The organism is Bradyrhizobium sp. SZCCHNRI3052 (genome assembly GCF_032484895.1).
GTDB lineage: Bacteria > Pseudomonadota > Alphaproteobacteria > Rhizobiales > Xanthobacteraceae > Bradyrhizobium.
On sequence record NZ_JAUETW010000023.1, the window covers coordinates 1 to 56456 of the forward strand.

The following is a 56456-nucleotide window of genomic DNA, read 5'->3' on the forward strand; positions in this document are numbered from 1 at the left end:
GGGATGTGCGGCGGCGTGGTCATGCCCTGCGCGGTCTTGCCGTTGTGGCAGGTCGCGCAGTTGGTGTCGGTCGCGGCATGCTTGAACGCCGCACCGCCCCAGCTGGTGAAGCCGCCCGAGGCCGCCTTGGCGTGACAGCTGACGCAGTCGGCACCGCCGGTGGCGACGTGGTTCGGGTACGACGCGGTGCCCATGGCGCCCTTGGTGCCCTGGCCGGTGAAGGAGCCGTTGTGGCAGCTGTCGCAGCGCGCGGTCGCCACCGCGGCGTGGTTCATGGTGTAGGTGGCGAAGCTCGCCGCGGTGTTGCTGTGGCAGTTCGAGCACTGCAGCGTCCCGGTCGGGATGTGCGGCGGCGTCGTCATCCCCATCGCGGTCTTGCCGTTGTGGCAGGTGGCGCAGTTGGTGTCGGTCGCCGCGTGCTTGAATGCCGCGCCGCCGAAGCTCGCCGTGCTGGTGTGACAGGACTCGCACGGCAGATTGGTCTGGAGATGGTTGCTGGACTTGCCGCGCGCCGTCGTCCCGTTGTGACAGTTGGCGCAACCGGCGACGATGCCGGCGTGGTCCATCTTCATTCTGATGCGAAAACTCGCCGTCGACCTGTGGCACACATCGCATGGCGCCGCCGTCGTGATGTGATCCTTCGACTTGCCCCGTGCCATCACGCCGTTATGGCAGGTCGTACATGACGCCTTCGCCTGGGTATGATCGATCGCCCGAACGTCCTTCCATGTCGAGGTCTGGTGGCAGCTCTCACATCGCCTCGTGGACATCGGGTGGTTGACCGACATGCCCGCCGTCTGCGCGCCGTTGTGGCAACTGGCGCACTGCGTCTGCGTGCCCTTGAACCGCCCGCCGACGTGACAGGACGAGCACTCCACCCCGACATGGCTTCCGGTCAGCGGAAAACCTGTCGAGACATGGTCGAATGAGCTCTGCGCGGCAGCATGCCCTGCCAACACGAGAGCGAGCAGCATACAGGCGAGCAGCCACTGCACCATACGGTGCGAGGCTCGCGCCACCAGCCCCAGCTTGCTGTAGCAGCTGCTCAACTCCAACTCCGCTCTTCACTCTCGACTCGATCGCCAGCCGGACATCCGACGGAGACCGGCCGACCCCAATCCAGCCGAGACCGTTGAGCGTCCGCTGCTCGGCGGTCGCCCCGACAAATCCAAGACACCCTTGCGGATTTCCCCTACGGCCCGGCGGCACGTCTTCCCCAGCCACCGAATACTCGGAACGCTCCGTGCTCCCTTGATCGAGCGCTGCATCGATCGGGCGACGACGGAGTCATCGGCCAGATCACGCAGCCTTCGCTACGCCTACGACAGGGCTTCCAGAGACGCGCAAAGCTGGCCCAAAACTGGGCCAAGCTGAACTCAAGCTGAATGGAGGTTAAGGTTTCTGACGTCGCGCGCGCGCAATGGTCCCGCAAGCTCATCATGCAAGCCATTGATCTGCATGCGAACTGATAGCTGCTGCGAGCCGATGTCAGCTCGACACGATCTCAGACGCCGTGTGCGGCCAACGCAGCCGTTCGAATCAGTTCCTGATCTGAACGTTGCGCCATCCCGTTGCGACATGGCAGCGCTCGCACGTCTGACCGAAGGTGCCATTGTGCACGTCCGAGCTGCGATGACAGCTGAAGCAATCCATCGGCAACTTCAGATCCGGCGGCGACTTGGCCTTGTGACAGGCCTCGCACGTGATCTTCTGGTGGACACCGACCAGCGGGAATCGTGTCTGCCGCGCGTGATCGAAACGCCAAAGCCGCCACCCATTCGGATTGTGACAGCTGGCGCACCGCCCTCCAAGCTTCCCCTGGTGGAAATCCTTGTGGCAGCTTTCGCAGGCCATCGGCGTATTCTTGTAGGTCGGCGTCCGGTGGCACTCCTCGCAAGGCACCGACTTGTGCAGACCTATCAACGGAAAACGCGTAATCTCATGATCGAAGGTGAGCTTCTTCCGCCAGCCCGCATCGCTATGGCACGTCTCGCAGCGTTCGCCGAGCTTGCCCTGATGCGGATCCTGCTTGCGGTGACAGGACACGCATGACGTCGCGAGCTTGTCCCGATAGAGATCACCCGTATGGCAGCTCTCACACTTCACCTTGGCATGCGCATTTCGCAGCGGGAAGCGGGTCTTGTCGTGATTGAAGCGGACCGTCTTCCATTTCTCCTGATCGTGACACGTCTCGCACTTGTCGCCGAAGCGGCCGCCATGGACGTCCTGAAGACGGTGGCATGAGCCGCACGACGTCTGCAGATCCTTGTATTGCTCGCCGGAGTGGCACGTCGCACAAGCGACCGACTTGTGAGCGCCCACGAGGGGAAACCGGGTCTTCGTGTGGTCGAACTCCTTGGTCGCGCGCCATTTCACCGCCGTGTGGCAGTTCTCGCAGCGTTCACCAAGCCGGCCGCGATGCGGATCGAGCGCCTTGTGACACTCGAAGCAGGTCGAGGGCGTGTTGCGGAACTTCACCTTCGCGACGTGACATCCCGCACAAGGCACGGTCTTGTGCGCATCGACCAGCCGGTAGTTCGTCATATCGTGGTTGAAGGTTTCCTTGTCGAGCTGGACGATGTCGGTTCCACGCCCCTTGTGGTCGGTGTGACACTGCCTGCACTCCTGGCTCAGCGCCGCCTGGTCGCGTCCGTGCAGGCGCTCACGCTGCCTGCGATCGACGGCAATCTCCTTGTGGCAATCGAGGCAGAGGCCCGACTGTGCCTTCCGGGTATAGGCTTCGTGGCACTTTCCGCATTCGCTCTCGAGCTTGGCATGCTTCTCGGCCAGCGGGCCGGGCATGACCAGCTTTTCCAGCAACGTCTGTGCTCGAACTCCGGCCGACAGCATGGCAACGCCGGCCAGGACGGCGACAACGACCGCAACACGCCACCGCATCACGCAACTCCGTCAATAGTGATGGACGGCCCAGACATGAACGACGCCCGCCAGCAGCATGAGAAAAAACAGCGGCAGATGAAGCACATGCCACAGCGAAAACAATCGTTCGAAGAACGTCAGCTCAGCGGCCTTGCGCACTGCGGCGGCGTAGCGCCGCACCACCTCCTCGATTCGCTTCTCGCGACGCCGTCGCTCGGACCACGACCATCGCGCGCGCTTGGCTTCGGCGCGAATGAGGCGGCGCGCTTCCGCAACCACATTGGCGCGCAGCCGCCTCGTCCGCGCTGCGATGACCGCGCCGGTTCGCAGGCTGCCCAGCGCAGTTCGCGGCACCTTGTTGTCGAGCCCCTTGCTGAAGGCAGCCAGCTCCCGCGACACGAACGAGACGGCCTGCATCTCCTCACCGAGCTCCGTTCGCATTGCCTCGGCCTCGGCGAGCAGCTCCTTGACACGCGCTCTCCCGCCATGGAGGCCCATATGGATCTTGCCATAGATGTAACGGCCGATCACGCCGCTGATCGCCACGATCAGCATGGTGAAGAATGCCACGTTGCTGTTGAGCGCCCCCAGTTGGAAATTCGCATGGAATAGGATGAGCACGGGACCAATGACGCCGAGCAGCATGTGGGTCCTGAACCAGAACGGCACCGAGCCGATGCCGCGCAGCGACTTGAAGCGCTTACGCATCGAATAGGCCAGCAGCGACAGCATGGCGACGCTGCCGTAGATCCCGAGCCAGTATCCGGTGCCGGAGCCCGGCGTAATATACTCCTCCTCCTTCTGCAGCCACCCGACGGCAATCGCTCCGAGGACGATGACCGTGATGACGACCGGAATGGTTCCTCGAAGAGGATTGCCGCTCGCGCGAGCGACCGCTGCTCTGCTCATGACCTCGACGTTTCCTGTGAATCCCGAATGCCGGATCGGCGGAAGCCAGACCCGTTCGCGGAGCCCCGGATCTCAGTCGAGAGAGAACTTAGTGATAACCACTTGCAACAACCCTCTCCGTCTTCCGACACCGACGTCATTAGTCCGAAATCAGTGCGAGCCATATTTCCGCCGACGGCATCTGTTCAACGAATGATCCAATCCTGGTCTCCAAGACGTCAGATCATTCTGGAATTTCTATGTCGGCATCTCTTGAGAGGAATTTGCATCTAGCACCGCATCCGACCTTTTCACGCGGAGTTCGCGGTCGGCGACTCTCTATCTTCCGCTGTTAGTTCGTAAGAAAGAGAGAGACGACATGGCGATCGATCTCCTGATTGTCTACGCCGCGCCAATGCTCGGCGTCTGGGCCACTTACATGGCCGTGCGCAAGCGGAAGGAAATAAAGAGCGTCGCGAAGCTCTCGGCCGCCAAGGACGCCGGTCTTCTCGAGCCGGCATCGCTCCATCCCATCATCGATCCTGCCTTGTGCATCGGCTGTGGCTCATGCGTCAGGGCGTGTCCGGAGGGCGACATTCTCGGCCTGATCGGCGGCAAGGCGTCGCTGGTCGAGCCTTCGCATTGCATCGGACACGGCGCCTGCAAGGCGGTGTGCCCCGTGAACGCCATCACGCTGGTGTTCGGCACCGAAACGCGCGGCATCGACATTCCGAACGTGGACGAGGCGTTCCAGACCAACGTGCCCGGCATCTTCATCGCCGGAGAGCTCGGCGGGATGGGGCTGGTCCGCAACGCCATCGAGCAGGGACGCCAGGCGATCGACTCCGTCCGCAAGGTCAAGAACATCGGCAAGTCCGATATGCTCGACGTCGTGGTCGTCGGCTGCGGTCCGGCCGGACTCTCCGCCAGTCTCGCCTGCCTGCAGCATCGGCTGCGCTTCGTCACGCTCGAGCAGGACTCGCTCGGCGGCACCGTCGCGCACTTTCCCCGCGGCAAGCTGGTGATGACGGCACCTTTCACGCTGCCGCTCGCGGGCAAGTTCAACTTCAGAGAGCTCAGCAAGGAGCAGTTGATCGCCTTCTTCATGAGCATCGTGCGCAAATCCCGCCTCAAGGTGAACGTCGGCGAGCGCGTCGAGGCCGTCACGCGAGTCGGAGAAGGCTTCGACGTCAGGACGAACCGCGGCAGCTACAGAACGCATGCCGTGCTCCTGGCGATCGGGCGCCGCGGAACGCCGCGCAAGCTGGAGGCTCCAGGCGAAGAGCAGACCAAGGTCGTCTATCGACTGGTCGACCCCGAGCAGTATCGCGGCCAGCACGTGCTCGTCGTCGGCGGCGGCGACGCTGCATTGGAGGCCGCATGCTCCATCGCCGATGAGCCTGGAACGACGGTGACCCTGTCGCATCGCAGCGAGTCGTTCGGTCGCGCCAAGCTGAAGAACCGTCAACGGACGGAAGCAGCCGCGCAATCGGGCCGGCTCCGCGTCATCTACAATTCGTCAGTCAAACGGATCGGCGATGACGACGTCGAGATCGATGCCAATGGCAGCACGAGCACGATCCCAAACGATGCCGTCGTCGTGTGTGTCGGCGGCATTCTGCCCACCGCATTCCTGAAGAGCATGGGTATCGAGGTCGAGACGAAATATGGCACGGCTTAAGTCCTCTCACGTCATCATCCCCCTGATCTGTCTCGTCGGCTCGACCGTGCCGTCGGTCGCCCCGGCCGGCGAAACGCCGGCCGGCGTGAGCTCCGAAGCATCCGCGAGCCAGGCGGCCGATGCCGCGATCCGCGCCGGACATCCCGAGGACGCACTGAAGCTGCTCGAGCGCGCCGCCAGCGCCGGCAATCCGGAGGCGCAGTACCGGCTTGCATCACTTTACCGCGCCGGTCTCGGCACCAGAGCAGACGACACGCTGGCGTTCAAATGGATGGAGGCAAGCGCAAGGAAGGGACACGTCAAGGCGCAGTATAATGTCGCAGCGATGTGGCTTGCGGGCCGCGGAACGCCGGCCGATCCCGACCGGGCGCGGGACTGGCTACGCAAGTCGGCGGCGGCCGGCTATCAGCCCGCCGAGCAGTTGCTGGCCGACATGGTCAACCGAAATGTGCGCCCGCGCGCCGGGGAGCCGGCGCGCGAAGCTGCGCGCAGGCCGCCCCCGACGCTCGATGCGCAGGCAGCCATGCGAAACGGCCATCCGGCCATCATCGACGCCGCCCTGCGCGGCCAGTTCGATCCGATGCGCCAGCTCATCGCTGCGAAGGCTGACGTCAACGCGGTCAACGAGGACGGCGATACGCCTCTGGCGATCGCTGCGGCCGCCGGGCATCTTCGGCTGGTGGAGCTCCTGCTCGCCTCGGGAGCCAATCCGAACACCAGCAACCGGCGCGGCGACACGCCATTGATGCTGGCAGCGGACAAGGATCATGGAGACATCATCAGACTGCTGCTGACCAAGGCGGCCGACCCGTCTGCAGCGCGTGCAGATGGCGCGACCGCACTACTGATGGCGCTCAGCCGCTGCAACGGCGCCGCTATCGCCGCGCTCCTCGACGGCGCCTCCGGCAGTCTGCCCGCGTTGGCAGACGGCCGGACCCCACTCATGGTCGCGGTCGCGTCGTGCCCCAATGGCCCGCTCGATCGGCAACTCGTTCAGAGATCCGACCTCAACGCCGCCGATGGGCAGGGCCGCACCGCACTCTGGCACGCGGCCGGCAATGGCAATACGCACGCGATCGGACAACTGATCCGCGCAGGTGCGGACGTCAACCGCGCGGACACCGACGACAAGACGCCGTTGCTGAATGCCATCGAGGGCCGCAGCGCCGCGGCCTCGCTGCTTCTGTTGGACCATGGGGCCGACCCGAAACGCGCGACAAGAGGCGGAAATACCGCTCTCATCCTCGCCGCGCGTGCCGGGCTTGCGGATGTCGTCAGTGAGCTTCTCAGGCGCAAGGCCGACCCGAACATGCGCAACGGCCAGGGCATGAGCGCGCTGATGATGGCGGCCCATGAGGGGAACATCGGCATTGCGCACAGCCTTCTCGCCGCCGGTGCCGAAAAGCAGTTGAGGAACAAGCGCCGCGAACGTGCCACGGACATCGCCGCTGCCAGCGGTCACGGCGATATCGCCAAGCTTCTGGAATAGCGGACGATTTCGTCTCGCCTTTCTGCCTATCATGCCGTCGACCTCGCGTTCGCCGCTCGACGGCGCGGCAGATGATTCGCGCGCTATATCTCAATGAATATAACACTAAGTACCAAGACGCCCCGATGATACCGCTCTCCGGCCGTGGGTGCGAATGAGTTGCAGTTACACTACGATGCACGTCGATGGATCATCATCATTCCGTACGAATGATGCCTCATTCGGCGCATTGATTGTCGGCGCATCACAGACACTTGATAGTTAGCTGCAGGAATATCCGCTGCAGTCGGAGATACCAAATGACAGCGGAGGTCGGATCGTTTGCGCTCATTCTCGCGCTCCTCGTATCGCTGGTGCAGTCGATCGTTCCGTTCGCAGCGCTGCGCCGCCAATCCGCGATGATCGCCGGCTTCGTTCGTCACGCTGCCTTGACTCAGTTTCTGTTTGTCGCGATCGCATTCGCATGCCTGACGTCGCTGTTCGTCCACTCCGACTTTTCGGTCCAGGTCGTCGCAGCGAATTCGCACACGCTGAAGCCGCTGCTTTACAAGGTCTCCGGAGTCTGGGGAAACCATGAGGGATCCATGCTGCTGTGGGTCCTGATCCTCTCCTTGTTCGGCGCGGCAGTTGCATTGTTCGGAACGAACCTTCCGGAGCGGCTGCAGAGCAACGTTCTCGGCGTGCACGGCATGATCGGCCTCGGCTTTCTGGCGTTCATCGTCTCGACGTCGAATCCGTTCGCGCGGCTGGTCGATGCTCCCCTCGAAGGCAACGGACTGAATCCGATTTTGCAGGATCCTGGCCTCGCCTTTCATCCACCGTTTCTGTATCTGGGTTACGTCGGCTTCTCGATGGCGTTCTCGTTCTCGGTCGCCGCGCTGATCGAGGGAAAGGTCGATGCCAGCTGGGCCCGCTGGGTCCGACCGTGGGTGCTCGCGGCCTGGTGCTTTCTCACGATTGGAATCACGCTGGGCAGCGCATGGGCGTACTACACGCTCGGCTGGGGCGGCTGGTGGTTCTGGGACCCCGTCGAGAACGCCTCCTTCATGCCGTGGCTTGCGGGGACTGCGCTCCTGCATTCCGCCCTGGTGGTCGAACGTCGGAGCGCCCTCCAGAGCTGGACGATCCTGCTGGGGATCGTGACCTTCTCATTGAGCCTGATCGGGACTTTCCTGGTGAGGTCCGGCGTGCTCACCAGCGTTCATGCCTTCGCACAGGACCCGTCGCGTGGCGCATTCATCCTGGCGCTCATCCTGGTGGCGACCGGCGGGGCGTTGACGCTGTATGCGATCAGAGCCCCAAGCCTGAAGCAAGGTGCGCTGTTCGCGGCCGTCAGCCGCGAGAGCGGCCTCGTCCTCAACAATGTGCTGCTCACGGCAGCCGTGGCCACCGTGTTTCTCGGCACGTTTTATCCGCTCCTCGTCGACATGCTCGGAAACGACAAGATCTCCGTCGGCCCTCCCTACTACAACTTGACGTTCGTTCCGATCATGGTTCCGCTGCTGCTTGCCATGGTGATCGGCCCGGTTCTGAAATGGAAGCGCGATCTCCTCGTTGCGGCCCTGCAACGACTCCGCCTGGCCGGGGGACTCGCGGCATTCATTGCCGTCGCGATCCTCGTCGCGACGTTCGGACAGCGTTTCCTGGTTGCGTTCTTCTTCGGCATCGCCGTCTGGCTCGTGGTCGGCTCGCTGATGGTGCTGGCTCATCGCGTCCGTCTCGGCATGACGGCTCCCTTGGCGACCTCGCTCAACCTCGCGCGCACCACCCCGCTCGCGGTCTACGGCCTGGTGCTGGCCCATGCGGGAATGGGCGTCACCGTCGCAGGCATTACCGGGATGACCGCGTGGGCCAGCGAGAAGGTGCAGATGCTGCGGCCGGGCCAGAGCCTGCAGCTCGCCGGCTACGACATCAAGCTGCGCTCGATCGGAAAATTTCCAGGCCCCAACTACGAAGCCGAGCGCGGCACGTTCGACATCACGCGGAACGGCAAGCCGTTCACGCAGCTCTCCAGCGAGCGCCGCTTCTATCCCGTCAGACAGCAGCAGACGACCGCCGCCGGCATTCGAACCAACCTGATCTGGAACGTCTACGTGACGCTCGGTGATCCCGACGACAAGGGCGCGTGGGCGGTGCGCTGCTACTATCACCCTCTGGTGCCGCTGGTGTGGATCGGCGCACTGATGATGGCTTGCGGCGGCTTCATCTCGCTGGCCGATCGGAGATTTCGTGTCGGTGCTCCGCGACGGGCGATGCGGGCCGTACCGACTGCCGTTCCTGCTGAATAGGACGAGATATGCCGCGCCTCCCCTATCTCATACCTCTCGTGGCTTTCGCCGCACTGGCCGCTGGACTGGCTTTCAGCCTGACCAACGATCCGCAGCGAATGCCCTCGACCCTGATCGACAAGCCGACGCCGCGTTTCCAGCTTGCGTCGCTCGACGGCAAGGGCGGCGGTCTTGCCAGCACCGACCTGCAGGGCGACGTGGTCCTGCTCAACGTTTTCGCATCCTGGTGCCCCGGATGCCGCGTCGAGCATCCCATGCTGCTCAAGCTCGCAGAGAGCTCCGCGATCCCGATCTATGGGCTGAACTGGAAGGACGATCGGAACGACGGCAAACGTTGGCTTGCCAAGCATGGCAGTCCCTATGCCCGTGTCGGCTCCGATGAGTCCGGCCGGGCCGGCATCGATCTTGGCGTGACCGGCGTTCCCGAAACCTTCGTGATCGATCGGGCCGGCCGCATCCGCTTCCGCTATCCCGGCCCGCTGACCGAAGATGTATGGCGTGACGATTTCGAACCTCTGCTGAAGGCACTCAGGAGCGAGTCATGAACTGCCGGCGGATCAAGCGCGCGGCCGAAGCGCTGCTCGTCAGCTCGCTCGTGCTGACGGCGACATGGTCACCATCTCGTGCGGTGCTTCCCGACGAAATGTTGCGCGACGAGGGACTGGAGGCTCGCGCGCGCGCGCTGGGCCAGGAGCTGCGCTGCGTCGTTTGTCAAAATCAGAGCATTGACGACTCCAACGCCCCATTGGCGCATGATCTAAGGGTGCTGCTGCGCGATCGCCTGCAGGCCGGCGACAGCGACCGGCAGGCAGTGGACTTCCTGGTCGCACGCTACGGCAACTTCGTCCTGCTCAAGCCTCCCTTGCAGTGGAATACCATCGCGCTGTGGATCGGTCCCCTGCTCGCCCTGCTCACGGCCGCCGTCGGCTTCGGCCGCTACGTGCGCCGGGCGGCAGCCAATGCGAGTGCGCCCGAGGCGGAGCACGTCGCTCCGCTCAGCGCCGACGAACTCGAAGCCATCGAGGCGATCCTCGATCGACGGAGCCTTTCATGATGCTGTGGCTGATCCTGACGGCGATGATTTCCGTGGCCGCCGCGCTCATATCGACGCCATTCATCCGCAGCTACGAGCGGAGACGGTTGGCTTCGGCTCAGGGACTTGCCGTCCACCACGACCAGCTCCGCGAGATCGAGAACGAAACCGCACGCGGCCTGATCGACAAGTCGGATGGCGAGAACGCGGCCAGCGAGATCAAGCGGCGCATTCTCGCCGCAGCGGCCGCCGAACAGCCGCCGGCGCCCTCCCTCGCCAGCTCCGAACGAAAATTTGCGCTCAGTGTCGTCACGCTGACGGTGGTGTTCGGCTCCGTCGGTCTGTATGCGGTTGTCGGAAATCCGGATGTCCCCGCGGCCGGACCGGGCCAGACCGCCAGCAGCACGACGGCGAGGTCGGTTGGCGAGGCGCGATCCGACGCCGGCACCCAGGCCATTGCCTCGCTGGAGCAGATGACCAGCCAGGACGGTCGCGACCGACCGCAGCAGGGCAGCGGACTGCCGCCGGTCGAAGAGATGATCCAGCGTGTGCAGACCAGACTGGAGCGGAATCCCAAGGATGCCGACGGATGGCGGCTGCTGGGCTGGTCGCTGTTCAACATCGAGCGCTTTGCAGAGGCGGCACAGGCCTATGCGCGCGCAATGGAGCTGCGGCCAGGCTCGGCAGAATACCGCAGCGCACGCGGCGAAGCGCTGGTGCGGGCGGCGGACGGCACCGTCACGTCCGAAGCCCGCGCGGACTTCGACGAAGCACTCAAACTGGATCCCAAGGACGCGCGCGCCCGCTTCTTCATCGGCGTCGTGAAAGAACAGGAGGGAGACAAACGGGGTGCGATGGCCGACTGGACGGCGATCGTATCGGAGGCCGATCCGAACGAGCCGTGGCTGCCCGATCTCAAGCAGCGGCTCGGCGCGCTTCGTCGCGAGCTCGGAGAGGACGGCGGCTCGCCATCGCCTGCCCGGCCGAACCTGTCCGCCGAGCGCATGCAGGAACTCCTGCGCTCCGGCAAGACCTCCGCGACCGAGCCGGCGGAGCCGCGCGGCCCCCGCGCCGAGGACATCCGCAAGGCGGAAAGCATGTCCACACAGGACCGCAACCTCATGATCCGGGGCATGGTGGATGGCCTTGCGAGCCGACTCGAGCAATCACCGCGCGATGCAGAAGGCTGGATCAAGTTGATCCGCTCGCGGGTGGTACTGGGCGATGTCGAGGCGGCGAAACAGTCGCTGCAACGCGCACTGTCGGTCTTTGCGGAGGACGTCCCGGAGCGCACGCGCATCGCTGACGCAGCCAGAGAGCTCGGGATCAATCCATAGCGTTCGAGGCCCGATCAGCGTGTCCGCATCGTCGGAACCCGTTCGGCAACCGGAGGAATGGCAATGCGCATTCTGCTCATAGAGGACGAGCCCATCTACGCGGAGCGCATCAGGGAAAGCCTGGCCGATGCCGGTTTCGAGGCGGATCTCGCCACCGATGGCAAGCAGGGCTGGATGCTGGGCAACAGCCAGCCCTATGATGCCGCGGTGCTCGACCTCGGACTGCCGTGCATTTCGGGCCTCGACGTGCTGCAACGCTGGCGTCATACCGGGCACACGCTGCCGGTGCTGATCCTGTCCGCCCGCAGCGGCTGGGTCGAGCGTGTCAACGGCCTGAACGCAGGCGCGGACGACTATCTCGAAAAGCCCTTCAAGGCGCAGGAGCTCGTTGCGCGGGTCAAATCGCTGCTCCGTCGGGTCTCCAGCAGACCGGACGCCGTGCTCCGCCTCCGGCAGATCGAGTTCAACGCGGCGGCCGGCCTGGTCAAGAAGGACGGGGAGATCGTCGACCTGACTGCACTCGAGTTGCGCGTCCTCGAACTCCTCATGCGCCGCGCCGATCATATCGTGTCGCAGACCGAACTGCTGGAGCACATCTATCCGAGCAGCGACCATCGCGACTCCAATACGGTCGAAGTCTACATTGCCCGGCTCAGGAGAAAGCTGGGGCGTGACTGCATTCGCACCGTCAGAGGCATGGGATATCGCTTCGGGTAGAGCAATGTTCAGCCGCAACTTCCGAGCCCGGATGCTCGCGGTCGCCGCGATCTGGATTTCCATCGTCTTGTTCGCCAGCGGGCTCGGGCTCTCGATCGTCATTCGCCGTGTCGTCGAGGCCCACTTCGATCATGACCTGCTGGATCACGCCCGCGAGCTCGCCGATCTCGTGGAACTCGACGCCACGCAGCGGCTGTTCATCGCCCGCGATCTGAGCGATCCGCGTTTCTCCCCTGCCCGGTCCGGAATGTATTGGCAGGTCATCCTGCAGAACGGCGAAAGCGCGCGCTCGCCGTCGTTGCAGGATGACCTTTTCCTTTCATTCACGCCCGACCAGAGTCGCGAGGGTTCCCTGCCCTCCTCCACGGCGCTTAGTGTGGAGGGACCGACCGGGCCGATGCGCATGGTCCGAAACATCAGCGAGCCGTCTCGCCTCGGGCAACCCGTCGAAATCCGTGTCGGTGCAGACGAGCGACTGATTAGTGACGAGATGCAGCACCTCAATCTGACGCTGATAGCGACGCTTGGTATCATGGCCCTCGCCATGGTTGGCACCGCCTACGCTCAGGTCGCTTACGGCCTGCGGCCGCTCCAGCGCATGAGTCGCGCCATCGTGGACGTGCGTAGCGGCAAGACCTCAAGGCTGCCTGAGGACCTGCCGGAGGAAATCATGCCGCTCGTCACCGAGCTGAACGGAATGATTGCGGCAAATCTCAACATGGTCGATCGCGCTCGCGTACTCGCAGGAAGTTTTGCACACGCGCTGAAGACACCTCTGGCAATTCTCGACGAGGAGGCAGCACGGCTGAAAGCGTCCGGTCAGGAGATCCACGCTCAGATTCTGTCGGAGCAGTGCTCGCGAATGGCGCTGCTCATCGACTACCAGACGGCGCGCGCAAAGGCCTCCACGATCGCCAATGCAGGTGCGTTTGCGGTCGTCGCAGACGTCTTGAGGAGCGTCATCAATACCTACTCGCGATTCAGCCCAGGGCACGACCGGCGGTTCGAAGTCGAAGGAGCACCCGACGTCGTCGTTGCCTGCGACACCAACGATCTGACCGAACTCATCGGCAACCTGCTCGACAATGCGGCTAAATGGGCACGTGACCGCGTCGTGATTTCGATCGAGGATCTCGACAGCACCGTCTTGATCACGGTTGAGGACGACGGGCCCGGCATTCCAGTCGAGCATCGAATGCGCGTGTTCGACGTGGGCACGAGACTTGACGACGCGAAGCCGGGCACTGGGCTCGGTCTGGCGATCGCCCGCGACCTGACCAGCCTCTATGATGGCCGATTGTGGATCGAGGATTCGCGAATTGGGGGCGTCGCCCTGAAGCTTTCGCTTCGAAAGAAGGGTGATCCAAGCTCATCGTGACATGCCTGGTACCCGCAGCCTCAAAACCGCTTGCAGAAACGCCGGCCCGACACCCAACCCGCTCATAGCGATGATGCCCTGGGCCAGCGCGCAAACGATGCCAGTCGTAATCGGTGAGCGGCTCTTTTCCAACAGCGCGGCCTGCAGCGTCGGCAAAATCGCCAGCTTCCCCGGCTACGCTATTTCAGAGTCGACAGATAGGCGACGACGTCGGCCCGCTCCTTCGCGTCCGCCAATCCTTTGAAATACATCTTGACGCCGTGAACGTCCCCGCGAGGATCGGCGATATAGGCATCCAGTGCCGTCGCGGTCCAAGGCGCATTGTTCTTTTTCATGCTCTCCGAATAGGCGTAGTCCGGCACAGCCGCTGGCTGCCGTCCAACGATGTTCCAGAGGCTCGGGCCGACCTTGTTGACGCCGATCTCGGCAGAGTGGCAGTTCTGGCAGATGCGCTGGAAGATGCTTTTCCCGGCGGCCGGATTTCCGTCGAGCGCGCGGGCGCTCGGTGCCAGGCTGGCGAGAACGGCGACAAGAGCGATGCGGCGGAGCATGCGAAATCTTTCCCTTTTCGATCCGGAGCGGGCGCGGGCCAGCCCCCCGGGCCAGGCGCGGTGAGCAGATCCGCGCGGATGATCGGACGACAGCCCGGCCCAAGTCCTTGTCCTGGATCAAGCCGCGCGGTTGCCGTTGCTGCTCAATTGGCTTAATCTTCTAAAAAAACGAACGATCGCCAACAAACCAAAGTGTCGTTCTGGGAGGTGCCCGATGGGAGACGCCGATCCTCGGCCCCCGCGTCCGTCTGGCGTGACTGCTGCAAAGTCCAAGGCTGCGACGGAGGCCGCTGCGGCGGCCGACATCTGCGGCCAGTTGCCGGCCGAGGGGTTGGCGATGGTGCTGATCTTCCTGTCGCCCCACTACGATCCAAACGAGTTCATGGTGGAGGTGACGACCCGTCTTGCGGACGTCCCCGTATACGGCTGTACGACGGCCGGAGAGCTGTCGCCCGATGGCTGGGACGACAACAGCGTCGTCGCTCTCGGATTTGCCGCCGAGGATTTCACGGTATTCGCACAGCCCATCTTCGGGTTGTCGGGCTTTCGCGTCGATGAAGGACGTCGCCTCGGCAACCAGATGAGGCAGGACCTCTCGCGGCACGGTGGTCGCGACGACGACGGCGTATTCGGGCTCGTCCTGATCGACGGCATGTGCCAGCGCGAAGAGGCGATCATGTCGGCGATCTACGCCTCGCTCGACAATATTCCCCTGGTTGGCGGGTCGGCCGGCGACGGTCTGCGGTTCGAGCGCACCTGGGTCTTTCACGACGGCAAGGCCCACACGGACATGGCCGTGCTGATCCTGATCAGGACGTCATTGCCGTTCCGGCTGTTCAAATGCGACAATTTCGAGCCGACCTCGACCAAGATGGTGGTGACGGAGGCCGATCTCGAGCAGCGTATCGTCAAGCAGCTCAATGCCGAGCCGGCGGCGGAGGAATATTGTCGCGCGATCGGAATAGCCGATTCCGAGCTCGACCCGTTCCTGTTTGCGGCCCATCCGGTCCTGGTGCGCGTGGGAGGCTCCTATTTCGCGCGCTCGATTCAGCGCGTCAGCCCTGACGGCTCGCTCCGGTTCTTCTGCGCGATCGACGAAGGAATGGTGCTGACGGCGGCGAGGTCACGCAACTCCGTGGCGGCCGCCCGCGAGATGCTGGCCGAGGTCCGCGACGAGATCGGCGAGGTCTCGATCTTCATCGGTTTCGAGTGCATCCTCAGGCGTCTTGACGCAGAGCAGCATCAGTTTGCGCGGGAAATGTCCGATCTCTATCGCGACAACCGGATCGTCGGATTCCATACCTATGGCGAGCAGTACGGTTCAATGCACGTCAATCAGACGCTGACCGGGGTCGCGATCGGCAAACGTGGAGCGGCGCAGCCATGACCGCCGCGGGGTCTCCGGAAGACCTGCAGCGCGAGGCGGCCAAGCTCAGGAAGATCAACGCCGCGCTGATGTCCCGGGTCGAACGCTCGATGGACCAGCAGTTCAATGCGTTCTCGCTGTTCGAAACGGCGATCGCGCTCGATCAGCAGGTGCGCGAGCGGACGCGCCAGCTGCGTGATGCGCTGCGTTCGATCGAAACCGCCAACAAGGACCTCTTTCGGGCCAAGCAGCAGGCTGAAGCGGCCAGCTCCCTGAAATCCTCGGTTCTCATCTCCGTTACGCATGATCTGCTTCAGCCGCTCAACGCCGCGCGGCTCACGCTCTCGACCTTGGCGGACGAAGTCTCGTCCGATCGCGGAACGGCCATGGTCGGCCAGGTCGACCATTCGCTGGCCATGCTCGAGGATCTGCTGCGGTCCCTGCTGGAGATTGCCAAGCTCGATGCCGGAGCCCTGCGCCCCGATGTCAGGCCCGTTCTGCTCTCGACCCTGTTCGAGCCGCTCGAACGCGAATTCGCCCCGATCGCTGCCAAACGCGGGTTGTCCCTGCGCATTTGTCCGTGCTCGATCGCCGTGGTCTCGGATGCCATGATGTTGCGGCGCATCTTGCAGAACCTCCTCGCCAACTCTCTGCGCTACACGCGGCGAGGCGGCGTCGTCATGGGATGCCGGCCGGGGCCGGGAGCAGGCCGGGTTCGCATCGAGGTCCACGACACCGGCCCGGGCATTCCCAAACCGCAACAAGAAGCGATCTTTCTCGAATTCCAGCGCGGTCAGCCGAGCGCCGAGGATCAAGCCGGCTTCGGGCTGGGCCTGTCGATCGTCCGTCGCTTCGCCAAGGCATTGGACCATGAGGTCGGGCTGGCTTCGCGGGTTGGACATGGGTCCACATTCAAGCTCGAGCTCGACCGCGCCGACCCGGCAGCCGTACTGCCGGATCCGCATCCTGCGGATCACGTCGACCACGACTATGGCGGGCTCGAAGGCGCTAAGATCCTGCTGATCGAAAACGACCTGGCCACCGCCGAGGCCATGGTCAGTCTGTTGGAAAAATGGGGCTGCGACGTCGTGGCGACGGCGTCGCTGAATGACGCTTTGCAGCGTTTGAGTGCGCTCGGGGCGGTCCCCGAGACGATCATCGCGGATCTCCACCTGGATGGCGACGAGAGCGGTCTTGCCGCCATCCGGGACATCAGGCAATTCCTCGGCCGAGATGTTGCGGCCATGATCGTGACCGCCGACTATTCCGAAGACGCAGCCAGGGAAGCAAGCCAATACGGGCTCGAGATCTTGACCAAGCCGGTCAGGCCTGCGGAGCTTCGCGCGCTGTTGTCGTTCTTGCTGTCATGAGCGCCTCAGCGCCGTTTGCCCGAGCCGGCGTGCGCGGCTCGCCGATGAGGTTCACGAAGTCGATCTTTTCCATCTCGATGATGGCCTTGGTCCTGCTCATGACGCGAAGCTTTCGTAGGATCTCCGAGACGTGGACCTTCACCGTCGTCTCGCAGATCCCGAGCTCATAGGCGATCTGCTTGTTCTGCAATCCGCGGCGGATCAGGTCGAGCACGCGCAGTTGCTGCGGCGTCAGCTCGTGAAGACGCTTCAGGAGGTCCTGAGCAGGAAGTCGGCCACGGCGCGCGCTGGCGCAGAGGGAGCCGCCTTCAACATGGACCTCGCCCCGCAGCACGGCCTTGATCGCGTCGGCAAGTTGCTGCTTCGAAGTCGATTTCGAGATGTAGCCGGAGACACCCAGCGCGAGAACATGGGCGACGAGGTCCGGGTCCCGATGCGCGGAAACCACCAGGATCGGTGTGCGCGGCGCGGTCTTGCGGATGCGGATGACGCCGGAGAGTCCGGTCGTTCCGGGTGTCGAGAGGTCGAGCAGGATCAGGTCGAATCTCGGCGGAGATGAAAGAAGCCCGACGGCCATGTCGACGGACGTCGCCTCGCGCATCTCGGCATCAGCCAGAGCGGCGCGGATCGCGCTCTCCAGCGCCTCCCGAAACAGCGGATGGTCCTCGACGATGAGCAATCGAGCCACGTGCCTGCCTCCCCCGGCCGGATCGAAGATCCGGATCATTCAGTGTCGCGGATCCGACATTCAACCAGCGTGCGGGCTGCGTCTTCGAAGGACCGTCAGAACCGGAGCATCAGCGATACCGCGTTGGTTGGCATCAATCAACGACCAAGACGCCATCGACGTCGCCACGCCTGCGGTGGCCGTGGAGTCGTGCGGCGCAACAATTCGCTACGGGTGCTTTCGACTCGAAGCGGTGCGCGATCCCTGCCGGTCGGCCGGCACGTTCAGCGCGATCTTGCCGATCTCGATGACGGCCTTGTTGCGGCTGAACAGACGGAGTTTTCTCAGGATCTCGGTGATGTGCGCCTTGACGGTCGACTCCGCAAGCTGAAGCTCGCCGGCGATTTCCCGGTTCTGATAGCCACGCCTGATCAGGTCGAGGACGCGAAGCTGTTGTGGCGTCAGCTCCTCGAGACGCGCCTGCAGCGCGCGAGATGACCCCTTCCCGTGGCGCTCGACGACGGGCACGAAGTCTTTCGGGACCGAGATCGAGCCGCTGAGCACGCGCTCGATCGCCGACGTCAGCTCACGCTTCGAGGTCGACTTCGGCAGATAGCCGGCCGCGCCGAGCGAAAGCGCCTCGCGCACGACGTTCTGGTCCTCTTCACTCGAGACGATCGCGACCGGAAGCCGCGGATACGCGGCGCGAAGCCGCTGGAATCCCGAGAAGCCCATGGCATCGGGCAGCGTCAGGTCGAGCAGCGCCAGGTCGATGTCGGGTTTCATTGCGAGGGTGGTGAGCGCATCGGCAATCGACAGCGCCTCGAAGATCTCGGCGTCGGGATGCGCCAGACGCACCGCATTGCCGAGAGCTTCGCGAAACAGCGGATGATCGTCGATGATCAGAAAGCGCGTCATGTCCGACCTTCACTCGCCGCCAGCACGTGCCGGGTGATCCGGCAGATCGTGTCGGCCGGTGTCCCTCCTTCAATTTGCCGTTTCTGACGACTGCACGGTCAGCAGGAACGTATAGATGCTCTCGAACTGGTCGTCGGTAAAGACCTCCTTCCAGGCGGGCATGCCCTTGGAGGGACGGCCTTCATGCACGGTGGTCCAAAATTTGTCGCGCATGTCCTCGCCGTAACGGGTCCGCAGCCGTCGCAGGTCGATGCGCCGTTCCGCCTGCACGGCGTCTGGTCCGTGACAATGCGCGCAGGTGCCGTTGAAGATCTCTTTGCCCAGCGTCACCGCCTCGGTCTTCGACTCGCTCGCAGTCGAGTCCGAAACCCTCATCACGGCGGCCTCGGCGACCGGCTGGCGGAGAAGCTGAGCAGGGTCAGTCGCCGACGCCAGCCTGATCGGGCGCGGCACGGCGCCGAGCCTGATCGACGGCTCGCTCGGCAGCCCGTATTTGGCCGCCAGCTCGGCGATCCGCGGTGCGAGCTGCGGCAGCGCGGCGTCGATCTGATCGCGCAATTGCGTGGAGCTCTTGGCAAGGCCGATCGCGGCATCCCAGGACAGACCGTCGCCCTCGACCGGCTGGATCCGGAAACTGCTCTGGTAGATCGTCTTGTTCAGCCAGCCTGCAACCGGCCCCCAGACGAAGGCGATGTCGGCCTTGCCGTGGGCCAGCGCCGCCAAGCCTTCGTCCGGCGTCAGCACCGTCACCTTCTCGATGTCGTCGCGCTGGGCCAGCAGATTTTGCGGCGTGGTCTGGTATTGGACCGCGACCCGCTTGCCTCGGAGGTCGTCGATGCCATGGACGACCAACGTTCCGCGGCTGACGAGCGCGTAGGTCTCGGTCGCGATCTTCTTCGAGAAGATCACTGCCGGTCCCATGAAGTCCGCTGACAGCGGCAGACCGATCATCGCGTCGCACTGCTTGCCCAGCAGCGTCACGCGCACGGTTCGCTTGCCGAAATAGGATTTGTACCAATCATACGTCACGGGGCGGCCGAGCTCACGCGACAGCTCCTGGCCGACCTCGAGATAGAATCCCGGCTGCGTTGGATTGTCGCTCGAAAACGGAAGATTGGTCGGATCCGCACAAAGCCGCAGCGGCTCCGCCTCGTTGGCCAGGCCCGCCGCCGACGCGGCCAGCACGGTGGAGGCCACCAAGGCGACGAGAGCCGTCGCGCTTGCTGCCAGTTCGGCGGCGGCCCGCCAATTCGAGCCAGTCTGACGGCGATTCAGGCGCATCCTCGATCCCTCGGGTCTTGTTCATCTGTTTGTACGGCTCGGTCTCGCGGCCGGGCCGTCTTCGTCCGCTTGATGCGGATTGGCTGAACGCTGCGCGTGTCCCCGCGGCCGGGGCCACGCGCAGCCGTCGCGAGCGTTGCGGCTATTGGACCGCGAACACGAACAGAGCGCCGCCTTCGGGAGCAGCGTTCGTCATCTTCTTGCCGATCTCGCCCAGGAACGCGGGGATCGAGGCGGTGCGGCCGACGACGACGGCGACGTATTGCTTGCCGTCGACCGAATAGGTCACCGGACCGGCGCCGATGCCGGAGCCGAGATTCTTCTTCCACAGGATCTTGCCGGTCTTGGCGTCGATGGCGCGGAAGTCGCCGTGAAGATTGCCGGAGAACACCAAGCCGCCGGCGGTGCTCAGCGTGCCGCCGTTGAACGGAAGGTCTTCCTGGATCGACCAGACCTTCTTGTTGTTCACGGGATCCCAGGCGATGAGTTCACCGAGGAACCCGCCGGGGCCTTCCTTGGTCGGGAATTCCGCACCGAGATAGAACACGCCGCGCTTGTACGAGACGTCGCTGACCGACCAGTCCATGCAGACATTGTTCGCCGGGATGTAGACCAGGCCGGTGTCCGGATTGTACGACATCGGCTGCCAGTTCTTGCCGCCGATCAGGTTCGGGCAGACGTCCTTGACGGGATGTCCGGGGCCCGGCCGTTTGTCCGGATCCTCGACCGCGCGCAACGTCGAGGTGTCCCATTTCTGCGCCCAGTTGGCGAAGACGTATTTCTCGGCCGAGATCACCTTGCCGGTCTCGCGGTTGGCCACGAAGAAGAAGCCATTGCGATCGGCCTTCATCAGCGTCGGGACAGCCGCACCGCCAACCTTGAGATCGGCGAGAATAGCCTCGTTGACGCCGTCATAGTCCCAGGCATCGGCAGGCGTGGTCTGGATGTGCCACTTGATCTTGCCGGTGTTCGGATCGAGCGCCAGCGTGGATGCCGTATACAGATTGGTCAGCTTGCCGAAATCGCCATTGCCGGTCGAGCGCACGGCGGTGTTCCAGGGACCTGGATTGCTGGTGCCCCAATAGACCGTGTCGCTCTTCGGATCGTAGGAGCCGACCAGCCAGGCCGCGCCGCCACCATGCAGGCCGGTGTCACCCTTCCAGGTCTCGCTGCCGGGCTCGCCGGGCGCAGGCACCGTGTAGGTCTGCCAGACCATCTTGCCGGAGTTGATGTCGTAGGCCTGCAGCGAGCCGCGCACGCCGTACTCGCCGCCGCCGAAGCCGGTGATGACCTTGTCGCGCACGACCAGCGGCGGCGAGGTGATCACCGAGCCCTGCTTGTAGTCCACCACCTTGGACGTCCACAGCTCCTTGCCGGTGGCGGCATCGAGCGCGGTCAGCTTGCCGTCGAGCCGGCCGACGAACAGCTTGCCGTCGGCATAGGAGATGCCGCGGCTGTTCACGTCGCAGCAGGCATATTGCAGCGTATCGTCCGGAATGTCCGGCTCATAGGTCCATTTGCGCGCGCCGGTCGCGGCATCCAGCGCATAGACGTATTTCGGCCCCCACGACGTCGAGACGTAGAGCGTGTTGCCGATCACGATCGGCGAGGCCTCGTTCGAGCGTAGCGAGGCCAGCGAGAACGAATAGACCAGCGACAGCTTGCTGGCGTTCTCGGTGTTGATCTCCTTGAGCGGGCTGAACCGGGTGTTGCCGTAGTCATGCCCGGTCATCGCCCAGGCGCCGGGCTCCCTGGCGGCCTTCAGCGCCGAGTCGTTGGCGCGGACGCCCAGCGTGCCGGCGACAAGGAAGGCAACCGTCGAGATGCCAGCCAAGAATCTCCTGCTCGTGAAGTTCATCAGTTCCCTCCGCTTATGTCTTTGTTGTGGTCGTATGGCGCGTGCGCCAGCCCCAAGATGAGCAGTCGCGCTGCAAGCAACGGGGCGATTACAGCATCAGCTCCGCCCGGCTCTCATAGGCGGAAGGTAGTAGGCGCAGGGGATCGGGGTTGAACGCCGATTACCGCGCCTTTTCAGCGACTTACCTGAATTCCGTGACCTGCGGGCCGAAGGATCGTTGTCGCCATGATGAACGAGGCGCGCGTCTACTGTGCGGTCTCGTGGCAGCCCGGCGTCCTCGCGATCGCCACACCGAGGGAAGCCCTCGCTCTCGAGATGACGCCTTGAACAACCCGGACCGAACGGCGGCATCTTTTAGTTCAGACGCGCCGCCCGCTGGAATACGCAGGGCTCGGCGCCAGACAGGGAAACCCGAGCGCAAAGCTCGCTTTTGGCCTGGTGATGCCTAGCTCTCCGCGGGGTCGCTCGAACTGAGACGTTCGATCGCCTCCAGGTCGTGAATCGTGACCGACGCGTACTTTGCCGTCGCAATTCCATCCTGCTCGAGACTCTTGAGCAGTCGATTGATCGTCTGCCGGCCGACCCCGATCATCACCGCGAGGTCCTCCTGCGACAATCGCAAATCGATGATCATCCCCTTCTCGGTCTGACGCCCGTGACTCTCTGCGAGCCTCTGCAATTCCTGCGCAAGCCGGTGAAGTGGACGCCGATTGCGCAGAATGATCAGGTTCTGCATCGAGACGCGCAGATGATCGCAGACCATTCGGACGAACGCAGAATAATACTCATTGCTCTCGCTGATGAGCGCCTCGAACCGCTCCTGGCTCACGTGAAACAGCACCGCCCTGCCAACGGCGAACGCATCGTAGCCATAGGGGCGCCCGTCGAGGGCCGAGGTGACGCCGATCCAAGATCCAGGCGAAGAGATCAGCAGGAAGGAGGGATTGCCGGACAGCGAAAAGCTGGTCAGTCGCACCTGCCCCGACACCAGGGCAATCAATCCGTCCCGGGAGTCGCTCGCGGAATAGATCAGGGAGTTGTCCACGTTTCGGATGCGACCCAGACGAAGAATGCTGTCCGCCAATGACGAAGGAAGGCCGGCAAACCACTTGTTCCTGCGCAGAACAGCCTTGAGCACCGCTTTGTTCATTCGTCGCCACACATGAAGACGGGCTTTGTCGCTGTCGCGACATCTGTGATCCCATATCAGTCTAGCGGAGATCAATCGAGGTGGTCGGGTTCGCTGCGGTGCAGGCCCCCCCCAGCGCGAGTCGCCGGGTGGGGTAAAATGATGCGCGTCAGACCTGTGGGCCGGCTGGCGCTAGAACGATTTTTCCTCGGCCTCATAGATGGTCATGACTGGCGGTCTCGCGCACAGCTTGGCGACCTCCTGCACGAACGCCCGTGACTCGGGTCGGGCGAAATGCGCCTTGAGCGCGACGGCGTCACGCCAGCGCTCGAAGAAGCGCAGACGGAGGGAGTTTTCGCAATCAACCTGCACGGTGTGCTCCACGCAGCCGTCTTCCGCACGCGAACGATGCACATGCGCCAGGCAGATCTTCATCAGACGATCAAAGCTTTCGCCAAGCCCATCCACAGATCCCACAACGATGATCATCGGCTCTCATCCTCTCACTTTGTCTTCTTCAGCAGGCGCCGGATGGCTGTCCTCGGCGAATGGCATGAGCGGGATCGTCCGGACGTCGAGACCTCGACGCCTGGGATGGACACCACAACATTCGTTGCCTCGGTTGTCATGGACCGCCCGTCCCCCTCGAAATTGTTGATGTTCTTGCGCGCGGCGACCTGCGTCCCGGCCCCCTCGCCGGCTCAAAGCTAGGGTGATTTTGTGCATCGATTGTCGCGATTGCGACAGTCTCGGCCATGATCTGCGCTTGTCTCTTGGCGGCGTCACGACGCGGCTCGGCCGGAGGCGCAACGGGCGGCCATGTCGAAACGAGGAGCCCCTCATGTCGCTGACGGCCGAACGCCTCTTCGCAGTCAACGGCCTCGTCACCATTGTGACCGGGGCCGCGAGCGGACTTGGCCTGGCCATTTCCCGGACCATGGCGGCCAACGGCGCCGATTTGATCCTAGTTGACAGGAACGAGAAGGAACTGAGGCGGATCGGCGAGGAGATCATCCCGGGGGCAGAGATCGCGACGGTCGATGTCGCAGATCCAGACGCCATCCGGCGGACGGTCGATGACATCGTCACGCGCAAGGGCCGGCTCGACGTGATGTTCGCGAACGCCGGAATCAGCGGGGGAGCGGGAATTCGATTGCCGCAGGGCCACATCGAGAACGTCGATTTCGCTGCATGGAGCGAGGTTCTCGCCATCAACCAGACCGGTGCATTCGCGACCATCCAGGCTGCGGCGCGACACATGAAGGTGCAGCGCAGCGGCCGGATCGTAGTCACGGCATCGGTCGGAGGATTGCGAGGCTCGGCAGCGACCGCCTATGCGTATGCGGCCGCCAAGGCCGCGGTCGTGAACCTGGTCAGGCAAGCCGCGCTCGAGCTCGCCGCATTCGACGTCAAGGTCAATGCCATTGCGCCCGGCTTCTTCCGGACAGGGCTCGGCGGTGGCCGCCTGCTGGACGAGGCCGCGACAGCGCCGCTCCAGGCCATGGTGCCGATGAACCGGCTGGGGATGCCCGACGAGATTGCCGGCGTCAGCCTGCTGCTGGCATCGCCGGCCGCGAGCTATATCACCGGATCGGTGTTCACCGTGGACGGCGGAATCAGCGCGGCATGAAGCAGCTCGGGGGCAAGGTCGCGGTGATCACGGGAGCTGCGAGCGGCATCGGCCGCGAGCTGGCTGCGGCCTGCGCCGCGCAAGGAATGAAGCTCGTTGTCGCCGACGTCGATCGCGACGGACTATCAGCCACGAAAGACCTGATGCCGAGCGGGATCGCCGTGCGCACCGCACAGTGCGACGTGTCCAGCGTCGAGGCGGTTCAGCGCCTCGCCGACCTTGCATTTGAGGAGTTCGGCAACGTTCACCTGCTCTTCAACAACGCCGGTGTCGCGGCGCTTGGCCCGCTCTGGTCCGCAACTCCCGAGGACTGGAAATGGGTGCTCGGAGTCAACCTCCTGGGCGTCGCCAACGGCATTCGCAGCTTCGTGCCGCGCATGATGGCTGCAGGCGACGAGGGTCACATCGTCAACACGGCGTCAGCCGCGGGGTTGACCGCCGTTGCGGGCTCCGGCGTCTACTGCGCCAGCAAGCACGCGGTCGTCGCCTTGTCCGAGTGCCTCTTGAAGGACCTTCAGCTCGCCGGCTCTCCTCTCAAGGTCAACGTGCTGTGCCCCTCGCTCGTCAAGACTGCCATCGCCGACTCAGGCCGACATCGCCCCATACATCTGGCTTCAACAAACCACGACACTGCAGCGTATGATCTGCGCGTCAGAGCGGGAATGGCGGCATCCGAGGTCAGCGCCGCCGATGTGGCCCGGATGACGATCCAGGCCATCCACGACGACGAATTCTACGTCCTTCCGCATCCAGCGGTACGGCTCCGCGTCGAGGAGCGGCTCCGCACCATCATCGGTGATCACCAGCACCTCCAGCCAGACGGCCTCCCTGCCGAGACGGATGAACCATGAGCAACTCAGACGACAACGTCGATCTCAGAGCCAGGATCGAGGCGCTCGAGAAGCGCCTCGCCGAACATGACGATCGCGAGGCGATCCGGACACTGCGCTGCACGTACCACGAATACGTCAACCAGGAGCGCGTCGCCGATCTGGCCGATCTTTTCGCGGAGAACGCCACGGTGTCCTATGGCGGACGGCCACCGGTCACCGGCCGCGAGGCGATCCGCGACTTCTTCCTCAATTTCCCGATCAAATGGGCGCGCCAGTTCATCCACGCGCACGTCGTCGAAATCGATGGCGACCGCGGCAGAGGCTACAGCCATCTCGACGGCCGTCCCGTTCTCAACGGCAAGAGCCTCATGGTCGGCGGCCGGTTCGATGATGAATATGTCAGAGAAAGCGGCCGTTGGCTGTTCTCGAAAGTCGTACTGACGACCTGGTACATGGTCCCGGTCGAGCCCGGCTGGGAAGCTGCGGCCGCAATCAAGCCGGCCCAGTCGTGAGCTGCACGAACTCAGGCTTGCTGATTTGACGGCCGAACTCCATAAGACGTGATAGCGGCACGCCCCCGCTCATCTGGCGATCATGGTTGAGCGATGACGCCACGCAGGCGCCGCTGGGTGGGCAAAGGCGCGCCAACAGCGATGGCGTCATGCACGATCTCTCACGGGCTGTGCCCACCGCCCCCACTGGCGCCAATGGTGGGCACGCGTCGCCTTCGGCGTCGCTTTGCCGTCCCATGGCAGCGTCACGTGCGGCGGAGTCGGGGTGCACGGCGCGACGGACTCCGTCAGCGTCATCAAGCTGATTTGGCCCGCCCAGACCTTCTGAAGAAAATAATCTTGTTGCTATTTTTCCGAATACGTGTTTGTGTATCGCCATCCTGGACCCGCCGAGAGGGGCGCTTCGCGATCGTCACGAGACGTGGGGTCTGGGGATGCGGTGGCCGCAGGCGTGCTGCAGCGGGCTCACGGGCTCGCCGACGAACGGCAGGTTTGCGGACGTGAAGACGCGTGGTCCTGGCGCCCCGATGCTGGCGCCAAGTCGTCGGGCGATGATCCCGAGGGCGACGGTGGCTAAAGAGCCGGACACCGGGGAGATCGCGACATAAGCGTGAAAGCCATCGCGCGGGGAATGCCGGGATGTCTCGGCTGAACCTGTGGTTCCTGCCGCCTGCATTTTTTTCGCAGGCGGGCCATGGGTGCGGCCAGCGCCCGGCATTCCCCGCGCCCTCTCATTCTCGAGGGCGGAACGACCGGCACAACTCGGACGCCATCGCGCCGCGGGATCGCAGCCCATCGCCCGAACGAAAGGCGCGAGGCCGGAACAAACCGCAAACAGATTTGAAGTTTTGGGGAGAGAGGGATGGTGCGCTCGGAGGGACTCGAACCCCCACGGTGTTACCCACTGCCACCTCAAGGCAGCGCGTCTACCAATTCCGCCACGAGCGCGAAGAAGAAGCCGGAGCCAGAGGAAGGGCGGCACCGGATCAGTGGCGCCCGTGTATCAAATCGATGTCGGGGGGACAAGGCCCGCCCTGCCCTAAAATACCGGATTGTGGACGGTTTTGGCTTGGCCGGGGCGCGCTATCGCGACGTCGGCGTCGGCGAGCGCGGCAGCATCTGCTTGACCTCGACCGCGATGCGGTTGCGGTCGACCAGCACCACCCCATTTGCGATCGGCAGATTGTTGGCGAGCACCTTGACGTCGTCGGCCTCGGTGGCGTCCAGCTCGATGATGGCGCCGCGGGACAGGCGCAGAACCTGGTGGATGGGCATGGAGCAGGTGCCGAGAACGACCATCAGGTCGACTGTCACTTTATCGAGGGTTGACACTGCAGGACCACCGAAGTCACGACTGGATTTTCGTTGCCCAGACATCACCATGTTGTGGTTAGCCAATGGTTAACAGCCGCGAAACACTCGACCTGACCACCTTTGCTGGCCCCCCCGGCAACGCCGTGGCGTGGCGCATCTCCGATTCGCTGATCGACTACGCCCAGGCCACCGAGTTCATGGAGGCGCGGGCGGCCGCGATCGCCGCTCACGAGGCTGCGGAGATGGTCTGGCTGCTCGAGCACCCGCCGGTCTACACCTCCGGTACGTCGGGCAAGGCCGAAGACCTGCGCGATCCGCGCTTTCCGCTGGTGCCGACCGGGCGCGGCGGCCAGGTCACCTATCATGGGCCCGGCCAGCGGGTGGCCTATGTCATGCTCGACCTCAAGCGGCGCCGGCCGGATGTGCGAGCCTATGTCGCGGCGCTCGAGGAGACCATCATCCGCACCCTCGATGCCTTCAACGTGCGCGGCGAGCGGCGCGAGGATCGCGTCGGCGTCTGGGTCAAACGGCCCGACAAGGGCGAGGGCCATGAGGACAAGATCGCCGCGATCGGCGTGCGGCTGAAGCGCTGGGTCACCTTTCACGGCATCGCCATCAATGTCGAGCCGGACCTGTCGCACTTTCAGGCCATCGTGCCCTGCGGCGTGACCGATCCGCGCTACGGCGTCACCAGCCTGGTCGATCTCGGCCTGCCGGTGACGCTCGCCGATGTCGACATCGCGTTCCGGCAGGCGTTCGAGAGCGTCTTCGGCGCCGTCAGCGTCGCGCAGCCGGAGACGGCATGAGCTCACGCGGCGCCCTGCTGCGGCGGCACGAGCTTCGCCGCGACATAGCGGCGCTCCTGGCTCAAGCCACCGAAGCCGTAGGCATCCGCCTTGACCTCGTCGACATGAAGGTAGGTCTCGTGATGCAGCGGGCCGATCAGCTCGGCCATGCGCGCGAACACCGCGGCCAGATAGGCGGCCTTCTCGTCCTTGGTGTTGGTGCCCTCGCTGACGTGAACGTCGATCCAGTAGCTGGCAAGCCCCTGCTCCGCCAGCGAGGCGCCGCCGGCGAACCAGTCCGCGGCATCCGCTTCCGAGACGATGACGGCGGTGACCTTGGGATCCTTGCGCAGGATCCGCGCCGTCAATTCGGTGACGGCGTCCGCGATGGCCTTTTTCAGCGACGGCGAGCGGCGCTGGCTGGCATAGACGATGTTGATCAATGGCATGGTTGGCTCCCGGTATCCAGCGCGTGACTGCGCCTCGACAGCAAAGCTAGCCGCGCGCCTGTCATTTTGGTATCTTATCGGGATGGATATCAATGATAACGATCGCATATGACAGCCACGCTCGACATCGCGACCGTCCGCGCCTTTCTGCTGGTGAGCGAGCTGCACAGCTTCACCCGGGCGGCCGAGACGCTCGGCACCACGCAGGCTGCGGTCAGCCTGAAGCTGCAGCGCCTGGAAGCGCTGCTCGGAAAGCGGCTGGTCGAGCGTTCGCCGCGCGCGGTCCGGCTCACCGCCGACGGCGCGGCCTTCGCCGAGAACGCCCGCGCGCTGGTTGCCGCACATGACATCGCGCTGACCGGCGCTCCTCGTGCCCGGCCGCTGTTGTCGCTGGGGATCAGCGATCACGTCGCCGGCCCCGAGCTGGTGCCGATGCTCGAGCAGTTGCATGCTGCCATGGCGGACCTCGTCCTGTCGGTCAGCATCGGCTTCTCGCGCGACCTGCTCGACCGCTACGATGCCGGCAAGCTCGACGCCGTGATCGTCCGCCAGGAGGCGAGCCGCCGCGGTGGCGAGGCGTTGATCACGGACGAGTTCGGCTGGTTCGCAGCTCCCAGATTTCGTCTGCCGGCGGCCGGCACGCTGCCGCTCGCCACGCTCGCGCCGCCCTGTGGCGTGCGCAGCATTGCGGTCCGCGCGCTCGAGCGCGCCCGAATCAGCTTCAGCGAGACGTTCGTCGGCGGCGGAGTGACGGCCGTTGCGGCCGCCGCGCGGGCCGGTCTTGCGATTGCGCCGCTGGCCCGCCGGATCGCGCCCAGCGGACTGATCGATGTCGGAACGGATCTCGGCCTGCCCAAGCTCGGCCGCTCCAAGGTGATGCTGCATGCGAAGGCGGGCGATGCGGCCAAGCGCGCAGCCTTGCGCACGCTGGCCGCAGCATTCCGAAGCGCCGCGATCTCGAAGTAATTGACGCCCGCGGAGCCTGATGTAGCATGGATGAATAATCGGAGTTCAGGAGCAGCGGCTTGAACCGTCTCTTGACCGCAGCTGACCTCGTCAGCGCCCCAGCAAAGCCGAGCCCGGCCTCGACCGGCGCGACCGGCCTCGAACCATTGCATCGCCACGCGCTGATCCGAACCTCGAACGCCGACGTGCTGCGCGACCTCGCGGGGCGCCGGCTCGGCGCCGAGCGCGTCGACTTCAGGAACGCCGAGCGCTTCGAGGCGATCGTCAACCTGATCGAGCTCGAGACCATCGGCCTCGCGTTCGGCACCACGACCTGCGACATGGTCTGCGACCATCGCGCCGCCGATTTCATGAGAGTGCAGATCGCCCTGAAGGGACGCGCGGTCAGTTGCACTCCCGGCGAGGCGACCGACGTCAATGAGCATCAGTTCGCAGTCGCGCCGGCCGGCGTGCCATGGCAGATGGCGTGCCAGGGTGGCCATCGACGACTGACTCTGCGGCTCGATCCGCAGGCGCTGCGACGGCGCCTGACGGCGCTGGTCGGCGTGCAGCCGCGCGCCGACTTTACGATCGACCCTGCCGTTCCGACCGCCGATCCGCAGGCCCGCAACCTGATGCGGCTGCTGGATTTCCTGACGACCCAGCTCAACGAGCAGGATGCGGCGTTCCCCGCCGCGGTCTATCGCGAGCTGGAGGATGCGGTGCATGTCGCCTTCCTCTGCGCCAGCCGTCATCGTTTCCGCGACACGCTCCTGGATCCCTCCCCGATGCCGGACTTCGGCCTGGTCAAGCGGCTCGAGGACTACATCGAGGCGAACTGGCGCGAGCCGATCACGATCGAGCACCTGGCGCGCGAAGCCGGCGTCAGCGCCCGCTCGATCTTCCGTCTGTTCGAGCGCGTGCGCGGCTATTCGCCGATGGCCTTTGCCAAATCGGTGCGCCTGCGGCGCGCCCGCGAGATGCTGCGCTCCGGCGATCCCGACATCACGGTGGCAGCGGCCGCTGCCGCCTGCAACTTTGCCAATGCCGGACACTTCGCCCGCTACTACCGCGCCACGTTCGGCGAGCTGCCATCGGCGACGATGGCACGCGCCGAGCAACCGTGACGCTTTTTTCGACCGCTCACAGGATGGCTTCGAGCGCGCTACGCAGGCTCTGATGCCGGAACACGAAGCCGCTCGACAGCGCCTTGTTCGGCACCACGCGCTGGCCGCCGAGCAAAAGCTCCTCGGCGAAGTCGCCGCCGATCCGGCGCAGCAGGCCGGCGGGGACGCGCAGCAGCGCCGGACGCCGCAGGCAGCGCGCGAGTTCGGCGGTGAAGGCGAGATTGCGCACCGGCAGCGGCGCCGTCGCATTGACCGGCCCGGTGATGGCCTCGGTCGCGATCACATGCGCGATCAGCCGAACGAGATCGTCGCGCTCGATCCAGGACATCCATTGCAGACCGGAGCCGAATGGCCCGCCGAGGCCGAATTCGAACGGCGTCAGCATCCGCGCCAGGAAGCCGCCGTCGCGGCCGACCACGAGCCCGATCCTCAGCAGTGCGACGCGGACGCCGTGCGCTTCGGCACCGCGAGCCGCTTGCTCCCAGGCGTCGCAGAGGTCATGGCTGAAGCAGGCATGCGACTTGGCGGATTCGGTCAGCGGCTGGTCCTGCCACAGGCCGTACCAGCCGATCGCCGAACCGTTGACCAAGACCTTCGGCTTACGGTCGAGCCGCGCAATCAGGGATAAGACGGCTTCCGTCGTAGCCAGCCGGGACTGCAGGATCGTCGCGCGCCTGGCCGCGGTCCACGGCGCATTGCCGATCGGTTCACCGGCAAGATTGACGATCGCGTCGATACGGGTGTCGGACGCGAGCTGATCGAGATTGGTGATCAAGGTCAGCGGCGCCGGCAACATTGCGGCCTTGGCCGGATCGCGGACCAGGGCGACGACGTGATGACCGGCCGCGGCGAGACCGGCCGTCAGCCGCGCGCCGATGAAGCCGGTCGCGCCGGTGATGAGGATGGTCTGCGCCGGCGGCAGCGCCGCGACCAGCCCGGCCGCATCCGGCTGCGACATCCGCGCAAGGCGCCGTGCCGCGGTGAAGTCGCGCAGGCCGCACAGGGCAGCGCCAACCGCGGCGGCAGCCGCAATCCAGCTCAGCAAGCCGGCAAAGGCCGGCACGATCGCCGAGGGCTGCATCGCCCAGCCGATCAGCAGCGGCACCAGCAGCATGAGGATCGCGCCGTAGTTGATGGCGAGCAGCGTGTGATTCACGCGTTCGCTCGGCGGCAGCTTGCGCGTCAGATCCTCCTCGACGAAATCGGTCAGGGTGATGCCGATCTCGGCCACGAGCACCGCGAGCACGAGGATTGCGAACAATCCATGCACCTCGCACCAGCCGATGACGGCGAACAGCAGCGCATAGAGCATATTGCGGACGCCGTGCAGCTTGAGCTCGCCCTGCTGTGACGGGCGCCAGGCCAGGCGCTCGGTGAACTCATGGTGATAGACGGTGTCGAACACGCCCATCACGATCTGAAGCGCAATCAGGGACCAGAGCAGCGGCGTCATGGTGCGGACTCCCGGAACATTGCGCTCTGGCGGATGATGCGCCCGAAGCGCGGATGGATGATCTCGAGCGAGAAGCGAAAGACGCCGCTGCCGAGATCTGAATGGGTGACGGTGAGGTCGCCGGGCGTGAGCCATGCCGGCAGCGCCCAGCGCCGGCCCGCGAAGTCGAACGTGTAGCCGGCGCTATGGAAATGAAGCGCGCCATCGGCGACGCCGACGCGCAGGCTCATGCTAAGGCCCCAGCCGAGATATTCCTCGAGCCCCGTCGGACCGGCGAAGCGCTTGGCGGAATGGATCACCTGCGGGAAGCCATGCGGGCGTCCGCAGATGCGCGTCCAGATCTGGCCGCCTCTCGCCGCGTCCTCCGTCACCGCGACGATCATCGGCACACCGATGTCTGCGTGCGTCGGCAGCGGCCCGCCGATCAGCCGCGCCAGATGCGCGAACCAGAAGCCGGCACGACTGATCTCGGCCTGATCGACCTCGCCGACATAGACGACGGTCGCGCCGTCGGCGAGTTTCTTGGAGAAGCGGCGCCAGATCGACACCGGCAGCCGCCCCCAATCCTCGGCGGACAACAGCGCACGAAACCTGTGATCGTCATGAAGCCGGGCGTTGGAGGGCGTTGAAAGTCCGAGATGTCCCATGGTCACCATGACGCCCTCCGCTCATCTACGACCTTGATCTTCCCGACGGCAGCAGATTTGCGATCTTCTCGCCGAGCTTGATCAGCGCGACGAGACGCGGCCGCGGCACCTTCAGCATCTGCACGTACCAGCGGTCGACCAGCTCGGTGAACGCCAGCATGTCTTTCAGCCGCCTGGCTGCGACCGTGCTGATCGCGAGATCGCCGGTCGCTTCCGCGACGCAGGCGCGCAGCGCAGCGATCGCGGGATCGATCTCGCGCTCCTTGCGGCCGGCCGCGATCCGCTGTGCGACCTCCCAGATGTCGGTCTCGGCCTCGAAATGATCGCGGCGGTCGCCGAGGATCGGCACGCGCCGGATCAAGCCCCAGGCGAGCAGCTCCTTCAGCGAGTTCGAGACATTGGAGCGGGCCATGCCGAGCGTGTCGGCGATGTCCTCCGCCGTCATCGGCTTCTCGGCGAGGTACAGCAGCCCGTGGATCTGGCTCACCGAGCGGTTCACGCCCCACCGGTCGCCCATGTCGCCCCAGTTGAGGATGAAACGCTCGACGGCGGGCGGAAGTTTTCGATGACCTGTAATTTCTGTCATGACAGAAATATCTGACGTACGAGGATGAATGTCAAGAGACCCGCTCTTGAACCGGGCTGGGGGCTGGCCCGACGGATGTTACGGCGCCCATTTTGCGCCTGCCGACCGCCCGGTTCCCCGCCTGCCCCCTCTGCAACAGGAGCAAGCCATGACGGCATCCGACAAGGCGTTCACTGGATCGATCCCACAGATCTACGATCAACTGATGGTCCCCTTGATCTTCGTGCCCTATGCGCTGGACCTCGCGCGGCGCATCGCGGCGTACCTGCCGCGCGACGTGCTGGAGACGGCGGCGGGCACCGGCGTGGTTACGCGGGCCCTGCATGCTCAACTGCCGCCGGAGGTCCGGATCACCGCCACCGACCTCAACGAGCCGATGCTCGCGCAGGCGAAGACCCATCTCGCCGCTGCGGACCGCATCGCATTTCATCAAGCCGATGCGCTGGCCCTGCCCTTTGCCGACGCGAGCTTCGATGCCGTCGCATGTCAGTTCGGCGCGATGTTCTTCCCCGATCGCGTCAAGGGCTATGCGGAGGCCCGCCGCGTGCTCAGGCCCGGCGGACGTTTCGTCTTCAACGTCTGGGACCGGATCGAGGAGAATGAAATCCCTCACGTCGTTCACGAGACGTTGCAGCAGGTCTTCCCCGAAAGCCCGCCGCAGTTCTTCACCCGGACTCCGCACGGCTATTTCGATGCCGGGCGGATCGAGGCCGATCTGACCGCAGCGGGCTTCACCGACATCGCGATCGAGACGGTGACGCATCGCAGCCGCGCGGCGTCGCCTCAGGACCCGGCCACGGCATTTTGCCAGGGCACACCGATGCGCGGCGAGATCGAAGCACGCGGCACGCCCGGCCTCGCCGCCGTGACGCAGGCGACCGCGGACGCGCTGGCGCGCCGGTTCGGCAACGGACCGATCGAGGGCCGCATCCAGGCGCTGGTGATCTCGGCGGGGTGAGCGGCGGGCTCGCGCGCCGTGTCGTTAGAGCGTCGGCAACACGGAGAACGCCTCGCCCGGCCGGCGCGGTTTGAGCTGATCGGCCGTCGCCGGGTTTTCCATCACGGCATCGACATGCGCTGCTGGCGGTCCCTCGCGGCAGGCTGCCAACACGGCGGCAACGTCGTCCGAGGGACCCGCGAACAACGCCTCGACACTGCCATCGGTGCGGTTGCGGACCCAGCCTTCGAGGCCGTTCAGGATGGCCTGGTCCTCGACCCAGGCGCGATAACCCACTCCCTGGACGCGGCCGCGCACCAAGACGTGGACGATGGCGCGATCGATCATGATCCGAGCCCCAGAAAATCGCGCAGGCGCTTCTTCACATCCGCCTCGCGCATCACGCGTGCCGTCAGCTCCGCCGACGGCAGCCCCTTGAGCTGCTTCGGCGAGGCGCCGTCGCGGAGCGCCTTCAGCGTCTCATACACCGCCTGCGCCGCCGCGGCGATCGGCGCATGGCCCTGTAGCGCGACGCGGACACGGCGCGAGGCGAGATAGCCGGGATCGGACATCTCCTCCGGCGCGCCGCCGAGCACGATCGGCAGCGTCGTCGCTGCCGCGACCGCATCGAGTTGGTCGCGCGCGGCAATGCCGGTGAAGAACAGGCCGTCGACGCCGCAGGCCTCATACGCCCTGGCTCGCGCGATCGCGTCGTCGAGCGAGGTGATGGAAACGGCGCCCGTCCGTCCCAGGATGACCAGCGCGGGATCGTCGCGGCGATCGAGCGCGGCCTTCACCTTGCCGACCCCTTCGGCAAGCGAGATCAGTTGCGGCTTCGCTTCGCCGAAAGCCTGCGGCAGCAGCGTATCCTCGATGGTGAGACCCGCGGCACCGGCCGCTTCCAGTTCCTGCACCGTGCGGCGCACGTTCATCGCGTTGCCGTAGCCGTGATCGGCATCGACCAGCACCGGCAGCGCGGCAGCGCGCGACATTCGCCGCATCTGCTCGGCGAGCTCGGTCAAGGTGATTAAGGCAATGTCGGGGTCGCCGAGCACGGCGAGCGAAGCAGCCGAGCCGCCGAACATGCCGAGCTCGAAGCCGAGGTCCTCGGCGATCCGGATCGAAATCGCGTCGTATACCGATCCCGGATGGATGCAGCGATCGCCGGCGAGGATCGCACGGAGCGCCTCTCGACGTGCACGGAAAGTCATCCTCGCCTCCTCTCTCCCGTCATTGCGAAGAGCCAACGGGTCCGCGCAAAGCGCGGCCCGGATGACAGGCTCCGCGACCAAGCAATCCAGAGTTATCTGCCGCCCCCGGATTGCTTCCGCCTTCGCCTACAGGCTTCGTCGGACAAAGTCGCTTCGTTCGCAACGACGTCGACTTCTGAGCTTACGCAAACTCCAGGATCAGCGCGTCCACTGCGAGCGTAGCACCGGCTGTCGCGTGGATCTTCTTCACCGTACCGTCCTGCTCGGCGCGCAGCACGTTCTGCATCTTCATGGCTTCGACCACGGCGAGCGTCTCGCCGGCCTTGACCTCCTGCCCTTCGGTCACGGCGATCGAGACCACGAGGCCGGGCATCGGGCACAGGAGCTTCTTGCCGCTATCACCTGCGGTGACGACCGGCATCAGCCGCGCCGCGGTCGCCTCGGCTTCCGTGTAGACGTAGACCGGCGCTTCGACGCCCTGATGCGCGAGCCGCACACCGTTCGCAATGAGGCGCGTCTGCACGGCGATGGCCGCGCCATCGATGGTGCCGTGCCAGACCGCATCGCCCGGTTTCCAGTCCGACACCAACTGATGCGCCGGGCCGACCTTGCCGTCGGCCCCGACGAAGCGGACCGTGATCGCGCCGTTCTCCCTGGTGATGTCGAGCAGGATCTCGTCACGCCCGAGCCACACCGCGCGGCGGCCCTGGCGCTTCACCGGACGGCCGATCATCTGCTGCGAGATCTGCCGCTTGCGCTCGCCGAGCACGTGGTCGATCGCAGCGCCCACCGCCGCCAGCCGGCGCGCGATCTCGCCTTCCGGCGCACGCGCGGCAAAGCCCTTGGGAAACTCCTCGGCGATGAAGCCGGTGGACAGCCTGCCCTCGCGCCAGCGCGGATGGTTCATCAGCGCCGACAGGAACGGGATGTTGTGGCGGATGCCATCGACATAGAACGCATCGAGCGCGGTCGACTGCGCCTCAATCGCGGCAGCCCGCGACTCCGCATGGGTGACGAGCTTGGCGATCATCGGATCGTAGTAGATCGAGATCTCGCCGCCCTCCTGCACGCCGGTGTCGTTGCGCACGGTGATGCCGTCAGCCTTGCTCTCGGCCGGCGGGCGATACTTCACGAGGCGGCCGATCGACGGCAGGAAGCTGCGGAACGGATCTTCCGCATAGACGCGCGATTCCACCGCCCAGCCGGTCAGCGTCACGTCCTTCTGCGCAAGCGAAAGCTTCTCGCCGGCGGCGACGCGGATCATCTGCTCGACGAGATCGATGCCGGTGACGAGCTCGGTCACGGGATGCTCGACCTGCAGGCGGGTGTTCATCTCGAGGAAGTAGAAGCTCTTGTCCTGGCCGGCGACGAACTCGACGGTGCCGGCGGAGTCGTAGTGCACGGCCTTGGCGAGCGCGACCGCCTGCTCGCCCATCTTGCGCCGCGTCTCCTCATCGAGCAGCGGCGACGGCGCCTCCTCGATGACCTTCTGGTTGCGGCGCTGGATCGAGCACTCGCGCTCGCCGAGATAGATCACGTTGCCATGCTTGTCGCCGAGCACCTGGATCTCGATGTGGCGGGGATCGACGATGAACTTCTCGATGAAGACGCGGTCGTCGCCGAACGAGGCCTTGGCCTCGGCCTTGGCGAGATTGAAACCCTCGGCGACCTCGGCAGTCGAACGCGCGATGCGCATGCCCTTGCCGCCGCCGCCGGCGGAGGCCTTGATCATCACGGGGTAGCCGATCTCGTCGGCGATGCGCACGGCGTGCTTGTCGTCCTCGATGACGCCGAGGAAGCCGGGCACGGTCGAGACCTTGGCCTTGGCGGCCGCCTTCTTGGATTCGATCTTGTCGCCCATGGCGGCGATGGCGCCGGGATTGGGGCCGATGAAGACGATGCCGGCCTCGGCCAATGCCCGCGGGAAAGCCTCGCGCTCGGACAGGAAGCCGTAGCCCGGATGCACCGCCTCGGCGCCGGTCTTGCGGCAGGCCTCGACGATGCGGTCGATCAGGAGATAGCTCTCGGCTGCGGCGGGCGGGCCGATCAGCACGGCATCATCTGCCATCTCGACATGAAGCGCATCGCGGTCGGCTTCCGAATAGACCGCAACGGTTCGGATTCCCATGCGGCGGGCGGTCTTGATGACCCGGCAGGCGATCTCGCCGCGGTTCGCGATCAGAATGGTTTTGAACATTTCTTGCTTGATACCTTTGGGCGGGCTCCCCGCTCGTGGCACAGGCGTAACACCGCGAGCTTGACCGGTTCGTCTATACCAAAATCGCCCGCGCGCAACCCGCCTCTCGTTTCCGCCCCTGCCGTCCGGCGAGGCATGCCAGCCGTGTCCCCAGCCGTCAGCCGGAATAGCTGTGGAAACGTCCGCGGGCATAGGCGTGCGACACCGCCTTCATCAGCTCGCCGACCTCGGTCTCGAGGAAATCGTTCGCAACGATCAGGGCACGAATGGCCGCCCGCGGATCGCCTTCGCAGGCAGCGATGGCCTGGTCCACGGCGGCCTCCAGCGCGAGGTCTTCGCTGTCCGCGGCTTGCGCATCGGTCTTGGATTGCGATCTGGGCTGCATGCGCGATGACGGTCCTCGCTCCGGTCACGCCTTCATGTTCACTTTATGTTCTCAAGAGTCAAGGCGGATCACGCCGCCCCGATCTCTTCCTGCTGCGGCTCGGCCTGTGGCTTTTCGGGAGCCAGAGCGACAGACTCTTGCTGTGCACCCTGCCGCACCAGGCGGTGGATGAAGCCCAGCTTGCCGATGACCGGCGGCGTCAGGATGAAGGGATAGAGCTCCCGCGCGCCCATCGCTCGCGCGACGCTGTTCATCGCAAAGGTGAACGGCAGCCAGGCGTTGACGATGGTGTCGAAGTCCTCCGCGACGTACGGATCGAAGGTGACGCGCGCCGTCAGCCCGCCGATCTGGTCGGCGGGCGGATCGATCTCGATACCGAACTCGGAGGCCATCTCCAGCGTATCGACGATGTGGAGGTAGTGCGCCCAGGTCTCGGCAAAATCCTCCCACGGATGTGTGGTGGCGTAGGCCGAAACGAAACTGTCCTGCCAGTCCACCGGCGGCCCCTGCTCGTAATGCCGCCTCAGCGCCGCGCCGTAGTCCTGGGTATCGTCGCCGAACATGGCCCGGCATTCCTCGAGCCTGCCGGCATCGCGCACCAGCACGTCCCAGAAGTAGTGCCCGACCTCGTGGCGAAAATGACCGAGCAAGGTCCGGTACGGCTCGCCCATTTCGAGCCGGCGCCGCTCGCGCTCGAAATCGTCGGCCTCGGCCAGAGCGATGGTGATGAGGCCGTTGTCGTGGCCGGTCAGGACCTTCTGTTGGCCCGCGGGGTCATCGGCAAGGAAGTTGAAGATCAACCCGTGCCCAGGATCCTCGATCCGTGTCTTCACAGGGAGTTTCCAGCGGATCAGCGAATAGAACAGCCGGTGCTTGGCCACCTCCAGCTCTCGCCATCCGGCGAGTTGCGCGGGATCAGACAGATTGGGAATCGTACCGTTGTGCCGGCAGGCGCGGCAGAAGCCCGAAGTCTCGCCGATCTCGAGCAGCCAGTTGCAGGCGTCGTGCTCGGCATTGGCGCAGAAGAAGCGCCCCGTCCCGTGGTCGGCGAGCGTCCGAAAGCCCTCCTCCGCCGGCTCGATCGCCGACAGGATCTGGCGCTCCGGCATGAAGGCGAGGCGGTGGCCGCAGCGCCCGCAGCTGCGATTCTCGAAATACAGGATGTTCTTGCAGGCCTGACAGACGAAGAGCTTCACAGCGTGGACCTTCGTGTTGCGGTGTTCAGGGCCTGACGACGCACGACAGTAACAGTCCGTTCCGGGAGCACGGAACTTTTTATCTGCCCTCACGTTCACGTCATGCCGGCGTTTGCCCGCCATAATCTCTGGTCAGTTTGCTTTCCTTGGTCCCAATGTCGCCACGCTTCCGAACACCCGCGATGGAATGCTCGGGCGACTGCTCGCCACATCAGTGCAGGTCAGCATGAACAGCGCGGATGCGCCCAGAGACGAAGTGAGGCCGGAGGCTGCCGCCGATGCGCTGCGCCAGCATATCGAGGAGATAGCGCGCGATCGCGATGAGGCCTATCGCGCGCTGCAGGAACGCGAGGCGGAGCTCGCGCGCATCCAGCGGATCGCCCGGGTCGGCGGCGTCGAGGTCGACCTGCGCGAAGGCTACCGCAACCGCCGCTCCCCCGAATACCTGATCATTCACGGCCTGCCGCCGGAGGCTGTCCACGAGACTCACGAAGACTGGGTCAGACGCGTGCATCCCGACGACCGCGTCAAGGCCGAGCAGGACTTCATTGCTGCAGTCAAGAGTAAGCAGGAGGACTACACCACCGAATACCGCATCATCCGTCCCAGCGACGGCGAGATCCGCTGGGTCCGCGTCATCGCCCGCATCGAGCGTGACTGGAACGGCCGCGCGATCCGTCTGGTCGGCGCGCATATCGATGTCACCGACCAGATGCTGGCGCAAGCCAAGCTGCGCGAGAGCGAGGAACGCTTCCGGCTGATCGCCGACAGCGCGCCGGTGCCGATCTGGGTGACGAAGCTCGACCGCACCCGCTCCTTCGTGAATCGCGCCTATATCGATTTCCTCGGCATGTCCCCTGACGAGGCGCTGGCCTTCGACTGGCGCAAGGTGCTGCATCCCGAGGACCTTCCGCGTATCCTCGAGCAGCAGCAGTCGGGAGAGCGCTCGCTGAAGCCGTTCTTCCTCGAGGCACGCTACCGGCGCGCCGACGGGGAATGGCGCTGGCTGCGATCGGAATCGCAGCCGCGCTGGGATGCGAACGGCAAACATGTCGGTTTCATCGGCGTAGCTCACGACGTCACGGCCGCCAAGCAGGCCGAGATCGAGCTGCGCCGCATCAACGAGACCCTCGAAGAGCGTATCAGGGAGCGCACCGCCCAGCTCGAGGCCAATGAAGCGCGCATGCGCGCGATCTTCGACACCAGCAATCAGTATCAGGCCATCCTCGACGTCGAGGGCCGCGTGATGCATGCCAACCGCATCGCGGTCGCCGGCATGCGCGCCGGTGAAGTGAACGTCATCGGCCAGCCGCTCTGGGATGCGCCCTGGTTCACCCATACGCCGGGCGTGACCGAGATGCTGCGCAAGGCGTTCGCCCGCGTGCTCGCCGGCGAGAGCTTTCGGACCGAGATGCGGCTCGACTTCGCCAGCGGCCAGCGGCATTTCGAGCTTTCGATGCGGCCGCTGTTCGACCAGCATGATGTCGTGACCGGCGCGGTCGCCGAGGCGATCGACGTGACCGAGCGCATCCAGGGTGAGGAGCTGTTGCGGCAGTCGCAGAAGATGGAGGCGATCGGCCAGCTCACCGGCGGCGTCGCACACGACTTCAACAACCTGCTCACCATCATCCGCTCGGCCACCGACTTCCTGCGCCGCCGCGATCTTCCCGAGGAGCGGCGCCGGCGCTATGTCGATGCGATCTCGGAGACGGTGGAGCGCGCCTCGAAGCTGACCGCGCAGCTCCTGGCCTTCGCGCGGCGACAACCCTTGACGCCGCAGGTGTTCAATGTTGGCGAGCAGGTCGAGAGCGTCGTGCAACTGATCCGTCCTCTCGTCGGCAGCCGCATCCAGATCGAGCTCGCGGTCACGGACAGCGGGCTGTTCACCCTCGCCGACGTCGCGCAATTCCAGACCGCGCTCATCAATCTCGCCGTCAATGCGCGCGACGCCATGAACGGTGAAGGACATCTGAAGATCGGCGTGCAGCGGACCGAGAGCATCCCGGCCTTGCGTGGCCAAAGCACCCGGCCCGGTGCCTTCATCGCGATTTCGGTCGCCGACACCGGGGGCGGCATCGCGCCTCAACATCTCAACGCAATCTTCGAACCCTTCTTCACCACCAAGGAGGTCGGCAAGGGCACGGGTCTCGGCCTCAGCCAGGCGTTCGGCTTCGCCAAGCAGTCCGAAGGCGACATCGCGGTCGACAGCCGCATCGGCGACGGCGCGACCTTCACGATCTATCTGCCGCAGGCCACGGCTCCGCAATCCGGCACGGAAGCCGGCTCCGCGCGCATCGAGCCGGCGACCATCGGGCGCGGCTACCGCGTGCTCGTGGTCGAGGACAATGACGAGGTGGGGCAGTTCTCGACCGAGCTGCTCGAGGATCTCGGCTATGTGACGCGCCGCGTCGCCAATGCCGCCGATGCGCTGGCAATCCTGGCGAACGACGAATTCGCGGTCGACCTCGTGTTCTCCGACGTCATCATGCCCGGCATCAACGGCCTGGAGCTCGCCGGCATCATCCGCGACCGCTATCCCGGCCTGCCGGTGGTGCTGACATCCGGCTACAGCCACGTGCTCGCGGAGAACGCCCATCACGGCTTCGAGCTGATCAAGAAGCCCTATTCGGTGGAGTCGCTGTCGCGCATCCTGCGCAAGGCGATGGCCGAGAAGGCGCCGCTGCCGCGCTGAGTAGGTAGTGCGCGCTTCGCGCGCCCCGGAATGCCACGTGGACGGAGTGGGTCACACCGAGGGCCCTGCGGAACCAAATGGCGTACACCGCTGTTGCGATGGATCACGCGCAACGAGGCGGCATGGCGGACTTCGATAGCGGCAAGGACCTGGCCCGCGCCGGCCATGCACTCGACACCACCAATTTCTTCCTGGCCGATGTGCGTGACGGGCTCGGCCCTTATCTCGCGATCTATCTCCTGACCGAGCAGAAATGGGACGAGGCCTCGATCGGCGTCGTGATGTCGCTCGCAACGATCGCGGGCATCGTCGCGCAGACGCCCGCCGGCGCGCTGGTCGACGCCACCAGGGCAAAACGGCTGGTCATGATATCAGCCGCGATCGTCGTCACGGCCGCTTCGCTGCTGTTACCTCTCATGACCAGCTTCTGGCCGGTCGCGATCTCGCAGAGCATCGCCTATGCCGCCGGCGTGATCTTCGCGCCGGCGATCGCGGCGGTGTCGCTCGGGATCGTCGGCGCCAAAGCCTTCACCGCGCGGGTCGGCCGCAACGAGACCTTCAACCATGCCGGCAACACGGTCGGCGCCGTCATCGCCGGCGCTGCCGCCTACGCGCTCGGACCGTCGGCGGTGTTCTATCTGATGGCGGTGACGTCGGCCGGTAGCCTCATCAGCGTGCTCGCCATCCCCGAGCGCGCCATCGACCATGACGTCGCGCGCGGACTGGCGCATCAGGCGGAGGGCAATCGCCCGAAGCGGGGCGAGCAGCCCTCGGGCCTCAGCATTCTCCTGACCTGCCGTCCGCTGCTGATCTTCGCGGTCTGCGTCGCGCTGTTTCACCTCGCCAACGCCGCCATGCTGCCGCTGGTCGGCCAGAAGCTGGCGCTGCAGGACAAGAATCTCGGCACCAGCCTGATGTCGGCCTGCATCGCCGCGGCCCAGCTCGTGATGGTACCGATGGCGCTGCTGGTCGGCGTCCGCGCCGACCGCTGGGGCCACAAGCGCTTCTTCCTGACGGCGCTGCTGATCCTGCCGCTGCGCGCGGTGCTCTATACGCTATCGGACGACAAGGCGTGGCTGGTCGGCGTGCAGCTGCTGGACGGCGTCGGCGCCGGCATCTTCGGCGCGATCATGCCGGTGATCGTCGCGGACCTGATGCGCGGCACCGGACGCTTCAACATCGCCCAGGGCGCTGTGATCACAGCGCAGAGCATTGGCGCGGCGCTGTCGACCGCGCTGGCGGGCCTGGTCGTCGTCCATAGCGGCTACAGCGCCGCATTCCTGGTGCTCGGCGCGGCGGCCGCGCTCGCCGTGATCGTATGCTGGCTGCTGCTTCCCGAGACCGGTGGAGCAGAGGCCGCGCACCCGAATGCGGCGCCCTCGCCCGCTATCCCCGCCGAATGATTTGCTCTATCGATCCCTGATCATGTCCCTGCACGATACCTGGCTCGCCTACGCCATCATCATTCCCGCCACCGCTGGCGTCATCATCCGCCCCTTCCGGCTGCCCGAGGCCGTGTGGGCCGTCGCCGGCGCGATCCTGCTGGTCGCGCTCGGCCTGCTGCCTGTCGCTGAAGCGCTCACCGGCATCCGCAAGGGCGTCGACGTCTATCTGTTCCTGATCGGCATGATGCTGATTGCCGAGCTGGCGCGCCGCGAGGGCCTGTTCGACTATCTGGCGGCCTATGCGGTGGAGCATGCGCGCGGCTCGCCGCAGCTCCTGTTCCTGCTGGTCTATGCGGTCGGCACCCTGGTCACCGTGCTGCTCTCCAACGATGCGACCGCGATCGTGCTGACGCCGGCCGTCTATGCCGCCACCCGCGCCGCCGGCGCCTCGCCGCTGCCCTATCTCTACGTCTGCGCCTTCATCGCCAATGCCGCGAGCTTCGTGCTGCCGATCTCCAATCCGGCCAATCTGGTCGTGTTCGGCGAACGCATGCCGCATCTCACCGAATGGCTGCGCCAGTTCACCCTGCCCTCGATGGTCGCGATCGCCCTGACCTATGTCGCGCTGTGGCTGACCCAGCGCCGCGCGCTCCGTGAGGAGACGCTGCGCACCGATGTCGAGAAGCCGCACCTGAGCCGCGAGGGCCGGCTCGCCGCGTTCGGGATCGGCGCCATCGCAGCGGTGCTTCTGACTGCCTCGGCGCTCGACGTGCAACTCGGCCTGCCGACCTTCGTCTGTGGCGTCGTCACGGCGACCGCGATCCTGCTGGTCAGCCGGCAATCGCCTTGGCCGACCATCAAAGGTGTGTCCTGGGGCGTGCTGCCACTGGTCGCCGGCCTGTTCGTGATGGTCGAGGGTCTGAATCGCGCCGGAGCGATCGGCCAGCTCAGCGCCTGGCTGCATCAGGGCGTGGCCGGCTCGCCCGTCGGTACGGCCTGGGCGGCCGGCCTGATCACTGCGGTGGCCGACAACATTGCCAACAATCTTCCGGTGGGACTGGTCGCCGGCTCGGTCGCCGCCAGTGACCACCTGCCGCATGAGGTCATCCGCGCGATTTTGATCGGCGTCGATCTCGGCCCCAACATCTCGGTGACCGGCTCGCTCGCCACCATCCTGTGGCTGACCGCCCTGCGGCGCGAAAAAATCGAGGTGTCCGCCTGGCAGTTTCTCAAGATCGGACTCGTAGCAACGCCGCCAGCGCTGATCGCGGCGCTGGCCGCAGCGATCTGACATCGATGTGATGGCGGTGGGCACGGTGACGAAGGCGGGAGCCCGCCCTACCTCTCCAGGGCACCGTTGAAGAAGTCGACGAGCCCGAATGGTGCGCTGTCGCCGAGGCAGAGCTTGAGGATTTGATGCGCGCCTGCGGCCGCCGACGAGCTGCGCGGGAATAGCGCTGCTTCGTAGATGGCGAGTGCCGCTTCGATGTCGCCGGGGTGGGCAGCGATCGCCTTGCCGAGCTCGGCGCCGTCGAACATCGCCAGGTTCGCGCCCTCGCCGGCCGGCGGCGCCAGGTGCGCGGCATCACCGAGAAGCGTCACCCCAGGCACACGGTCCCACCGATGGTCGTTCGGAAGCGTGTGGATCATGCGCGGGACCGGCGGGGTTTCGCCGTCGGTGATCAGCGCGGTGAGCGCAGGCGCCCATCCGTCGAACTCGGCCGCAATTCGCGCCGTCGCGGCGGCAGCGTCCATGAAGTCGATGCCGGCGATCCACTCGGCGGAGCGGTTCAGCGCGACGTAGGCGTGAAGAACCTGTCCTGCCTCACGGTGCGCGCAGATCCCCTGTCCCGGAGCGAGCGCGAACAATGCGCCGCCGCCGACTGCTTCGGCCGCCGCGGTGTGCCGCTCGTCGGCGTCATGCAGGTAGGTCTCAATGAACGTCGTGCCGACATATTCCGGCTTGGCGGCCGACAACAGCGGCCGAACCTTCGACCAGGCGCCGTCGGCGCCGACCAGGAGGCTCGTGACCACGCTCGACCCGTCCGCGAATCTCAGCTCGTGCCTGTGGTCGCCGAGGCGCACGACGCCGGTCAGCTTCTTGCCCCACTGGATCGTCTCAGCTGGCAGGGACTCGAGAAGAATCCGCCGCAGATCACCCCGCAGCACCTCGGGGCGTCGGCCGTCATCGGGCTGCGCGAGCAGCACCGTGCCATGCCGGTCAAGCACGCGCGACGCCGCGCCGCCCTCATGGATGATCTCACGGAACGCATCGATGAGGCCGGCGTCTGCGAGGGCGCGTTGCCCGTCGTGCTCGTGAATATCGAGCTGGCCGCCTTGCGTCCGAGCTTCCGCGGACGGCTCCGCCTCATAGATCGTCGCCGGGACGCCGTGGACATGGAGGACGCGTGCGAGCGTGAGGCCACCGAGGCCCGCACCGACAATCGTGACGGGTGTCGTCATCATCTGCCTTTCAACCGGCCTGGAACACCGTTCCATGAAAGTTGATTGGAACAACGTTCCAATCATGTCAAGATGATGGTCATGGCGACCAGATCAATACGGACGGAACGGCGCGCGGACGCGCTCTCGAAGGAGAAGATCGTCGAGGCGGCGATCGAGATCCTGGACGCCGGCGGCGAAAGCGCTCTGACCTTCCGCGCGCTCGCGGCTCGGCTGGCAACCGGGAGCGGGGCGATCTACTGGCACGTCGCCAACAAGAGCGACTTGCTCGCAGCGGCCACCGATGACGTCATTGCCCGCGTCATGACCGGTGTCGGCGGCGATGCCGAGCCGCGACAGGCAATCCGTGCCGTTGCGCTCGGGGTGTTCGATGCGATCGACGCCCACCCGTGGGTCGGCGCCCAGCTTTTCCGTGAACCGTGGCGGTCCGCGATGCTGCAGATCGTCGAAAGCGTCGGCGGACGGCTCCAGACGCTCGGTGTCCCCGAAAGAGCCCTGTTCGATGCCGCGTCTGCGCTGGTGAACTACATCCTCGGCGTGGCCGGGCAGAACGCCGCGAACGCCCGCCTGCTGCCGCGCGAGACGGACCGCGCGGCGTTCCTCGGATCGGTCGCCGCGCAATGGGCGCAGCTCGATTCCGCCGAGTACCCGTTCGTCCATCGCGTGGCGACGGACCTGCGCGAGCACGACGACCGCGAGCAGTTTCTTGCCGGCATCGACCTCATCCTGGCCGGGATCGGAACCATCCGATAGGCAGCGACCGACTTGCAGCCCCTGCTTCGTCAGAACGCAGGGAAAGACGCAACCGGTGGGAGAAGATCGAGGTCGGCACCTTGGCAGGCTCCAACCAGCCTCCAAAGGTGCGACTCGTGACGACGCCGCCGGCGCTGGTGGCACGCTGGCGGCGGCGTTGTGGTCACGACGATCGACCTGACGATCAGGCCGCAGCTTCGTAGTTGACCGCGGTCTCAGCGATCTTGGTCAGCGTCTCGTCGGTCTTCCGCTCTTCATTCAGCGTCTGGTCGAGCAGCTTGGCGGCTTTCGGCAGGTTGAGCTTGAGGGCCCAGGCCTTCAGGGTGCCATAGCGCGACATCTCGTAGTGCTCGACCGCCTGCGCTGCAGCAAGAAGGCCGGCGTCGAGCGCCTGGGTCCCCTTGTACTCGTCCATGATCTCCTTGCCCTCGTCGATGATACCCTCGATCGCATCGCACTTCTTGCCGCGGGCGGGCTTGCCGATCAGCTCGAAAATCTGCTCGAGCCGCTCGATCTGGCCTTCGGTCTCCTCGTGGTGCTTCTCGAACGCCGCCGCCAGCTTCTCCGACTGCGCCGCCTTGGCCATTTTCGGCAGCGTCTTCAGGATCTGCTTCTCGGCGTAGTAGATGTCCTTGAGGGTATCGAGGAAGAGCTCGTTGAGGTCTTTGTCGGCAGGCATGGTGTGCTCCTGTTGATTGTGAGCCGACAACCAGAAAGCCATACCCTAGTTCCTGCCACCGACGAGCCCGCCGCAAGAAAATCCTGTCCTGAGCGCTGCCGGCGGCCTCCGAGCCTCTTGTAACAAAACTGTCACCCGGCAAAACTAAAGCTCTTCCCTGCGGCGAGACGCCGCGATTCCGCCGATTGCCTTCAGGAGTTTTCAATGCGCCGCCCGCTCGTGCTGCTGTGCGCCGGACTGACCTTGCTGTCGTCCGGAGCCGCATTTGCGCAGAACGCCACCCCCCATAATCTCATCCTGTTCATTCCCGACGGCCTGCGTGCGCTCAAGGTGACGCCGGAGACCGCCCCGGCCATGGCCGCCGTCCGCGACAAGGGCGTCAACTTCAAGAATTCGCACTCGCTGTTTCCGACCTTCACGATGGCCAACGGCTCGGCCATGGCGACCGGCCACTATCTCGGCGACACCGGCACATTCTCGAACACGATCTTCACGGGCTACACCTCGGCGCCGGCCGGCGATACCGTCGTGCCCTTCATCGAGAACGACGCCGTGCTCGGCGACATCGACGAGCATTTCAACGGCGACTACCTCAACGAGGACACGATCCTGAAGCTTGCCCGCAAGGCCGGTTATTCGACCGCCGCGATCGGCAAGCTCGGCCCGACCTATCTGTTCGACCACACCGGCTGCCCTTGCAAGCCCGGCGCGACCTCCTCGATCGTGATCGACGACTCCACCGGCAACAAGAATGGCGTGCCGGTGACCGACGAGGTCAAGGACGCCATGACCAAGGCCGGCCTGCCGCTGGCGACGCCGTCGCGCGGCGACAACGGAAAGGCGGGCGACGCCAAGACGCCGGGCACGACCTCGGCCAACGTCGCGCAGCAGGCCTACATGGTCGACGTCGCCACCAAGGCGGTACTGCCGATGTTCAAGGCCCGCAACAAGCCGTTCGTTCTGGTGTTCTGGTCGCGCGACCCGGACGGCAGCCAGCACAATCACGGCGACAGCCTCAACACCATCACGCCGGGCATCAATGGCCCGACCTCGATGGCCGGCATCAGGAATGCCGACGACAATCTGGCGGCGCTGCGCAAGGCGCTCGACGATCTCGGGCTCGCCGCCTCGACCAACATCATGGTCCAGGCCGACCACGGCTTCTCGACCATCTCCAAGGAGAGCAAGACCTCGCCATCGGCCAAGGTCAGCTACGACGACACGCCGAAGGATTTCCTGCCGATGGGCTTCCTGGCGATCGACCTCGCCAAGGCGCTCGACCTGCCGCTGTTCGATCCCAACGACAAGAACGCGGCGGTGCCCGACGGCAAGCACCCGAAGGCCGGCAACGGCGTGCTCGGCAAGGATCCTGCCAAGCCCGACCTCGTCGTCGCCACGAATGGCGGCTCCGACCTGATCTATCTGCCCAACAACGACAGGAAGCTCGCCCGCCGCACCGTCAAGGCGCTGCTGGCGCAGGACTACGTCTCCGGCATCTTCGTCGACGACAAGCTCGGCGAGATTCCCGGCACGCTGCCGCTGTCGCGGATCAACCTGCAGGGCAAGGCGGTGACGCCGCACCCGGCGATCGTGGTCAATTTCCGCTCCTACGTCGCGCCGGACTGCGACCAGCCGTCCAACTGCCAGGTCGAGGTCGCCGACACCGTGCTGCGCCAGGGCCAGGGCATGCATGGCTCGTTCGGCCGCGGCGACACCTACAACTTCATGGCGGCCATCGGACCCGACTTCAAGGCTGGCTTCGTCGATCCCCTGCCCGTCAGCAATGCCGATGTCGGCATCACCGCGGCGAAGCTGCTCGACCTCAAGGTCGCGCCGAAGGGCAAGCTGATCGGCCGCATCATGACCGAGGCGATGCCGAACGGCACAACGCCCAAGGCGACGTCGGACGTCATCAAGTCGGACCCGGCCGCCGGCGGCCTGCGGACCGTGCTGAAGCTGCAGCGCGTCGGCACCCAGCGCTATTTCGACGCTGCTGGCTTCCCCGGCCGCACCGTGGGGCTCGACGACGAGGCGCCGAAGCAGACGGCGGTGATGAGGTAGTCAGACAACGCGAATACATTCCTCCCCGGGCGAGCTGAAGCAAACCCGGGGACGTCGTCCCGCATACTGTTTCGCCTTGCGAGCCACTACTTTCTCCACGTCATTGCGAGCGCAGCGAAGCAATCCAGAGTCCCGCCCACCACTCTGGATTGCTTCGCTGCGCTCGCAATGACGCGTGGAAACATCCCGCTGCTTCACGACCACCTCATCGCGCGACATCGAGCGTCACCTTGACCTCGATCGTCTTGCCGCCGCGGAGCACGCGCAGCACCACCCGATCGCCTGGGTTCTTGTTCTCCAGCGCGCGCGTCATGTCCTCAGGCGACTCCACCGCCTGCCCATCGATCGCCAGCACGACGTCGCCGAGCGCAAAGCCGCCGTCGCGGGTCAGCCGCGCCGGGACCAGCCCGGCCTTGTCGGCCGCGGAATCCTGTTCGACGTCGAGCACGAACACGCCGGACAGGCCGAGACGCGTAGACAGCGCCTCGTTGGCCTTCGGATCGGTGCGGATGCCCAGGCTCGGCGTGACGTAGCGGCCGCTGGCGATCAGGCGCGGCACGATGCGGTTGACCTTGTCGACGGGCACCGCGAAGCCGATGCCGGCGGAGGCGCCCGAGGGGCTGTAGATCGCGGTGTTGACGCCGATCAGCCGCCCCGCGCTGTCGAGCAGCGGCCCGCCGGAATTGCCGGGATTGATCGCGGCATCGGTCTGGATCAGTCCATTCAAGACCCGGTCCTGTGTGACCTGCAGGTTGCGATTGAGCGCCGAGACGATGCCTGTGGTCAGCGTGCTGCTGAGTCCGAAGGGATTGCCGATCGCGAACACCTTCTGCCCGACCTTGAGGTCGGCGCTGGTGCCGATCGGCAGCGGCTTAGGCCGGTCGACGCCGACGCCGATCACCAGCACCGCCAGATCGTTCTCCGGACTGGCGCCGACCAGCGCTGCGCGGAACGAGCGTCCATCGGTCAGGCTGACCAGCGCCTCGGTGGCGCCCTCGATGACGTGATAGTTGGTGACGACGTGACCGAGGTCGTCCCACACGAAACCCGAGCCGGTGCCGGAGCGCTCCTGCTGCGCGTTGCCGGTCCACGGGTTGACCGATTGTTGAACGGTCGTGATGAACACGACCGAGCCGCTGCGGCTCTCGAACAGTGCGATCGTACTCTTCTCGTCGGCGGCGAGATCGCCGCGCGGCGTGATCTCGCGCGGCTTGGCGCGGAGGCCGAGCAGCTCGGCCTGGATCAGCGGAAAGGTCTGCCAGGCCATCATGAGCAGCAGCGCCGTCGCCGCCACCGCGAACAGACGCGCGGCGAAACTCCATCGGCTCATCTTCGACATCTCCGTGTTCGGTCGCATCACCGCCGATTGATTCACCGGCCGGGCGGCGCCATCAAGAGCCGTGATGCGACCGCCGCCGGTCAAAACGAAAAGAGCGCGATGATGTCATCGCGCTCCTCGAACTCGGTCTCGTGGATGAGGCGTGCTGCGCTTACATCCCGATGTCGATCATCGACGGCAGTTGCGCCAGCGGCAGCACGGTGACGCCGACGAGCGTCGCGACCATGGCTCTCAGGACGCGGTTGCCCTGGCGCTTGCCGCGCATCTGCTTGGCGACCCATTCCAGCACGTCGGTGCGGACGCCGCGCGCATTGGCCGGCGCCCAGCTCGCGATGTCGGTCTCGGCGGCCAGCGCGACGCTGCGCGGCGGCACCGGCAGGCCGGATGCGGAGGCGGTGTGATGCGCAATCGCCTTGGCGAGCAGGTCCTCGAACCGGCCGTTATCGTTGCGTTCGGTCGCGGCCTGGTCGATCGCGAACAGGGCCTCGGCTTCGGCACGGCTCACCGGGGCATCGTTCACCGCAGCGGCGGTGAGGATGCGCACGCACCAGGCGACGTCGTCGGCATCGAGCACCCGGGAGAAATGCACGCGTCCCGCGGTGGTCGGACCCTCACCGGTGATCACGCCGTCGCGCACGATGCCGAGCGCGAAAGCAGCGGTCTCACAGGAGGACGGTTCGAGACCATCGATGCCGATGGTTTTTGGTGCAGAGGTAGCCATGTTCTCTTCTCAGTTGCTGTGTTGACCCACCTTGTCGGCGCGCGTCTGAACGAGTGGTTAACGGTTCGAAACGCTGCTGTGGGTTTTTGTATCGGTTGCCGATTTGCCGCAGTGACCTCGATCACGGTTCAATGCCGAGGGCCGTCAGGGGGCGGCGTGTTGCGACCGCCAGATGGCGAAATCTGGGCAACCGGTCGTCTCACGGATGTTTCGTCGCAGCCCGGGAACTCAAAAGAAGTTGTTGGCTCCGTGAGTTCCAGAGAAATCTTTTTCTCTTTCTCGTGAGACAGTTCCCTTGAGGAGCAGTATTTCCTATAGTGTTTAGAAGAATTTATTTCCGCCACTGCAATGAATTGAGGACTGCCATGGCTCTCCAGATCGGCTCCACTGCCCCGGACTTCGAGGCGCAAACCACCGAAGGCAAGATCAAATTCCACGACTGGATCGGCGACAGCTGGGCCCTCTTGTTCTCGCATCCGAAGGATTTCACCCCGGTCTGCACCACCGAGCTCGGCGCGCTGGCGCGCCTGAAACCGGAGTTCGACAAGCGCGGCGTCAAGCTGATGGGCCTGTCGGTCGACCCGGTGGAGAACCACGCCAAGTGGTCCGAGGACATTCGCGAGACGCAGGGTGCCGCGCCGAACTACCCGATGATCGGCGACACCGACTACAACGTCTCCAAGCTCTACGACATGCTGCCGGCGGCGATCTCCGGGGATCCGTCCAAGCGCAGCGCGGCCGACAACCAGACCGTCCGCAACGTCTTCATCATCGGGCCCGACAAGAAGATCAAGCTGATCCTGGTCTACCCGATGACCACCGGGCGCAACTTCCAGGAAATTCTTCGCGTCATCGACTCGCTGCAGCTCACCTCCAAGCATCGCGTCGCCACCCCCGCCGACTGGAAGCAGGGTGAGGACGTCATCATCGCCGGCTCGGTGTCCGACGACGAGGCCAAGACGATCTATCCGAACGGCTGGAAGGCGCCGAAGCCGTATCTGCGCGTGGTGCCGCAGCCGAAGTGACGGCGGCAAACTCAGCCCAGATCATCCCGGGACGCCTCGCAGAGGCGGACCCGGGATCTCGATAGACTGGGCTCGAACTCTGAGCGCTTCGGGCCAACGCCACTTCAGCCCCGTGGCGTCGCCCAGTCCGCGATCAGCAGCCCGAGTGTCGCCGACACCGCAGTGACGAACACGCCCCAGCTGATGTCGACCGCCACCACCGCCCAGGTCCATTGCTTGAGCATCGCCAGCGACGTCAGCTCGAAGGTCGCGTAGCAGAACAGCCCAAACAGCGCGCCGTAGAGCAAGGTCGAGCGCCACGTCGCATCGGCCGTCCCGCTGACGAAGATCAACACCCCCACGACATAGAGCAGATAGAATAGCACCGCCGGCACGGGGCGGATCTCGCCCAGCATCTCGCCGACCTGCGACTGGAAGAAGCCCCTGGCGACGATGCTCAGGAACGGGATGTCGAAGCCGAGCAGCACGGCCAGTGTCGCGAAATACAGAACGGCGTACCGGCTCATGCGCGGCTCCTCCCTGGTTCTGCCGATAACGCGGAGCGACGGCAGCCTCTGCCCGGGCCGGGCCGATCAGCCGCGGCGCTTGGCCTTGGCCTTCTTTCCACCCGGCGCCTTCGCCCGCGAGGGTCTGTCTGAATACGTCTGCCCGCCGTGGCTGGACTTGTCGCGATGCTGCTTTTTGTTCGCGAACGCCGGCTGTTGGCCGGGTTTCGCCGGCCCCTCGCGATGCGGCTTGCCGCGCGGCTTGGCGTCCCTGCCCCCGCGCGGCTCATCGCGCTGCAGCGGATGGTAGGCCGTCTCGTCCGCCTCGCGCCGCGGCGGCCGCTTGTCGGCGCGCGGCTTGTCCGGCGACGCCTGCCCCGAGGGCGCGCCCGCCAGCGGCTCGATCCGGATATTGTCCTCCTTGTCGGGACGGCGGATGTTCGCAGTGAAAGCGTCGGCGACCCGCGCGGCGATCTCGAACTCGGTCGTCGTGTCCTGGATCTTGATGGCGCCGATGTCGTGCTTGTCGATGCCGCCGCGGCGGCAGATCATCGGCAGCAGCCAGCGCGCTTCCGCATTCTTCCTGCGCCCGATCGCCGCCCGGAACCAGACGCTCGGCTCGCCCATGCCGTGGCGCGCCGACGGCTTTCCTGTCTTCGTTCGGGGCGCCGGTGGCCGCTCCTCGCCGCGCGCCGGCCTGGCGGTGTCGCGACCGCGATCCTCCCGCGCACGGCCGCGATCCTGGCCCGGATCCAGAATGTCCTCGGGCGACGGCAGCCGCGCGCGATAGAGCCGCGCCAATGCGGCGGCGATGTCCTCTGCCGACCGCTCCGCCAGCAGCGCCTGTGCGAGCGCCAGATCCTCCGCCGTCGTCTCCTCGGTGAACACCTGGTCGTGGAGCATGCGCTCCTGATCGAGCTTGCGGATCTCATCAGCTTGCGGCGCCGCGCCCCACGCGGCCTCGATGCCGGCGAGGTTCAGCAGCGTTTCCGCCCGCCGCCGCCGCGCCGGCGGCACCAGCAGCACGCTCACGCCCTTGCGGCCGGCGCGGCCGGTGCGGCCCGAGCGATGCTGCATCACCTCGGGATCGTTCGGCAGCTCGGCGTGGACCACGAGGTCGAGCTTGGCGAGATCAATGCCGCGTGCTGCGACGTCGGTTGCCACGCACACCCGCGCGCGCCCGTCGCGCAGCGACTGCAGCGCCGTGGTTCGCTCGTTCTGGGTCAGCTCACCCGACAGCGCGACGACGGAAAAGCCGCGTTCCAGCAACGCCGCCTGCAGATGGCGCACCTTCTCGCGGGTGTTGCAGAATACGATCGCGCTCGGCGACTCGTAGAAGCGCAGCACGTTGACGACCGCGTGCTCGACATCGTCGGCGGCGATGCGGATGGCGCGGTACTCGATGTCGGCATGCCCGCCTTCGTCGCCCTCGACCTCGATCCGGAACGCGTCGTCCTGATACTGCTTCGCCAGCGCCACGATGCCGCGCGGGAAGGTCGCCGAGAACAGCAGGGTCCGGCGCGTTTCCGGCGTGGTCTCGAGGATGAACTCGAGGTCCTCGCGAAAGCCGAGATTGAGCATCTCGTCGGCCTCGTCGAGCACCACGGCCTTCAATTCCGAGATGTCGAGACGCCCGCGCCGCAGATGGTCGCACAGCCGCCCGGGCGTGCCGACCACGATATGGGCGCCCGCCTCGAGCTCGCGCTGCTCGCGGCGCGGATCCATGCCGCCGACGCAGGAGACGACGCGCGCGCCGGCGTGCTGATAGAGCCATGCGAGCTCGCGCTGCACCTGCAAGGCAAGCTCGCGCGTCGGCGCCACGATCAGCGCCAGCGGCGCGGTCGCCCGCGCAAACCGCTCGGCCTCGCCGAGCAGGTTCTTCGCAAGCGCCAGCCCATAGGCCACGGTCTTGCCCGAGCCGGTCTGCGCCGAAACCAGCAGGTCACGGTCGACGGCGTCATGTGCAAGCACGGCGAGCTGTACGGGCGTCGGAGTCTCATAATTGCGCTCGGCCAGGGCGCGGGCGAGCGGCGGATTCGTCGTGGGAAAGGACAAGTGACGGGAAACCTCGTTTCGATCCGGCTGCTTTACGCCATGCCGCGCCGGAACACGAGGGCCGTGAACGGTCAAATGCCGTCCTGCTCAGTGCGCCCAGCCCGCCCGGACGACACCGATGGTCGACGGCCGCGCGGCCGGGAAGGCGAGACGCGCGGCCACTGCCGCGCCAGGTCTCGGCTACTCGTCGCTCCACGGCCAATGCCAGTGATGCCAGCCCCAGTTGCGCGGACCGCTGGCGTCCATGGCCGCCTTCTGCTTGTCATCGAGCGAGTCGTAAAGCGCCTGAAACGCCGGGCGGACGATCTTGATCGCCTGCTGCATCGTGTCGAGGCGCTGTTCCGCCAGTGCGAGGCGGTCGGTCGCCTTGACCGGCGGCGTCGCCGGGCAGTCCTTCGTGATCAGCTCCGCGGCCTTTGCCGATGCCGCCTTGAGATCATCGAGCCGCGCCCGCTGCGTGTCGTTCGGCTTGATGGCGGCCTCGATCTGCGACATCCGCCATTCGGCAAATCCGGCCATGCGGGGATTGCACAGGAAGCCGAAGCCCCGACCGCCCATCATCCCCGGCCCCATCATCATGCCGGGGCCCCACCCTGGTCCGCCCGCGCCCGGCTGGGCAAAGGCCGGCGCGGCGGTGACGGTCACGATTGCGGCCGCGAAGACCAGCGCGCGTGGATCTAATCGCATGGCAGAACTCCTTGACGTGGCACCGATGAGTTTGCGCAAACTAAGCGCGCGGCGAGCTTTCGTGCTTGAGCAAGATCAACGGATCACTGCAGAGCCATGGCGAATTGAGGAGATGACAACGATACGCAGCTATCGCTGGATATGGACATCGGCGGTCGCATCGGGCTGCGGGACGCTGGCGCATATCGGCCTGATGGAGCTCAAGAGCCGGCTTCACCTGTTGCCGCAGTTCGATCCCGCCACGGCGCTTCTCGACACGCTCTCGCCCCTGTTCGCCGGAGCGATGCATGATGGGGCGCCGCTGTGGTTGCTCTCGCAGCTCAACGGAGCCTTCCTGATCGGCCTGCTGTTCGGGCGCTTCTTCCACCGCCTGCCCGGCGGCAGCGGTGTCGCCAAAGGCTTCCTGCTCGGGCTTGCCGGCTGGTTGCTGCTCGGAATCGGGTTGTTTCCCGCCATCGGCCTTGGACCGTTCGCAACGTCGCTCGGCCTGGGCGCCGGCCCGGCGCTGTTTTCGCTGGCGATGGTCGAAGCGTATAGCGTCGTGCTGGGCGCCGTGTATGCGGCCCTGCAGAGACCGGATCAGAAGATCGAGCCTGGCCGCGGAGACAGCAATCACGCCTGACCGCCGCCGGGAGGTCGCCCGCCCCATTTCGAAAAGGCCGAATTTTTCTCTTTCGTTTTCTCGTAAATCGTGTATGATCCGCGTCGTCCTGCCCCATGCAGAGGGACGTACGCGTCGTCACGAACGTCGGTGCGGGATGCGGTGGCCGCGAACCATGCCGGACGCGCGTTTCGCGCAGACGACCGGCATGATCGCGGACGTGAAGTCGCAGCGTCCTGACACCCCGAAGCTGGTGTCACGTTCGCGACGGCGCTAACGCGCCGCGCGGATCATGGTGGCCAACACGCCCGGCGCACCAGGGAGACTGCGTATAAGCGTGAAGACATCGCGCAGGGAATGCCGGTTGATCGGCTTTGCCTGTGGTACCTGCCGCCTGCATTTTTTTCGCAGGCGGGCCATGGGTGAGGCCTTCACCCGGCATTCCCTGCGCCCTCTCGTTTTGCAGAGGGTG

51 protein-coding genes and 1 tRNA gene are annotated in these 56456 nt (G+C 65.5%); 24 read left to right on the forward strand and 28 right to left on the reverse strand.

Annotated features, from left to right (window positions below):
- The 3 genes from QW887_RS34325 to QW887_RS34335 all read right to left on the reverse strand — a co-directional run.
- Positions 1-1049, reverse strand: a 1049-nt coding sequence (locus QW887_RS34325) for a cytochrome c3 family protein (RefSeq protein ID WP_316196148.1), incomplete at its 3' end; no start/stop codon positions are given.
- 490 nt (positions 1050-1539) lie between these two features.
- Positions 1540-2898, reverse strand: coding sequence for a cytochrome c3 family protein (locus QW887_RS34330; protein WP_316175942.1), 1359 nt, complete (start codon positions 2896-2898; stop codon positions 1540-1542).
- Between the two features lie 12 nt (positions 2899-2910).
- Positions 2911-3789 (reverse strand): pyridine nucleotide-disulfide oxidoreductase, encoded by an 879-nt coding sequence (locus QW887_RS34335; protein ID WP_316165079.1) that lies wholly within the window; start codon positions 3787-3789, stop codon positions 2911-2913.
- Between the two features lie 358 nt (positions 3790-4147).
- On the opposite strand from QW887_RS34335, the gene QW887_RS34340 reads away from it, so the two are divergent.
- The 8 genes from QW887_RS34340 (at position 4148) to QW887_RS34375 (ending at position 13691) form a co-directional block, all read left to right on the forward strand.
- On the forward strand, positions 4148-5449 hold the full coding sequence (locus QW887_RS34340) for an NAD(P)-binding domain-containing protein (protein ID WP_316196150.1): 1302 nt from the start codon (positions 4148-4150) through the stop codon (positions 5447-5449).
- Positions 5436-6938 carry an ankyrin repeat domain-containing protein gene (locus QW887_RS34345; protein ID WP_315769961.1) on the forward strand — a complete coding sequence of 501 codons (1503 nt, stop codon included), beginning with the start codon at positions 5436-5438 and terminating at the stop codon, positions 6936-6938. Before QW887_RS34340 ends, QW887_RS34345 begins: the two co-directional genes overlap by 14 nt.
- A gap of 299 nt (positions 6939-7237) precedes the next feature.
- Positions 7238-9226, forward strand: coding sequence for a heme lyase CcmF/NrfE family subunit (locus QW887_RS34350; protein WP_316196182.1), 1989 nt, complete (start codon positions 7238-7240; stop codon positions 9224-9226).
- Positions 9227-9234: 8 nt separating this feature from the next.
- Positions 9235-9771 (forward strand): DsbE family thiol:disulfide interchange protein, encoded by a 537-nt coding sequence (locus tag QW887_RS34355; protein WP_316175943.1) that lies wholly within the window; start codon positions 9235-9237, stop codon positions 9769-9771.
- Positions 9768-10280: a cytochrome c-type biogenesis protein gene (locus QW887_RS34360; RefSeq protein ID WP_315769962.1), complete on the forward strand. Its 513-nt coding sequence runs from the start codon at positions 9768-9770 to the stop codon at positions 10278-10280. The genes QW887_RS34355 and QW887_RS34360 overlap by 4 nt, the downstream gene beginning before the upstream one ends.
- Complete coding sequence (ccmI, locus tag QW887_RS34365) at positions 10277-11596, forward strand: c-type cytochrome biogenesis protein CcmI (RefSeq protein ID WP_316196152.1); 1320 nt, start codon at positions 10277-10279, stop codon at positions 11594-11596. The genes QW887_RS34360 and ccmI overlap by 4 nt, the downstream gene beginning before the upstream one ends.
- A 63-nt stretch (positions 11597-11659) precedes the next feature.
- Complete coding sequence (locus tag QW887_RS34370) at positions 11660-12313, forward strand: response regulator transcription factor (RefSeq protein WP_315717732.1); 654 nt, start codon at positions 11660-11662, stop codon at positions 12311-12313.
- A gap of 4 nt (positions 12314-12317) precedes the next feature.
- Positions 12318-13691 (forward strand): HAMP domain-containing sensor histidine kinase, encoded by a 1374-nt coding sequence (locus QW887_RS34375; RefSeq protein ID WP_316196154.1) that lies wholly within the window; start codon positions 12318-12320, stop codon positions 13689-13691.
- A 179-nt stretch (positions 13692-13870) separates the two neighbouring features.
- Here the strand turns inward: QW887_RS34375 and QW887_RS34380 are convergent, their stop codons facing one another.
- Positions 13871-14242, reverse strand: a complete 372-nt coding sequence (locus QW887_RS34380) for a c-type cytochrome (RefSeq protein ID WP_316196156.1) — start codon at positions 14240-14242, stop codon at positions 13871-13873.
- Positions 14243-14456: 214 nt separating this feature from the next.
- Here QW887_RS34380 and QW887_RS34385 point away from each other — a divergent pair, with 214 nt between their 5' ends.
- Positions 14457-15629, forward strand: coding sequence for an FIST N-terminal domain-containing protein (locus QW887_RS34385; protein WP_315717729.1), 1173 nt, complete (start codon positions 14457-14459; stop codon positions 15627-15629).
- On the forward strand, positions 15626-16978 hold the full coding sequence (locus QW887_RS34390) for a hybrid sensor histidine kinase/response regulator (RefSeq protein ID WP_315717728.1): 1353 nt from the start codon (positions 15626-15628) through the stop codon (positions 16976-16978). The genes QW887_RS34385 and QW887_RS34390 overlap by 4 nt, the downstream gene beginning before the upstream one ends.
- Here the strand turns inward: QW887_RS34390 and QW887_RS34395 are convergent.
- From QW887_RS34395 to QW887_RS34420, 6 genes are all read right to left on the reverse strand, one after another.
- Positions 16932-17666: a response regulator transcription factor gene (locus QW887_RS34395; RefSeq protein ID WP_316165069.1), complete on the reverse strand. Its 735-nt coding sequence runs from the start codon at positions 17664-17666 to the stop codon at positions 16932-16934. The genes QW887_RS34390 and QW887_RS34395 overlap by 47 nt on opposite strands.
- Before the next feature lie 207 nt (positions 17667-17873).
- Positions 17874-18563: a response regulator transcription factor gene (locus QW887_RS34400; RefSeq protein WP_316196159.1), complete on the reverse strand. Its 690-nt coding sequence runs from the start codon at positions 18561-18563 to the stop codon at positions 17874-17876.
- 69 nt (positions 18564-18632) lie between these two features.
- Positions 18633-19844, reverse strand: coding sequence for a c-type cytochrome (locus tag QW887_RS34405; RefSeq protein ID WP_315827881.1), 1212 nt, complete (start codon positions 19842-19844; stop codon positions 18633-18635).
- 142 nt (positions 19845-19986) lie between these two features.
- A complete protein-coding gene (locus QW887_RS34410) occupies positions 19987-21678 on the reverse strand; it encodes a PQQ-dependent methanol/ethanol family dehydrogenase (RefSeq protein ID WP_410052237.1) in 1692 nt (563 codons plus the stop codon).
- A 469-nt stretch (positions 21679-22147) separates the two neighbouring features.
- Positions 22148-22852, reverse strand: a complete 705-nt coding sequence (locus tag QW887_RS34415) for a Crp/Fnr family transcriptional regulator (protein WP_315717723.1) — start codon at positions 22850-22852, stop codon at positions 22148-22150.
- 171 nt (positions 22853-23023) lie between these two features.
- Positions 23024-23320 (reverse strand): putative quinol monooxygenase, encoded by a 297-nt coding sequence (locus tag QW887_RS34420; RefSeq protein WP_315717722.1) that lies wholly within the window; start codon positions 23318-23320, stop codon positions 23024-23026.
- Positions 23321-23672: 352 nt separating this feature from the next.
- On the opposite strand from QW887_RS34420, the gene QW887_RS34425 reads away from it, so the two are divergent.
- Genes QW887_RS34425 through QW887_RS34435 form a run of 3 tightly spaced genes read left to right on the forward strand, consistent with a single transcriptional unit; the run spans position 23673 to position 25806 of the window.
- Complete coding sequence (locus QW887_RS34425) at positions 23673-24461, forward strand: SDR family NAD(P)-dependent oxidoreductase (protein WP_316196161.1); 789 nt, start codon at positions 23673-23675, stop codon at positions 24459-24461.
- A complete protein-coding gene (locus QW887_RS34430; RefSeq protein WP_316196163.1) occupies positions 24458-25312 on the forward strand; it encodes an SDR family NAD(P)-dependent oxidoreductase in 855 nt (284 codons plus the stop codon). Before QW887_RS34425 ends, QW887_RS34430 begins: the two co-directional genes overlap by 4 nt.
- Complete coding sequence (locus QW887_RS34435; protein ID WP_316196164.1) at positions 25309-25806, forward strand: nuclear transport factor 2 family protein; 498 nt, start codon at positions 25309-25311, stop codon at positions 25804-25806. The genes QW887_RS34430 and QW887_RS34435 overlap by 4 nt, the downstream gene beginning before the upstream one ends.
- An 863-nt stretch (positions 25807-26669) precedes the next feature.
- Here QW887_RS34435 and QW887_RS34440 read toward each other — a convergent pair.
- A tRNA-Leu gene (locus QW887_RS34440) sits at positions 26670-26754 on the reverse strand.
- 135 nt (positions 26755-26889) lie between these two features.
- Positions 26890-27138: a FliM/FliN family flagellar motor switch protein gene (locus QW887_RS34445; RefSeq protein ID WP_315717718.1), complete on the reverse strand. Its 249-nt coding sequence runs from the start codon at positions 27136-27138 to the stop codon at positions 26890-26892.
- A gap of 65 nt (positions 27139-27203) precedes the next feature.
- Between QW887_RS34445 and lipB the strand changes: the two genes are divergently transcribed.
- Positions 27204-27926, forward strand: a complete 723-nt coding sequence (lipB, locus tag QW887_RS34450) for a lipoyl(octanoyl) transferase LipB (RefSeq protein WP_315754767.1) — start codon at positions 27204-27206, stop codon at positions 27924-27926.
- 2 nt (positions 27927-27928) lie between these two features.
- Here lipB and QW887_RS34455 read toward each other — a convergent pair whose 3' ends face one another.
- On the reverse strand, positions 27929-28354 hold the full coding sequence (locus QW887_RS34455) for a 4-oxalocrotonate tautomerase family protein (RefSeq protein WP_316196166.1): 426 nt from the start codon (positions 28352-28354) through the stop codon (positions 27929-27931).
- A 108-nt stretch (positions 28355-28462) separates the two neighbouring features.
- Between QW887_RS34455 and QW887_RS34460 the strand changes: the two genes are divergently transcribed.
- Positions 28463-29320 carry a LysR family transcriptional regulator gene (locus QW887_RS34460; RefSeq protein ID WP_316196168.1) on the forward strand — a complete coding sequence of 286 codons (858 nt, stop codon included), beginning with the start codon at positions 28463-28465 and terminating at the stop codon, positions 29318-29320.
- Positions 29321-29379: 59 nt separating this feature from the next.
- Positions 29380-30426: an AraC family transcriptional regulator gene (locus tag QW887_RS34465; protein ID WP_316165061.1), complete on the forward strand. Its 1047-nt coding sequence runs from the start codon at positions 29380-29382 to the stop codon at positions 30424-30426.
- Positions 30427-30442: 16 nt separating this feature from the next.
- On the opposite strand, the gene QW887_RS34470 is transcribed toward QW887_RS34465, so the two are convergent.
- The 3 genes from QW887_RS34470 to QW887_RS34480 are packed head-to-tail and all read right to left on the reverse strand — an operon-like array spanning position 30443 to position 33112.
- On the reverse strand, positions 30443-31879 hold the full coding sequence (locus QW887_RS34470) for a TIGR01777 family oxidoreductase (protein WP_316175950.1): 1437 nt from the start codon (positions 31877-31879) through the stop codon (positions 30443-30445).
- The gene (locus QW887_RS34475) at positions 31876-32535 is read right to left on the reverse strand and encodes a DUF4166 domain-containing protein (RefSeq protein WP_315827875.1); all 660 of its coding nucleotides are present in this window, start codon (positions 32533-32535) and stop codon (positions 31876-31878) included. The genes QW887_RS34470 and QW887_RS34475 overlap by 4 nt, the downstream gene beginning before the upstream one ends.
- Before the next feature lie 16 nt (positions 32536-32551).
- Positions 32552-33112 carry a GbsR/MarR family transcriptional regulator gene (locus tag QW887_RS34480; RefSeq protein ID WP_316175951.1) on the reverse strand — a complete coding sequence of 187 codons (561 nt, stop codon included), beginning with the start codon at positions 33110-33112 and terminating at the stop codon, positions 32552-32554.
- A gap of 148 nt (positions 33113-33260) precedes the next feature.
- Here QW887_RS34480 and QW887_RS34485 point away from each other — a divergent pair, with 148 nt between their 5' ends.
- Positions 33261-34070 carry a class I SAM-dependent methyltransferase gene (locus QW887_RS34485; RefSeq protein WP_315717710.1) on the forward strand — a complete coding sequence of 270 codons (810 nt, stop codon included), beginning with the start codon at positions 33261-33263 and terminating at the stop codon, positions 34068-34070.
- 24 nt (positions 34071-34094) lie between these two features.
- On the opposite strand, the gene QW887_RS34490 is transcribed toward QW887_RS34485, so the two are convergent.
- From QW887_RS34490 to QW887_RS34510, 5 genes are all read right to left on the reverse strand, one after another.
- A complete protein-coding gene (locus tag QW887_RS34490) occupies positions 34095-34397 on the reverse strand; it encodes an acylphosphatase (protein ID WP_315717709.1) in 303 nt (100 codons plus the stop codon).
- On the reverse strand, positions 34394-35260 hold the full coding sequence (locus QW887_RS34495) for an isocitrate lyase/PEP mutase family protein (protein WP_316188479.1): 867 nt from the start codon (positions 35258-35260) through the stop codon (positions 34394-34396). Before QW887_RS34495 ends, QW887_RS34490 begins: the two co-directional genes overlap by 4 nt.
- Before the next feature lie 181 nt (positions 35261-35441).
- The gene (locus QW887_RS34500; protein WP_316188478.1) at positions 35442-37457 is read right to left on the reverse strand and encodes an acetyl/propionyl/methylcrotonyl-CoA carboxylase subunit alpha; all 2016 of its coding nucleotides are present in this window, start codon (positions 37455-37457) and stop codon (positions 35442-35444) included.
- 157 nt (positions 37458-37614) lie between these two features.
- The gene (locus tag QW887_RS34505; RefSeq protein WP_316188477.1) at positions 37615-37842 is read right to left on the reverse strand and encodes a hypothetical protein; all 228 of its coding nucleotides are present in this window, start codon (positions 37840-37842) and stop codon (positions 37615-37617) included.
- Positions 37843-37910: 68 nt separating this feature from the next.
- On the reverse strand, positions 37911-39038 hold the full coding sequence (locus QW887_RS34510) for a putative zinc-binding peptidase (RefSeq protein ID WP_316188476.1): 1128 nt from the start codon (positions 39036-39038) through the stop codon (positions 37911-37913).
- A 226-nt stretch (positions 39039-39264) separates the two neighbouring features.
- Here QW887_RS34510 and QW887_RS34515 point away from each other — a divergent pair, with 226 nt between their 5' ends.
- From QW887_RS34515 to QW887_RS34525, 3 genes are all read left to right on the forward strand, one after another.
- Positions 39265-41730: a PAS domain S-box protein gene (locus QW887_RS34515; protein ID WP_315827871.1), complete on the forward strand. Its 2466-nt coding sequence runs from the start codon at positions 39265-39267 to the stop codon at positions 41728-41730.
- 122 nt (positions 41731-41852) lie between these two features.
- The gene (locus QW887_RS34520; RefSeq protein ID WP_315717703.1) at positions 41853-43133 is read left to right on the forward strand and encodes an MFS transporter; all 1281 of its coding nucleotides are present in this window, start codon (positions 41853-41855) and stop codon (positions 43131-43133) included.
- A 22-nt stretch (positions 43134-43155) separates the two neighbouring features.
- Complete coding sequence (locus tag QW887_RS34525; protein ID WP_315717702.1) at positions 43156-44406, forward strand: arsenic transporter; 1251 nt, start codon at positions 43156-43158, stop codon at positions 44404-44406.
- A 47-nt stretch (positions 44407-44453) separates the two neighbouring features.
- On the opposite strand, the gene QW887_RS34530 is transcribed toward QW887_RS34525, so the two are convergent.
- Entirely contained in the window at positions 44454-45578 is a 1125-nt protein-coding gene (locus QW887_RS34530; protein WP_316196184.1) for an NAD(P)/FAD-dependent oxidoreductase, read from the reverse strand.
- Between the two features lie 72 nt (positions 45579-45650).
- On the opposite strand from QW887_RS34530, the gene QW887_RS34535 reads away from it, so the two are divergent.
- Positions 45651-46331: a TetR/AcrR family transcriptional regulator gene (locus QW887_RS34535; RefSeq protein ID WP_316196170.1), complete on the forward strand. Its 681-nt coding sequence runs from the start codon at positions 45651-45653 to the stop codon at positions 46329-46331.
- Between the two features lie 184 nt (positions 46332-46515).
- Here the strand turns inward: QW887_RS34535 and QW887_RS34540 are convergent, their stop codons facing one another.
- Positions 46516-47010: a ferritin-like domain-containing protein gene (locus QW887_RS34540; protein ID WP_315717699.1), complete on the reverse strand. Its 495-nt coding sequence runs from the start codon at positions 47008-47010 to the stop codon at positions 46516-46518.
- A 204-nt stretch (positions 47011-47214) separates the two neighbouring features.
- On the opposite strand from QW887_RS34540, the gene QW887_RS34545 reads away from it, so the two are divergent.
- Complete coding sequence (locus QW887_RS34545; RefSeq protein WP_315717697.1) at positions 47215-49071, forward strand: alkaline phosphatase family protein; 1857 nt, start codon at positions 47215-47217, stop codon at positions 49069-49071.
- Positions 49072-49276: 205 nt separating this feature from the next.
- Here the strand turns inward: QW887_RS34545 and QW887_RS34550 are convergent, their stop codons facing one another.
- Together QW887_RS34550 and QW887_RS34555 are read right to left on the reverse strand one after the other, a co-directional pair.
- Entirely contained in the window at positions 49277-50401 is a 1125-nt protein-coding gene (locus QW887_RS34550; RefSeq protein WP_315717696.1) for a S1C family serine protease, read from the reverse strand.
- Positions 50402-50561: 160 nt separating this feature from the next.
- Entirely contained in the window at positions 50562-51131 is a 570-nt protein-coding gene (locus QW887_RS34555; RefSeq protein WP_315717695.1) for a hypothetical protein, read from the reverse strand.
- A 365-nt stretch (positions 51132-51496) separates the two neighbouring features.
- Here QW887_RS34555 and QW887_RS34560 point away from each other — a divergent pair, with 365 nt between their 5' ends.
- Complete coding sequence (locus QW887_RS34560) at positions 51497-52156, forward strand: peroxiredoxin (RefSeq protein WP_315717694.1); 660 nt, start codon at positions 51497-51499, stop codon at positions 52154-52156.
- A gap of 104 nt (positions 52157-52260) precedes the next feature.
- Here the strand turns inward: QW887_RS34560 and QW887_RS34565 are convergent, their stop codons facing one another.
- The 3 genes from QW887_RS34565 to QW887_RS34575 form a co-directional block, all read right to left on the reverse strand.
- On the reverse strand, positions 52261-52662 hold the full coding sequence (locus tag QW887_RS34565; RefSeq protein ID WP_316196173.1) for a DUF2177 family protein: 402 nt from the start codon (positions 52660-52662) through the stop codon (positions 52261-52263).
- A gap of 66 nt (positions 52663-52728) precedes the next feature.
- Positions 52729-54696: a DEAD/DEAH box helicase gene (locus QW887_RS34570; protein WP_316170840.1), complete on the reverse strand. Its 1968-nt coding sequence runs from the start codon at positions 54694-54696 to the stop codon at positions 52729-52731.
- A gap of 180 nt (positions 54697-54876) precedes the next feature.
- Entirely contained in the window at positions 54877-55383 is a 507-nt protein-coding gene (locus tag QW887_RS34575; protein ID WP_315754798.1) for a Spy/CpxP family protein refolding chaperone, read from the reverse strand.
- Between QW887_RS34575 and QW887_RS34580 the strand changes: the two genes are divergently transcribed.
- Entirely contained in the window at positions 55382-56005 is a 624-nt protein-coding gene (locus QW887_RS34580; RefSeq protein WP_316196176.1) for a hypothetical protein, read from the forward strand. The two genes, QW887_RS34575 and QW887_RS34580, sit on opposite strands and share 2 nt — an antisense overlap.
- Positions 56006-56456: the final 451 nt, after the last annotated feature.

Excerpts from the sequence above, each read along its gene's own strand:
- QW887_RS34430 (WP_316196163.1), top strand. The coding sequence starts at position 24,458 with ATGAAGCAGCTCGGGGGCAAGGTCGCGGTGATCACGGGAGCTGCGAGC.
- QW887_RS34380 (WP_316196156.1), bottom strand. The coding sequence starts at position 14,242 with ATGCTCCGCCGCATCGCTCTTGTCGCCGTTCTCGCCAGCCTGGCACCG.
- QW887_RS34545 (WP_315717697.1), top strand. The coding sequence starts at position 47,215 with ATGCGCCGCCCGCTCGTGCTGCTGTGCGCCGGACTGACCTTGCTGTCG.
- QW887_RS34460 (WP_316196168.1), top strand. The coding sequence starts at position 28,463 with ATGACAGCCACGCTCGACATCGCGACCGTCCGCGCCTTTCTGCTGGTG.
- QW887_RS34505 (WP_316188477.1), bottom strand. The coding sequence starts at position 37,842 with ATGCAGCCCAGATCGCAATCCAAGACCGATGCGCAAGCCGCGGACAGC.
- QW887_RS34415 (WP_315717723.1), bottom strand. The coding sequence starts at position 22,852 with ATGAACAAAGCGGTGCTCAAGGCTGTTCTGCGCAGGAACAAGTGGTTT.
- QW887_RS34515 (WP_315827871.1), top strand. The coding sequence starts at position 39,265 with ATGAACAGCGCGGATGCGCCCAGAGACGAAGTGAGGCCGGAGGCTGCC.
- QW887_RS34500 (WP_316188478.1), bottom strand. The coding sequence starts at position 37,457 with ATGTTCAAAACCATTCTGATCGCGAACCGCGGCGAGATCGCCTGCCGG.
- QW887_RS34435 (WP_316196164.1), top strand. The coding sequence starts at position 25,309 with ATGAGCAACTCAGACGACAACGTCGATCTCAGAGCCAGGATCGAGGCG.
- QW887_RS34370 (WP_315717732.1), top strand. The coding sequence starts at position 11,660 with ATGCGCATTCTGCTCATAGAGGACGAGCCCATCTACGCGGAGCGCATC.
- QW887_RS34375 (WP_316196154.1), top strand. The coding sequence starts at position 12,318 with ATGTTCAGCCGCAACTTCCGAGCCCGGATGCTCGCGGTCGCCGCGATC.
- QW887_RS34350 (WP_316196182.1), top strand. The coding sequence starts at position 7,238 with ATGACAGCGGAGGTCGGATCGTTTGCGCTCATTCTCGCGCTCCTCGTA.
- QW887_RS34400 (WP_316196159.1), bottom strand. The coding sequence starts at position 18,563 with ATGACGCGCTTTCTGATCATCGACGATCATCCGCTGTTTCGCGAAGCT.
- lipB (WP_315754767.1), top strand. The coding sequence starts at position 27,204 with ATGGTTAACAGCCGCGAAACACTCGACCTGACCACCTTTGCTGGCCCC.
- QW887_RS34475 (WP_315827875.1), bottom strand. The coding sequence starts at position 32,535 with ATGGTGACCATGGGACATCTCGGACTTTCAACGCCCTCCAACGCCCGG.
- QW887_RS34470 (WP_316175950.1), bottom strand. The coding sequence starts at position 31,879 with ATGACGCCGCTGCTCTGGTCCCTGATTGCGCTTCAGATCGTGATGGGC.
- QW887_RS34455 (WP_316196166.1), bottom strand. The coding sequence starts at position 28,354 with ATGCCATTGATCAACATCGTCTATGCCAGCCAGCGCCGCTCGCCGTCG.
- QW887_RS34390 (WP_315717728.1), top strand. The coding sequence starts at position 15,626 with ATGACCGCCGCGGGGTCTCCGGAAGACCTGCAGCGCGAGGCGGCCAAG.
- QW887_RS34560 (WP_315717694.1), top strand. The coding sequence starts at position 51,497 with ATGGCTCTCCAGATCGGCTCCACTGCCCCGGACTTCGAGGCGCAAACC.
- QW887_RS34490 (WP_315717709.1), bottom strand. The coding sequence starts at position 34,397 with ATGATCGATCGCGCCATCGTCCACGTCTTGGTGCGCGGCCGCGTCCAG.
- QW887_RS34535 (WP_316196170.1), top strand. The coding sequence starts at position 45,651 with ATGATGGTCATGGCGACCAGATCAATACGGACGGAACGGCGCGCGGAC.
- QW887_RS34340 (WP_316196150.1), top strand. The coding sequence starts at position 4,148 with ATGGCGATCGATCTCCTGATTGTCTACGCCGCGCCAATGCTCGGCGTC.
- QW887_RS34335 (WP_316165079.1), bottom strand. The coding sequence starts at position 3,789 with ATGAGCAGAGCAGCGGTCGCTCGCGCGAGCGGCAATCCTCTTCGAGGA.
- QW887_RS34520 (WP_315717703.1), top strand. The coding sequence starts at position 41,853 with ATGGCGGACTTCGATAGCGGCAAGGACCTGGCCCGCGCCGGCCATGCA.
- QW887_RS34575 (WP_315754798.1), bottom strand. The coding sequence starts at position 55,383 with ATGCGATTAGATCCACGCGCGCTGGTCTTCGCGGCCGCAATCGTGACC.
- QW887_RS34345 (WP_315769961.1), top strand. The coding sequence starts at position 5,436 with ATGGCACGGCTTAAGTCCTCTCACGTCATCATCCCCCTGATCTGTCTC.
- QW887_RS34385 (WP_315717729.1), top strand. The coding sequence starts at position 14,457 with ATGGGAGACGCCGATCCTCGGCCCCCGCGTCCGTCTGGCGTGACTGCT.
- QW887_RS34425 (WP_316196161.1), top strand. The coding sequence starts at position 23,673 with ATGTCGCTGACGGCCGAACGCCTCTTCGCAGTCAACGGCCTCGTCACC.
- QW887_RS34405 (WP_315827881.1), bottom strand. The coding sequence starts at position 19,844 with ATGCGCCTGAATCGCCGTCAGACTGGCTCGAATTGGCGGGCCGCCGCC.
- QW887_RS34420 (WP_315717722.1), bottom strand. The coding sequence starts at position 23,320 with ATGATCATCGTTGTGGGATCTGTGGATGGGCTTGGCGAAAGCTTTGAT.
- QW887_RS34530 (WP_316196184.1), bottom strand. The coding sequence starts at position 45,578 with ATGACGACACCCGTCACGATTGTCGGTGCGGGCCTCGGTGGCCTCACG.
- ccmI (WP_316196152.1), top strand. The coding sequence starts at position 10,277 with ATGATGCTGTGGCTGATCCTGACGGCGATGATTTCCGTGGCCGCCGCG.
- QW887_RS34550 (WP_315717696.1), bottom strand. The coding sequence starts at position 50,401 with ATGAGCCGATGGAGTTTCGCCGCGCGTCTGTTCGCGGTGGCGGCGACG.
- QW887_RS34495 (WP_316188479.1), bottom strand. The coding sequence starts at position 35,260 with ATGACTTTCCGTGCACGTCGAGAGGCGCTCCGTGCGATCCTCGCCGGC.
- QW887_RS34355 (WP_316175943.1), top strand. The coding sequence starts at position 9,235 with ATGCCGCGCCTCCCCTATCTCATACCTCTCGTGGCTTTCGCCGCACTG.
- QW887_RS34565 (WP_316196173.1), bottom strand. The coding sequence starts at position 52,662 with ATGAGCCGGTACGCCGTTCTGTATTTCGCGACACTGGCCGTGCTGCTC.
- QW887_RS34525 (WP_315717702.1), top strand. The coding sequence starts at position 43,156 with ATGTCCCTGCACGATACCTGGCTCGCCTACGCCATCATCATTCCCGCC.
- QW887_RS34360 (WP_315769962.1), top strand. The coding sequence starts at position 9,768 with ATGAACTGCCGGCGGATCAAGCGCGCGGCCGAAGCGCTGCTCGTCAGC.
- QW887_RS34485 (WP_315717710.1), top strand. The coding sequence starts at position 33,261 with ATGACGGCATCCGACAAGGCGTTCACTGGATCGATCCCACAGATCTAC.
- QW887_RS34540 (WP_315717699.1), bottom strand. The coding sequence starts at position 47,010 with ATGCCTGCCGACAAAGACCTCAACGAGCTCTTCCTCGATACCCTCAAG.
- QW887_RS34580 (WP_316196176.1), top strand. The coding sequence starts at position 55,382 with ATGGCAGAACTCCTTGACGTGGCACCGATGAGTTTGCGCAAACTAAGC.
- QW887_RS34555 (WP_315717695.1), bottom strand. The coding sequence starts at position 51,131 with ATGGCTACCTCTGCACCAAAAACCATCGGCATCGATGGTCTCGAACCG.
- QW887_RS34330 (WP_316175942.1), bottom strand. The coding sequence starts at position 2,898 with ATGCGGTGGCGTGTTGCGGTCGTTGTCGCCGTCCTGGCCGGCGTTGCC.
- QW887_RS34480 (WP_316175951.1), bottom strand. The coding sequence starts at position 33,112 with ATGACAGAAATTACAGGTCATCGAAAACTTCCGCCCGCCGTCGAGCGT.